Consider the following 57,671-nt stretch of genomic DNA (forward strand, 5'->3'; position numbering starts at 1 on the left):
CATCTTCACGAATGTCTCCTTCAGCCGCTTTTCTCGCCGCCTCCTCTAACTTTCGAAGCGGTTTAATTAAAAATATGGCTGCTCCATATGCTAAAATTCCAGACCATACTACTCCTAATAGCATAACGATAATATTATATGCAGTTTGACTTACATAACTTTGAAAATAATCATATATCACATAAATAAAAAATATACTTGTTGAATATGTAATTAAAGCTAAAACTGTAGTGAATAGCATGAGTTGTGTACGTAAGCCAAAGGAAAATGCCTTCCTTTCTTTTTCCATCTCTTCTTTCCCCCTTTTTATAAGTAATATAAGTACTACCTATATATTATTATCCATATTTTCCTTATAGAAAGATATATCGATTTTTATTTTTTTATTTACATATTTATTACATTACTTTTTCTGTATATAAAATGGAAATAATGTATAATTTTATTTGGATGCCAATTACATATTCAACTAAATAATTTAAGGTTAGGTGATTCTATGTTAAAAATTTTATATCGGTTAAACGTTATAAACAGATTAATATTGTTAGTAGCAGTACCCATTCTTTCCATATTAATTATTAGCGTTGTAAATTATATAAATTTACAACACATGCACAAACAGCTTCAAACAGTATATGTGGATCGTCTACAACCCATTAAATGGCTAGGATCTATTGAGAGCAGCCTATACCAAGAGTTTAGTTATGTAAAGGAACTCATTATTACGGAAGACGAGAATCGGCGTACTACAATTTTAAATAAATTAAATGATACAAATACAGCAAGCGAAAAATTACAAGCTCAATACGAAAATACATATATAACAGGCGAAGAAGAAAAGCTACTTAACCAATATAAAGAAAAGCTAGAAAACTATAAAAAGCATCGTACTCAAATGCTTGATTTCATTAAAGAAAATAAACTTAATCAGGCGTATTCATTTTACCTAACTACAGTTGATCCTAATTTATCGGCTACAGTAGGTGCTTTAAAAAATCTTAGTGATTATAATGAAAAGTTAGCTGAAGGTCTGTATAACGACAGCGAACACTCTTATAAACAAGTGATAAGCATAACCATTATTTTATTCATTGCATGTTTAGTTCTTTGCATTCTTATCTCCTTATTTACTGCTAAATCAATTATCAATCCAATCAATTCATTACGGAGCATAATGAATACAGCTGGAAAAGGGGATTTAACCATTGCCGTACCAAAACAATATCATCATGAATTTGGTCATATGTTTAATAGTTTTGATCAAATGATATCAAACTTACAACAAATTATTAAAAATGTGATTCAAACAAGTGTAAAAGTGAAAAGCTCTACAAATCATATTGTTGAAACAGCAACCGTTTCCTCTTCCACTATGGATAACATCGCAAATGCAATGAAACAGTTGTCTCACCATATTAATGATCAGTCTGCAAATATTAAAGATAGTTCTACAGCAATGGATGAAATAGCAAATGGAGTGCAAAGCATAGCTGAATCTTCTACAACGATTTCAAACTTAGCTATTTCTACTTCTGATAAGGCGAATGTAGGAACTGAAATCATTGAAAAATCCATTTCTCAAATGACAACTATCCATACTGTCATGGATGAAATATATAAAGTAGTAGATCAATTGGTTGTTCGTACACAAGATATCGATAAAGCATTACAAACTATTACTTACATTTCTGAACAAACAAATCTATTATCTTTAAATGCCGCAATTGAATCTGCCCGCGCCGGTGAACATGGAAAGGGATTTGCTGTTGTATCTGAAGAGGTGCGTAAACTTGCTGAACAATCAAAACAAGCAGCTACAGATATTACAAAACTTAACTTGCTTGTACAAAATGATACAAAAGATGTAGTCAACGTTATGGGGAAAGGACAACAAGAAATTCAAGAAGGCATTCATGCTGTTCAAAATGCAAAATTAGCATTCCATAATATTGTGGATCATATTAATGAAGTTACAGATCAAATACAAGATATAACAGGAAGTGCAGAAGAAATGTCAGCAAGCTCAGAAGAGATAAATAGCGCACTTATTAATATCTCTTCAATTTCACAAAATATAGTTTCGGAGACTAATTATACATCCCAATCTTCACAATCTCAGTCAGTATCAATACAGGATATTACACATATGTCTCTTCAAATGCAAAAGCTTGTTGAAGAATTAGAAACGTTTGCCACTCAATTTAAAATCAAAAACTTGTAAATATATGAAAAACCACCTAAATTAGGTGGTTTTTCCATTTGAACTATACATTCAAATTTATTTATATAAGAACTGTCATTCGAAAAAAATAAAGGATTCTGACAATTTGTGACTAATAACAGAAATAAGGGGCAACATTTGTAAAATATATTTTTGACTGGGGGTTTTGTATGATTCAGGTTCGAAATCTAGTAAAATCATTTGGCTCACTTGACGTTTTAAAAGGAATTGATTTAGAAGTACAAGAAAAAGAAGTTGTCGTTTTAATTGGTGCCAGTGGTTCCGGTAAAAGTACATTACTTCGCTGTCTTAACTTTTTAGAAATGTACGATGAAGGTGAAATTCACTTACAAGGTGAACGAATTGATCCAAAGCATTCAAATTTAAACAAAGTCCGCGAAAATGTCGGTATGGTTTTTCAGCACTTTAACCTCTTTCCTCATATGACCTCACTAGAAAACATCATAGAAGCACCTATTCATGTAAAAAAATTAGAAGCAGCAAATGCAAAAGAAATTGGAAATCTGCTTCTGCAAAAAGTCGGCCTACAAGATAAAGCAGATGTAACGCCCCATCTCCTATCAGGTGGTCAAAAACAGCGTATTGCTATTGCACGAGCTCTTGCTATGAATCCTAAAATTATGCTATTTGATGAACCTACCTCAGCTTTAGACCCTGAACTTGTTGGAGAAGTATTGCAAGTTATGAAAGAACTTGCTGAAGAAGGAATGACCATGGTTATTGTTACTCATGAAATGAATTTCGCAAGAGATGTAGCTGATCGCGTCATTTTTATGGATGATGGAAAAATTGTAGAAGATGCTCCGCCAGCACAATTCTTTTCAGCTCCATCACATGAACGAGCGAAACAATTTTTACGTAACGTTTTATAATATAACTTCTGTTTCAAACGAAAAGAAATACATTCATACGGTGCACAACTAATCATCTAAATAAAATATTTCAATAACATACTTAAAACCATCCGTATGATCAATATATAGGAGGGGTTTTATGAAAAGAAAACTATTAACCATTGTTGCGAGTATTACATTATGCACATCCTTTATACTAGGAGCCTGTAGTAAGGAAAGTGCTACTACTTCTTCAAATGGTGAAAAAGAATTTCGTTATGCGATGAGTGGCTTATATAAACCTTTTAACTATAAAGAAAATGACGGAAAACTTGTCGGTTTTGATGTAGAACTAGGTGAAGCACTTGCGAAAAAAATGAATATGAAACCAACCCCTATTACAAATCCATGGGAAACGCTAATCCAAGGTCTCAAAGCGAAAAAGTATGATGTAATACTGGGCAGTATGGCAATTACAGAAGAACGCTTAAAAGCTGTTAATTTCTCAAATCCTTATTATCGTTCTGGTGCCCAAATTTTTGTAGCTAAAAAGAATACATCTATCTCTTCTCCAGAAGATTTAAAGGGTAAGAAAATTGGTGTTGTAAAAGCTAGTACCTTTAAAGACCTCGTTGCAAAATATACAGATCAAATTACAGAATACGATAGCGATATTACTGCACTTATGGACTTAGAGCCTGGACGTATCGACGCAGTAATTACAGATCAAATGGTTGGTTTACGCATGATCAAAGAAGGTAAATCAAATATAAAAGAAGCTGGAAAACCACTAAACCTTGATAAAATGGGAATTGCTATTCGTAAAGATGATAAAGAAATGGTCGAGAAAGTAAATAAAGCTTTAGATGAAATTATTAAAGATGGTACGTATGAAAAGATCAGTAAAAAATGGTTTGGGCGTAATATTCTTGGTGAAGAGGAAAAAACGAAGTAATTTAGCCCTTCAAAGTTTCCATAAATCATGCCCCACCTTGTGTGGGGCATTTCATTCTCTACTAAAATCTATACAATATGAGGTGAAACGCATGTTTGAAATTTTTATCTCTACCTATCCCACACTCTTAAAAGCTACTATTGTCACATTACAATTAACACTAACATCCCTATTACTCGGTTCACTAATTGGATTACTATTCGCTTTCTTTCGAATCTCTAACAATAAAGTTTTAAATAGTATTGCTCACGTATATATCGCCATTATTCGTGGTACACCTTTAATTGTTCAAATCGCCATTCTCTATTTTGGGATTACATCCGTTGTTGTTTTTACTCCTTTTTGGGCAGGAGCCATTGCTTTAGCAATCCATAACGGTGCATATATTACTGAAATTTTCCGCGGCTCTATCCAATCTGTCGATCGTGGACAAATGGAAGCTGCTCGCTCTCTAGGGATGCCGTATTCTTTAGCAATGCGACGTATTGTATTACCGCAAGCATTTCGTCAATCTATTCCTCCTTTAGGAAATCAATTTATTATTGGATTAAAAGATTCTTCACTTGTTGCTTACGTAGGATTGTCCGAATTATGGGGGTCAGGTTTATCAATCGCTGCAGGGAACTTCCAACAATTAGATACATATATAATCGTTGGTTTATATTATCTCGTGCTCGTTCTCCTATTCACTTACCTTGTTAATCTTTTAGAAAAACGATTACAGCGAAAAGAAACAAACTCTATACAGACTGCCAAAAAGAAAACAAAAGAAATTTCTCTTTGAACAAACTAACAGGTTAAGGACTATTTCCTTAACCTGTTTTTGTTTCTTCTCCATACTTTTTACTCCAATAATATTTTTCTATGTATAAGAAATTCATTATATTTCTACAGTCTCCCTCTTTACACATCATAAAATTATCCATAATATAGTAAAGATGGGTATGCACATCTAGACATCTTAAATAGTATAAGGAGGTCACTATGCTGGATTTAATTTATAAAGATTGGCTGAAACAAAAATATCAAATTTATAATCTTCAGCAACTTACAAGCTACATAAACAACTTAATTAGCCTGGCTGAAACATTAGGATTCTATCAATTACAAAAGGATTTACAACAATTATCTACAACGTTAAAAGATTCTAGCTCTGTCTACGATGTAGTCGAGCATATCACAGAAATGATGCTTTCCTTTAAACAGGATGATCAATTACTTAAAATTTATATAATTGGTACTATCCCTGAGGTACTTCAAAATGCCTCCATTCAAATTTTCGACAACATAAATAATGCTGATTGTGTTGTTGTATATAAAGAAACTATCCCTTCTTATTTCATACAACAGCCTATCATTTATTTTTATGAGAACGTAGATGATGAACAAATTATGCATCACGTAGTACAAGAGGTGTTACATACAAAATTACCTTTTGAAACAATCCAGAAGAGATTACAAAAATATATGTCAGTATCTCGCCAAACCCCTCCACTATTAGTAGTAACCGCTGACGACTTATTAACAAAATTTATAAAAACTGAATACACAACTTTACTAAACGTATATCATTTCACTAGCGGAAAGCACTTTTTCACAGAAAAAATCTATGAACAGTTTCCATTCTTCATACTAATTGTGGATTGGATGATGCCACAAATGGATGGTTTAGAACTTATTAATCGATTAAAGAGATTGTTGCCTAGTCGACATTTCCGAATTTTTATGACCTCTACTAAATCAACAGCCCACCACCTGGAGGAAGCATTTAAAGCCGGTGCTGATGATTTTATTGAAAAGCCGTTTTCACCTTTAGAATTTAAGGTTCGTTTGGCGCACTTATTAGAAGGAAGGAATGAAGGCTATTGATTATAGTTACAATTGTACAATCCATAGTTATCTTTTTAATAGTTGCTATTCTTATAGCGTATATATATTTAATTTCACTAAAATTACGTAGTAGAAATTTCAAAAGAAAAAATCATAAATGGAAAGAAGAAAATAGAAAATTTCTATATGAATTTATCATGCATAATAAATGCCATGATTTCAAAATTGAACATACAGCAGATATTCACGCACTAGAATCTCTCTGCATTAAAGCTACACAGCTCGTATCCGGGATTGATGAAAAACAGCGCATTCATCATTTATTACAAGTCTATTTGTTTCCCCATTATAAAGAAAAATTAGTTCACGGCACTCATATAGAAAAACAAAATATATTAGATATTATTTCTTTCTTCAAAATAAAAAAGTTTGAAAATGAGGTAAAAGATATCTGCACTCAAACATCTGGATCTATCCAGCATCAAGCATTTACTACATTAAGTACATTAAACACAAGGCAAGCAATTTTACTTGCTACAAGAGTCCATGACGCTATTCCCAACACTATGATTGCTTTAAGTATTTCTCAAACTGAAAATTTTTCTGTCTGGGTTGAATTTTTTTATACATTGCCTAAACAATTTCAATATGAAATTTTAAATGCAATCGGTACACGTGAAGAGAATAGCTGCTATCTTTTCCTCATTCAAAACTTAATGAATGAAGATGAGGAAATTATTATTCGCTCGTTACATGCTATTTCAAAGTTAATGCCGAAAACAGAAACAAAAGAGCACATTGAACATTTATTTAAAAAGGACAGTTGGCAAATTCACCTCATGCTTATTCGTGTAATAACCCCCTTTAAAGATGAAGGATACTTCCCTTATTTACTAGAACAAGCAGGGCATCAATCTTGGTGGGTACGTCGTGAAGTCCAACATGCAATTCAATATTATTCAAACTGGCAAGAAAAGTATATTGAAATTGCCTTACATCACCCTGATCGTTTCGCACGTGAAAGTGCATTAGAGGCTTTAGCACGAAAGGATGTGACAACATATGCATTATCTTGATATATTTTTAAAAATTTCACAATGGCTCTTCTTACTATACATGGGTGTTGCTATCTTATTCTATACAGCTATATTTCTGATTTCTGCATTCACCTTAAGAAAAAAAAGAGAACGTGATGAAAATAGGGAATTACTTCATTATTTACAGTCTGGTATTACTCGACCTGTCTCTATTATTGTTCCTGCCTATAACGAAGGAGTCACTATCGTATCAAGTGTCCAATCACTTTTAACTTTAGAATACCCTGAGTTTGAGGTAATCGTCGTAAACGATGGATCAAGCGATGATACATTAGAGCAATTAAAAGATCATTTCCAGCTATACGAAATTCAGAACGTGGTTAGATTACAATTGGAAACAGAGACTATTCGAAAAATATATCGCTCATCTGTTAATAAACAAATTATCGTTGTCGATAAAGAAAACGGCGGCAAAGCAGATGCATTAAATGCAGGTATCAATATTTCCAACTATCCGTACGTTTGTTCATTAGATGCTGATTCTCTCTTAGAATGTGATGCACTTATGAAAGCTATGAAACCAATTTATGAATCTCCAGAAAAAGTTATGGTAACTGGCGGAAGTGTTCGTATTGTGAATGGTTCTTACATACAAAATGGTCAAATGATCGAAAATCGTCTTCCAAAACAACCTCTTGCGCTCATGCAAATTATCGAGTATTTGCGTGGATTCTTATTTGGTCGCTTAGCATGGAGCAAGTATAATATTCTTCCTATCATTTCTGGCGCATTTGGTATTTTCGATAAAGGAGAAGTTATTCGTGTTGGAGGGTATCAACGAAAAACTGTCGGAGAAGATATGGAGCTTGTCGTTCACCTTCATAAAAAAGCTTTACAAGATGGAGAAGAAAAGAAAATTATTTATAACCCAAACGCAATTTGCTGGACACAGGCTCCTGATGATTTAACAACCTTCCGCAAACAACGAAGTCGTTGGCACCGTGGTTTAGGTGAAACCTTATGGCGCCATAAAGATATTTTATTCCGTCCAAAATATAAAGCTTTCGGTATGATTGCAATGCCTTTTTATTTATTACTAGAATGGCTTGGTCCTATTATTGAAATACTTGGCTATTTACTACTACTGTATCATTTACTATTCGATGAAATCTTCACAGAATATGTATTTTTACTGTTAGCTGCTACCGTACTATACGGATCATTTCTATCTGTAGGAGTTGTTTTATTAGAAGAATGGAGTATGAAAAAACAAAATAGTATTAAAGATTTTACACTCTTACTTCTCTGGTCGTTAACTGAATCATTTTGGTATCGTCCACTGACTGTTTGGTACCGATTTTTAGGACTGTTTCAAAGTCTTTTCCGAATTAAAGGTTGGGGGAAAATGAAACGTAAATCTCTTGAAAACCAATCTTCAGAACGTTTTTGGTGGCTACGAAGAATTGCCTTCATCCTAATTATTTTAGCAGTTATTTTCGGGATAGATGCAACAAAACACCGATTGCAACCAACGCTCCTAAAAAGCACTGCAGATAATATTTCATATGGTTTTAAAGCAGAGCGAAATAAGCAAACCCTTCAGCATTATACAGGAGGCAAATGGGAAGATTGGACAATTAAAGGTGTGAACCTAGGTATGGCAAAACCAGGGGCATTTCCAGGTGATGCTGCAATTACAAAAGCAGAATATAAAAAATGGTTGAAACAAATTAGCGAAATGGGTGCAAATACGATTCGTGTTTATACCATTCACCCTCCTGCTTTTTACGAAGCTTTATTTGAATTTAACCAACAAGCAAAACAACCTTTATATTTCTTCCATGGTGTATGGGTTGAAGAAGAACAACTGTTAGAAACAAAAGATGCTTACAAATCAAAAAATGAACTCTTTAAAAATATTGAAAGAACAGCCGATGTAATTCATGGTAATACAACAATCGCTGCTGAAAAAGGACATGCTTACGGTGAATATAATTATGATGTGTCACAATATTTAGCTGGTTGGATTCTGGGGATTGAGTGGGATCCTGACATGGTCATCGAAACAAATAAAAAACATGCTGATAAAACTTCATTTAAGGGGAAATATTTCGAAGCGAAGAACGCCAGTCCATTTGAAATTTGGCTAGCTGAAGGAATGAATCATATCGCTCAATATTCTATTAGCAAATATGAGACCGCTCAGCCTATCGCTTTTTCCAACTGGGTTACAACAGATTTACTAGATCACCCTGCTGAACCGTTCATCGGTGAAGATGCTGTATCTATAAATCCAAATCATATCTTTGCTAATAAGAATTACCCAAGCGGGGCGTTTGCCTCTTATCACGTGTATCCTTATTACCCTGACTTCTTAAATTTCGATCCAGATAAAGCAAATTTCAAAGACCATCGAGGGCAATCCAATAGTTACGCTGCTTATTTAAAAGACTTGCATGATTCACATGAAATGCCTGTTGTTATTTCGGAATTTGGTATCCCAGGATCCCGAGGTATTTCTCATAAAAATATACATGGAAAAGACCAAGGGCATATGAATGAAGATGAACAAGGAAAACGTAATGCAGAGCTCTTCGAAGATATTATTCAGGCGAAATTGGCCGGCGGTATTGTATTCATTTGGCAAGATGAATGGTTTAAATTCTCTTGGAATACAACTAAATATGATAATACGGAAGAACGACCACATTGGAACAACGTACAAGTTCCTGAACAACATTTCGGTTTGCTATCATTTGAATCCCATACTATTAATGTCGATGGTGATACGAGTGATTGGAAAACAAAAACAAAAATTGGAGATAAGAATGGTTACACGACTTTCGTAACACACGATGAGTCCTATTTATACTTATCCATTGATCGTCCAAAAGCTAGACCTCTTGAAGAGGAACCTATTACAATTGGAGTAAACATATTACCTGAACAAGGAAATAAAGAATTTAACGGCCTTTCTATGAAAGAAGGCGCTGATTTTAAAATTGATCTGCACGGTGGACAATCTAATCAAGTACTTGTTGATTCTTACTATGATGTATTCTCTTATGAATTTGGTTTCCAACGAAATCTAGTTCCTTATACAAAACCTGAAAAAAATAGCGGACAATTCTCCCCTATTTATACAGCATTAAGTTTGCCAATTACATTACCACTTACTCAGGAGCAATTGCCATTTGAAAAATTTAACGTCGGAGCATTAACTATGGGAAATAGTAATCCGACTAGTGCTGATTACAACTCACTTGCAGATTTTTCTACTCCTGCAAAAGAAAACATTGAACTTCGAATTCCTTGGATGGTATTAAATGCAAAAGCACCAAACATAAAAGAATTTATTGGTGATATTTATGCAAACGAAGAAATAGATGGTTTAACTACGAAACAAATTATTAACGCAATTGGATTTACAGTTCAAATTGGAGCTGAAAACATTACAATTGCACAAGATGGCGAATATGCTATGTATAACTATTCAAAATGGGGTGATGTTGTCGAATACACATCACGACTCAAGAAAAGTTACTACTACATGCAAAAAGTATATCAAGCTACAAAATAACAAAAAGCAAGCTACTTTTCAGTAGCTTGCTTTTTTCAAAATGTATATATATTTACTGATTTACTTTTTTAATACTCTCTTCTTCCTCTATATGTTCCTCACGATATGAAATATTATGAGGATCTAGCCCATTTCCTAAAGAACCATAGAAATGCTCTCTATGCGGATCCACTAATTCACTTCCTTGATAATACACACGTGGTGTATTCCATAGCGCTGCCAAAGCTTTTGTCATCGGCATCTCATGATAGCGTTCCGGCCACATTTCTTTAATTTTCTCTTTTACTAACGGGTAGTATTTAGAGCTCATAGCAGGGAACAAATGATGTTCTGTATGATATGAGAAATTGAAATGTAAAACGTCTACCCAACGCGGCACTGTTACTGATAAACAGTTTGCTAACGGATCATTTACTGGAACAATTGGATTTAAGCGGTGATTTGTTGCGATATATGCCATTACAATAAAGTTAGCAATTAACAATGGAATCACATATGCAAATAACCATTTTCCAGGTCCCATAATAAACAATAAACTAATCCAAACAGTCCAAGGCAAAAGAAGTTGAAGCCATACAGATTTTTGATTGGATGACTTAAACTCTTTTATAAAATGAAAGAACATTCGAGTCGAATGCAATGTAAATTGAATTGTTAGTGACAGAAAACTAAAGAATGAACGTACATGAAGAGGCATGCGATATACCCAGCTCAAAAACTTACTCTTTTTAAGCTTCTCAAGTGTAGGCCATGCATCTGGATCATTCTCTTCATGTTGTGTATGAACGTGATGCGTTGCATTATGCCACTTTCGCCAAAGTTTAGGACCTGTTGATAATGGCATAAATGCAATCGCTCCTAAGAAATCACGAAGCCATGCCTTTCTTACAACAGTTCCATGTAAAATTTCATGCCCTAAAAACCCAAGTGAAGCAAAACATAATCCAAGAACGATCGCAATTCCTAGATTAGCCCACACATTCAATTCAAATACACCAATCGATATTAACCCCGCCAATGCCACAAGTAAATAAGCCAGTCCGCCAAATAAACGAGTAGGAACTGGTTTAAATGCTTTTTTCGGCAAATGTGGTGATACACGTGCTGCATACCACCCAAACGTATGAAGCTCCTTCATCCTTTTGCCCCTTTCTTATGCCGCGCCTTGCGCAACTTACATATATCAATTCTTGCTTCCAGATTGATTTTACTAGGTGATTAAAAAGCATCTATTATAAGGAAAATATACTCACTCTATCGTCACTTATTTTTCGCTTTTATTATCAATGAAAAACATTTATCTTTTTACTCTCTATCAACCTTTCCACATGATGAATCATATCAATAGAATTTCCACATTGTCAACAACTTTTATGACCTAGTAATAAAAGTTGGTTATATTTTTATAATTATACTTTATTCCACTAAAGAAAAAACATAGATTTTATAAGGTTTCATTCATTATACATATACGTACTTTGCCATGCTATAGACTCTATCTTATTCAAGAACTCTCTGTTTAAACAACAAATATACTCATCTAAATCTAGCTTTACACAACTCCTATCTCTTCATACCGATAACGCCCATTAATTATATTAAAATAATTTTATCTTTCTTTTAAATAAAGTGAAACTTTAATCAGTGGGGGGCTTCATCTCCCACTGATTATTAGCCCTCACCAATCGGACTTTTATGGGTAGCCTGCCCCCACCTAACTTCTTCACTTTCGCTGAATTTTGAGGTGGGGGTCTTACTGCCCATTAAAGTGGGATAAAAATAGCCTACCTCTAAAACAACACACATGAATTTCATATCATATGGAAATATCAAAAGGAAAATTGTTCTAAATCAGGAGGTTTCCTTAATGACAAGCGATACATTTCCACAATTCCCATCATCTTATTGGATTGAATCTACCCAAATCCCAACTTTTCCCCCTTTATCTGAAAATATAAAGACAAAAGTTGCTGTTATCGGTGCTGGTATTACAGGTATTACTACTGCCTATTTACTTGCAAAAGAAGGCATCGATGTTGTGTTAATTGATTCTGGGCTTATTTTAAACGGGACGACTGGGCATACAACAGCAAAGATAACAGCGCAACATGATCTAATTTATGATGAATTAATCAATCATTTCGGTATGGAAAAGGCCGGGCTTTACTATGAATCAAATAATCATGCTCTACAATTTATTAATGAAACTGTGCAAACATATAAAATCGACTGTAATTTCTCAAATGAAGATTCATATTTATATACAACTACCGATAAGGGATTAAGAAGTTTATCGAAAGAATATGAAGCCTATCAAAAATTAAATATACCTTGTGACTATGTTCAATCTCTATCGATTCCAATTCCAGTACAATCTGCACTTGTCATGAAAAATCAAGCCCAGTTTCATCCCCTTCTTTATTTGAAAACACTTTTAGAAAAGTTTGTGGAGATGGGTGGAAAAGTTTATGAACAAACGACTGCTATGGATGTAGAAAAAGGAGATTCTCCACAAGTCATTACAAAGGGCGGACATCGCATTACTTGTGAATATGTTGTCTCTTGTTCACACTTTCCTTTTTATGATGCGAATAGCTTTTTCTTTACGCGAATGTACGCAGAACGCTCTTATGCTCTTGCTATTAAAGCAAAAACAGATTATCCAGGTGGTATGTATTTAAGTATTGATGACCCAAAACGCTCCTTACGCTACACAACAAGCAATGGGGAAAAATTAATTTTAATTGGAGGAGAAAGTCATAAAACAGGACAAGGAATAAACACGATGCTTCATTACGAAGCACTTTATTCTTTTGCGGAAGCAACGTTTGGAATAGATGAAGTTCCTTATAGATGGTCAGCACAAGATTTAATTACGCTAGATAAGCTCCCTTATATTGGACATATTAACGAGAGCAATCCAAATATATTTGTTGCAACTGGATATCGTAAATGGGGAATGACAACTGGAACTGCTGCCGCTCATTTACTGAAGGATTCCATTCTAAAAGTAGACAGTCCATATAAAGAACTGTATGCACCATCACGCTTCCATGCAAATCCAGATATAAAAACGTTCCTCTCCCAAAACCTTGATGTTGCGAAACATTTAATTGAAGGAAAGATTGAAACTGTATTACGTAAACCAGAAGACCTCGAAGTTGGTGAAGGATCTGTCGTACATGTTAACGGGAAACGAGCAGGTGCTTATAAGGACAAAGGTGGAAAATTACATATTGTCGATACAACTTGTACACATCTCGGCTGCGAAGTTGAATGGAATAATGGTGATTGTACTTGGGACTGCCCTTGCCACGGTTCCCGTTTTTCAATTGAAGGAGAGGTTATTGAAGGTCCGGCAGATCAACCGTTAAAACGAGTTGATAATGAGTAAATAAATAAAGAAGTTCAACAGGATTTCTGTTGAACTTCTTTATTTGTTATAAAACCTTTTCATATAAATCCCGATACAAGAAGGAAAATATTAACACCAAATAAAATAATATACTCATCTACAAATTAAAAGGGGTGAATACTATGCAACCTTCAGCTCCACCTCATCTAGAACCTACAAAAACTATCTTTTCAAACTCTATTACAAAACTTGTTGTTTTTATTTGTTGGCTAGCCATTCTAGCTGACGGCTATGATTTAGGTATTTACGGGGCCGTTCTGCCTAAGCTACTGGAAGACAACAGCTGGGCACTATCACCAGCTCATGCTGGTACAATTGCAAGCTATGCTTTGTTTGGAATGTTTATTGGCGCTATTCTAGTTGGAACGATTACAGATCTAATTGGACGAAAATGGATACTTATATGCTGTTTAACACTTTTTTCTATTACAATGGGCCTAGCTGCACTTGCTCCTTCTCCTGAATTATTTGGACTATGGCGATTTATCGGAGGAATTGGACTAGGCGGTGTCATTCCAACAGCTTCCGCACTTACTGTTGAATATTCACCAAAAAAGCGACAATCTTTTATTTACGCTCTTATGTTTACTGGCTATCCTTTAGGTATCGTGTTAGGCGCTATTTTGTCCATGTTTATGTTAGAAGACTTCGGATGGAGAATTATGTTTGGCATCGGAATGATTCCACTACTCCTCATTCCTTTCATTATTCGTTATTTACCTGAATCCATTCAATTTTTGTTATCACGTAACCGCCAAGAAGAAGTGGATAAAATTCTTAATCGTTTTCAAATTGAATTCCATGCAAAAGAGAAAACTCATCAACCCCCATCTAATATACGAAAGAAAAATGGATTTCTTACTTTATTCTCAAAAGAATACAAAAAAGCAACGCTGCTTTTTTGGATCACTTATATAATGGGGATGTTTTTAATATACGGTTTAAATACTTGGTTGCCTCAGATGATGCGACAGGCAGGATATCCTCTTGGATCTAGTTTATCATTTCTACTTATGCTAAATATTACCGCCGCTATCGGTGCATTATTTGCTGGAGCAATCGCAGATCGTATAGGAGCCAAAATTGTTATTAGCATCTCCTATCTTCTGGCAGCTGTATGTATTGGACTATTAACAATTAAACCATCTGTTACAATCATTTATCTTTTAATTGGTCTTGCTGGAATTGGATCGGTCGGTATTACTCAAATATTAAATGCATATGTGACACAATACTTCCCATCCCATATCCGAGCTACTTCCTTAGGCTGGGGACTTGGACTTGGCCGAGTTGGCGCAATTACTGGTCCTATTCTTGTCGGTATTATTATGACAATGCAATATGACTTAGTATGGAATTTTTACTTATTCTCATTTGCAGGTCTTCTTGCAGCTATATCTGTTTTCTTTATTCCTACAAAATAAAAAGAGCACAAACTTTGAACTGCACCCCAATTGTTAGACACAGTCTAACAATTGGAGGTGCAGTTTTTCTATGGCTAAATTTACAGCTGATGAAAAAATACAAATCGTTCTACGTTATTTAAACGGAAATGAAAGTTATCGAGAAATGGGTAAATCGATTGGTATAAGTGACACAATTATTTTGAATTGGGTAAACCAATATAAACAGAATGGTATGGAAGCTTTTCTAAAACGATGTACAAATTACACACAACAATTTAAACTAGACGTACTAAACTTTATGATTGAAAACGGTATGTCCTTATTTGAGACGGCAGCTATCTTTAACATTCCTGCCCCTTCAACGATTTCGGTTTGGAAAAAACAGCTCGAAACACAAGGAATTGATGCCCTTCAATCTAAGAAAAAGGGGCGTCCATCCATGAAAAAAGATTCAAATAAACAATTAAAACAACCTCTAGCTGAAGGGTCAGTCGAAGCACTTGAAGCACGCATTAAACAGCTTGAGATGGAAAATGAGTACTTAAAAAAGTTAAATGCCTTAGTTCAAAACAAGGAAAAATCACAAAACAAGATAAAGCGCAAGTAGTCTATGAATTAAGGCATAAATATTCGGTGAAGGCACTCGTGGAGCTAGCTACTATTCCTCGAAGCACGTATTATGATTTAGTAAAGAAAATGAATCGTCCAGATGTAGATGCCGATTTGAAAGCTGAGATTAAAGCGATTTATGAGGGAAATGAAGGTCGTTATGGTTACCGTCGCATTCGTGATGAATTAACGAATCGTGGCCAGAAAGTGAACCACAAGAAGGTTCAGCGCATTATGAAAGAGCTTGGGTTAAAGTGTGTTGTGCGTATGAAGAAATATAAATCCTATAAAGGAAAAGTCGGTAAAATTGCACCTAATATTTTAGAGCGTAATTTTTATACAGATGCACCGAATCAAAAGTGGGTAACAGACATCACAGAGTTTAAATTGTTTGGAGAAAAACTGTATGTATCACCTGTATTAGACTTGTATAATGGTGAAATTATTACCTATACAATTGGTTCTAGACCGACGTATTCACTTGTTTCAGAGATGTTAGAGAAAGCATTAGAACGTTTACCTGAAAACCACCAACTACTGATGCATTCGGATCAAGGGTGGCATTATCAAATGAGACAATACGTCCGTACACTTGAATCAAGGGGGATCGTACAGAGTATGTCTCGAAAAGGAAACTGTTACGACAACGCAGTAATAGAGAATTTCTTTGGGATTATGAAGTCGGAGTTCCTCTACATAAAAGAGTTTGAAAGTGTAGATCATTTTAAAATAGAATTAGAAAAATATATAGATTATTATAATACGAAACGGATTAAGGCAAAATTAAAAATGAGCCCGGTACAATACCGGACTCATTTGGATCAAGCTACCTAATGAAATAACCGTGTCTAACTTTTAGGGGGCACTTCAACTTACTTGTGCTCTTTTTCATATACCGCAAACAACATATCTCGAAACAATGTATTTAAACTCTCAATATCGATCCCTGATCCCTTTTCAATTCCTTTTACATATTGCTGATAGTAATGAATTTGTTCTTCTAAAAATTGATTCAACACATCAATTTTTAATCCAATATCTAATTCAGTACCTGCCTTTTTCTTTATTAACAACTGTTCAATTTCATATAATACGCTACGCTCCAATGATAATTCTGTAATTAATCGATCGAATTCTACAGGAGGCAAAGTTGTTTTCTCCTCTAGCCACTTACAAGCCAAAATAGGACGCAATACATAAAAGTACTTTTTTAGCTTTACATTCTCACCTTGCAAAAATTCACGATAATTTTTTGAAGCCATATGTAAGTAATGATATATCGTTGCTTTCGGATCGAAGTTCTTTTCACTCATTTGCTGAAGCTGTTCTGGAAAATTAGAGTTTTTCAAATAAAAAATGGGTGATCGAATCCATTCGAGTAAAGCTGGGTTTGACTTTGCAAATAGTTGTAACGCTTTTTTAATATCCCATCCGCTTATATCTAAATCATCACTAATCGGATACTCAATTACATCTCGTTTATCATGAATGGATAAATACCATTCTATCGGGTGCATATAAACGAATCTAACATCATAATCACTATCTTTTGATGGAAATCCCCATGCACGACTCCCTGACTCCACAGCGAATAAAATTTTCACATCATTTTCTTTCTCAATTCGTTCTAACTCCAACTTAATTTTCTCTCTCATTTCATACCCTCTCCATTTTTTGATTATTTCCTTGGAAATTCGACAAATATATTACTAAGTTTACTACATACTAAAATAGCTGTCAGAAAATTTCCGACAGCCTGTCAAAATTCGTTATTTTTTACTTGTTCTTTTCAGTTACACTAACCGCAATTCGTTCAAACTCTTTTTGAATCTCCTCTTTGTATGCATCTACTTTTGAAAAGTCCATAGCAGCAATATAAATTCGTTCTAATTTATCACGAACTGATTTCGCTTTCGCTAAAAAAGACATCGCCTCGTTCATTTTTGCTTTATATTGAATAGAGACGTCACGAATTTCTTCCGCATACTTCTCATCCGTCCCTGGTGTTACAATAAGGGCATACATATCTATAATTTCATCACCTTCGCGGCTCGGAAAATATTCATGTGGTGCGGTGCTATCGAAAATCGCAAACCCTAATTCTCTTACGATCACCATATCAAGGCTATTTGGATCAAACCCACAATGATATACTTCAACTTCAAATCCTTTTTCTTCTGCTGCCTTAGCTAATTTTTTGAGCATTGTTGATTTTCCAGAACCTGGGCGTCCTTTTATAAAATAACGATGTGGTAATCCTTCTGTTAAATTAGGAACAAAATCAACTGCTCCTTTCGGTGTAGCTGCTCCTAAAAACCGATGTTTCACAAGCGATTGTTTCCCAACTTTATCTGTAAATAATTTCTGAATGAGCTGCTCGGTTAGTTCGTTCGCTTTATTAAAATCAATATTACTAATATATATTTTCTCCCACTCATCATGTATAACTAATGCCTCGTTAAAACGAGCGTAAGCAGCTTGAAAAGCTTTGCTTGCTTCTGAAACAAATCGTTCAATTTCCACTTTCTGCTTTCTTAACTTATCTGAATCCCAAGCAATTCCTAAATTAATATACTCCTCGACAACTCCTGGCATTTTTGGCTCAATAACATGCGGTGATGTTCCATCAACAATTCCTACTTTTAACTTCGGGATAATGACACCATCAACCGATTTATTATCAGAAGAACAGTGTAAAAATTCAATATCATACCCCTTTTCAACCCATTCACGACCTATTACCTTAATTAAAGAAGATTTTCCCGTTCCAGGTCCACCCTTTAAAATAAATAATCTGTTTAGTCCTTTTAAATTCTCTTCATATAAATTATGAAATCCTCTAGCTGTATTTCCACCAGCATAATAATTCAATACATTCCCTGTCACTGCACTCACTCCTTCGCAGCATTCTATTTACATAAGCTACAATATGCGAGCAACTTTATTTGGGTGAATACCTATTTTGTGTTGCACAGAAAAAGGAAATGAATTACAATTTTATTATCACGAAAATTCCGAACTTTAAATTGAATATACCTTTATCAAGAGAGGCAGAGGGACCGGCCCTTTGAAGCCCAGCAACCTCAGTTTATACAAACTGAATAGGTGCTAATTCCTGCAAAATGCATTGCATTTTGAAAGATAAAACGTAACTATTGTGTGCAAAACTCATCTTTCTTGATTATGAAAGGTGAGTTTTTTATATTTCAAAATATATACTTGGAGGTATTTAAAGTGAAAGTAATTGACCTATCCCAAACATTTGAAAAAAATATGTCTCAATTTCCTGGAACACCAAAAATCAATTTAGAAGCCATTACAAGCGTTGAAGAAACAGGTTATCAAGTTACAGATTTTCATTCTGTCGTTCATGTTGGTACACATTGTGATGCTCCTGCTCATTTCATTTCAGGCGCAACGACTATTGATCAATTGCCCCTAGACCAATTTGTAGGTGAAGCTGTTCTTATCGACGTAACTCATGTACAAGAACGAAAACTACCTAAAGAAGTATTACACAATGCTGACATAAAAGAAGATGATATTGTCATTTTCCATTCCAACCTATCTAATAAATGGAATACAGAAGCGTATGAACAAGAAGCCTTTTATCTTTCCGAAGAATTAGCTGAAGAATTAGTTCAATTAAAAGTAAAATCTGTCGGTTTAGATTTCATTTCTCCTGACGAGGTAACGACAGAAACATCGCCAATTCATCACATACTACTTGGGAATAATATTTATTTAATCGAAAACTTAACAAACTTAGATGCCATTAATGCAAAACGTTTCTTTTTCTCAGCGGCACCTTTAAAAATTAAAAATAGCGACGGTGCTTTCGCAAGAGCATTCGCTGTAATTTTTTAAACAAACTATACAAAAAAGCAAAGATCATCATTGACCTTTGCTTCTATTTCTTTTATTTAAACTAAGAAAGAATTGCTCAACGCGAGGACGTAACCAAGCTAAATAATCTTTCTCTTTCTTCTTTGTACAAGCTATTTCTTCCCCATCGACCATTCCGACAAGCTCTAGCTCTAACAGTTGCCTCGTAAATGCTAACATATTTATTTCTTCTTCCGGATACTCTTCTTTTAATTTCTCCTCAATTTCCCCTAATAAAAAACCGTCACGCATCATTGCCAATGCATCAATCCAAAGTGGCGGCATTTCATATTTTTCTCCTGTAATTGTATCTTTTACAATATAATTCTTTTGCTCTTTTCGAAATTGAATCGCGTGTAAGCATACAGTCGAATTTAATGTTAATTCCATCATACCACCTCTTTCATAATATCTGCATAGAAAAAAGGATGCGCGTGCACCCCTTCTTTTTCTAACACTACCGAACCGTTACATGAATAACAAATCTCATGTCGATATTTTCCTCCATTATAAACGAAGTATTTTATAAAAAAAACCCTTCTCGAAACATTTTATAAAATGTTTATATTTACGCAACAAGAACACTTTTCTGAAAAATATTTTCTTCTAGCGCATTATGCTATCGGTAAAAAAATCTTCACCTTCATTCCTAGCTCTCCGCTACTTTGAATCGCAATACTTCCTTGCTACTCCTCATGATCAATACAAAAACTCTACATATTATCTCATTAAATTATAAGTATGAAATTACTTTCAGAGCAATCTGTAACCTTATAACGAGAAAAGGAAGGAGATTTCCCCTTCCTTTTCATCACAATTTATATCCACCTTACTCGATCATGTAGCAATCCATCCGTAAAGTCATTTCCACCAACTACAAAATCATTCATATATAAATTCAAATATTCTCCGTACTTACTTTCTGTATTTAATAATAATTCCTCTACATAATAGGCACCTTGTTTAAAGTTATCGAACAGTAAACTACACAAGCCAGCATAAATGCCACATCCTACTTGGAAGTATGTCGCATTCGTTTTATATTTATGAAAAACTTGACTGCTATTCATCACGTTATACATATAAGTCTCGCTATTTTCATAAACGAGTAATACACCGACTAGATCCTCGCCCGCAATCTCTTCTTCGGCTGGATTAAATACTTTACGATTCCAATTCCATAGATCTTCTACCTTATCTAAGTTCTGTCTAATTATATTTGTTGTATACTCGTTAATTCGGTAAAGAAACCCTACTTCCATGTTAAAGTTTTTCCCTAAAATTAAAACTTCCTCATGCGGCATCAAACAACCATAAAATTCTTTCTCTCCCAACTTTACTTTATACTCTGAAGCATATACATCTTCATAAAAGTAAAGAGGACGATGATGACTCATATACATCGGATAACTCCATATCGCTTCATCTAGAAATCGCTCTACTGCCCATGAAGCATACAGTGTATGAGGCTTTATAAGTGCTGTATCATTCAAAAATGACGTATCATGTTCTACTATATAGCATGCTCTTGGCTTTTCATTCGGGCGTTCCTTCATAAGTTCAACAACCATCCATTGAACGACACCTGGATTCATACCTGAGCCTATAATTGCTTTTGTATTTTTAAATTTATCTTTTTCCTTCTCAAATCTCGTATATCTTTCCGTAAGCTGAAAGCCGATTAAACTATCGTCCTGATCTACTGCCTCGTTTTCCAAAGCTGAATTAATATAACAAATTCCAAGTTCATTACAACAGCTTAATACTCTGATCGTATCTGCCCCTGAAACATCAATCACAACGCTCGTACTACTTTCTTTTAAATGTTTTTTAAATGTCACTACATCTTGGAGATCTATTTCGGATAAAAACAATTGATCTTCCAAATTTGGAAACAACTCGTCATAATACGTCCTATCTTTTTGTTTTATATCTACCAAATAAAATGTAACATTCTTTATCACTTCATAAATCGGGTCTTTTTCATTTACTATCGCTTGATTTAAAATCGCTAAAACTGCTTTTGCTGCTCCACCAGCACTACCAAGTAATGTAATCGATAACGAATTTGGAAACTGCTCCACCAACAAAACCCCTTTAATATATTAGTTAAGCAGTTCTCCCTCAAAAAAATAAATTGAATACATCAAAAGATAGCTCGTACATATTCTTTATAATTTAGTACACAATTTCCTCTTCAACAGTCATACTAACATATTTATATTCAATTCATTTTTCCCCTCATATTCAGATCAAGCTAAACAAATAGGCTCGACCTTTTCTTCTGCATATAAAAGAAAAAGCCAGCCCTTTCAATTAACTTACGGACAATGGACAGATTTTACATGTTGAATATTTACATACATTTTCGCATCACGCGCTTTTAATATTTCAATATGCCCTTCATCAATCTTCGCCATCTTTCCGATTTTATTATATTCCTCACCTAAATCGAACACCATAATTTTGCCAGACATTTTAATAAGTTGTTCTTCAAACGTTCGAGCTAACGTAATATTTAAGGGATTCACGGGGAGTTCATTTTTATTGAGGGCGTAAGGCACTTGATTTTCTTTATACGGAATTAACCATTTCAAGTGTTTTAAAGATATATATACAGTTTTATAAACTGGACTATAAAAAACAATATAATCGTTCATTACACTTGTAACATACCCATGTATTGGAGCATTTCCTGCTACATAAATTTCCGTAAAAATCCCTTTGGAAGTACTTAATACTTTCCTCAAAGAAATTGAAGGTGACTCTCTCTTAATTACAGAATCCACATCTGGTTTTGAGATTTCTTCATCATGTGGTCGTAAAAATTTATAATATTGTACATGGTATAAAGATATATATACGTAGTCTTGTCCATTGTAAAGAACAACGATATCATTTCCTACGTCTATTAATACACCTTTAAACCTTTTTTCACCAATTAATTTAACATATATATTTTCTCCAATACTTTTGTTTAACTCATTCATCTATATCCTCCTTCCTATGAATTTCTTCTTTCCTGTCTTTCATTTCTAAAAAAATAATCAGGGCAAAGTTCTGTTTTAATAGTAAGTAATTCCTTTTCATACTATTGAAATAAGAAATTGTTCTTCTCTTTCCCTCATAATGCCCCTCTTATTTATTAAACATTATTCATCTTCATTCTTTTTACATTTAACTACTTGACTCACACTCTTAATATGAGACTTAACTACATAAATCACTTCATCGCAGTTTACTAGTGTAATGCAACCATGGTGTACCTCACTTAACAAACCTTCCACACATTCTGGACCACCACGATTAATTTTTACCCACTTATACTTCAAGTCTTTTAATATATCTAGAAAAGTATCCTCATCAGAGCAGAAACATGAACTATAGCAATCGCCACATTTACTTTCTTTTACTTTCTTAACTAGACTCTTCACATGTTTCAAGTGATAATATACTAATTCACCATGAGGTAATTGTAACGTTAGATAATCTTTGCCTAACGATACGAGCTCACCAACTCGACTTTCTGGTCCGCGAAGGTTTACTTTTACAGTCTCACCAACTAAACATTTAATTTGGTCACAGCATAATACCAATTTTGTATCCCCCTTTCTTATTATCTTCCTCTACTTGATTGTCTTTGTGCACGAGCACGACCTGAATTATTGCTACTTTCCTTACTATCGTCGCTCTCATCGCTCTCTCCGCATGCTAAAGCATTATAGTTAACACTTTTAATATGCTTTATTGCAATTAATATAATTTCTTCTTTTACGATTAATGTTACGAAGTCACAAGAAACCTCTTGTAAAATGCCTTCCACTTTCTCTGGACCACCGCGATTAATTTTCACCCAGCAGTATTTGAAACTTTCAAGCAATGCTTCAAAGTCTTCTGCACAAGCGCAATCTTCCCACTCGCAATCACTTGATCCACATTCTTTCGCATTTTTTGTAATGCTTTTCAGATGACTAAGTTGATAGTAATAAAGCTCACCTTTTTCATTCTGTAATACGAAGTAGTCCGGACATACTGATATTATTGTTCCTTTTTGAGATTCTGGACCACCCCTGTTTACTCTCACAAAAGATCCAATTAAGTCTTTCAAAAAATCACAATGAAATAAACTCACGAGAAAACCCCTTCCATTAATTTATAAGCTTTTGCACTGATAGTATATGTATCTGTACAGGTTACGTTCTCTATGTTTGTCCTAGCTAGAAAAAAATATGCTTTTAACATGGTAGACTACTACCTATCAAAATTTGAAGAAAGGCTAAGAACTCCTTATGCTTTTAATATCTTTAAACAAAAAATCCCTTATGAAGATACATTTCTGCATATCTTCATAAGGGATTTCCCATAGTTTAATCTTCGTCTTTAACATCCATATCTTCTGGAATTGGTTCGTTCAATATTTCTTCCACTAATTGCTTATATTTCTCCATTTGTTCTAAATGTGTATTGAATTGTTCTTTATTTAATAAATACTGCTCTCCATCAAATAGTGCACGAATTTTCTTTTGCTGAATTAACTCTTCAATATACGACTTTGGTAAATTCAAATACTCCGCAGCTTCTTCTACTGTTATATACAACTCGTTCATTCCTTTATTATTTTTTCCTATATACTGTATCTTACTTTATTTTTGTAAACAAATAAAAAAGATTTTGTAAATGCAACCTAAAAAGCAGGTAGATGCATTCCATATATTGTATAATAATATATAGTAAGAATTTTTTAAATATAGAATGGTATTACCCATTTACACAAAGGAGAGTTAACATATGGCTACTCGTCACATCATTACAATGTTAGAAAAAACATTACAAATTGAAACAGAAAACACAATTTCTCATTTAACTGCATCTTTATCTGATCGTATTCTTTCTCAAAGCGTAGCAATACAGGAAAACAATTGTTACCATACAATTGGAGAATGGTACAAAAATCATTTCTTATTCCAACAAGATGATTTCCTTTGGGCTAAATACGTTTTCTATGACGCATATTGTGAGGAAATAAAAAAACAAGGTCATCTTACAAAACGTGTTCGCCAAATATTAGAATCATTAGCTCGAATGCATGGAAAACAGTACATTGCTTCTATATTAAACATGCCATTTCCTAACGAACGAGCTAAAGGAACAGCATAATGTAATACAGTTCTGCGCCAGCAAAACATAGATTCATTATTTTCTAGGGAGATTTATAAATAAAACGTTCATGTCACATGAACTGATGAAACCGGTGTCATTATAATGATTGAAAATATAGTAAACAGGAAAACCCCCATTTATCTCTCTCGTCATTTGAATAGAGAAGTAAATGGGGGTATACTTGTTCCTTTACTATTTCATCATCTGCTTAATCAATTCACGATTTCTCTTCTTAAATACTTCATTATGCGAAGAAACCATTCCATACTCACTTGCATCTGGCTGAATAAATTGTTTCGCTTTATTTACAGCATTTCCAGCATCTTGGAATGCTCCCGCAATTAAGTGTAATTTTCCTTCATGCTTTAAAATATCCCCAGCGGCATATAATCCGTCTACTGAAGACTCACTATTTGCATTCCCTGCAATATAAAAATTATCTATAATCGCAACGTCTAACTCACTATTTTCTAATAATGTAATGTCACGTTCATATCCATGATTAATAATAACTTCATCAACAAGTAAATGAGAAACTTCACCTGTCTCATGATTCGTTAATTCTACATATTCAATCGCTTCATGACTATCACCAGCAATTAATTTTGTAATCGATGTATTAAAGAAACACTCAGCTGAGCTGTTCAGCAGTTGCTTCACTTGTGCTTCATGACCAGATAATTCTTCTTTTCTATATGTTACATATACTTTTTTCGCGATTGGTTCTAATTCATTTGCCCAATCAACGGCAGAATTTCCTCCGCCGGAAATAATGATCGTTTTATCTTTGAAACGCTTTAAAGACTTCACTGTATAATTTAAATTCGATACTTCAAATCGCTCAGCACCTTCAATTGATAACTTTTGTGGTTTCAATATACCACTTCCAGTTGCCACAATAACTGTTTTTGAAAAGTGTTCTTTTCCATCGTTTGCTTTTAACGTAAAAGTGCCATCTTTATTACGAATAATCGATTCTACTTTTGTATTTAATACAACTTCCGGCTGAAATGTTAACCCTTGTTGTACAAGTTGCTCAATTAATTTATCACCTGTAACTGGTAATAGTCCTCCTACATCCCAAATCATCTTCTCTGGATAAACATGTATTTTTCCACCTAGCTGTGGTTGAAATTCTATTATTTTCGTTTTCATTTCTCTGAGTCCACTATAAAAAGCTGAATAAAGCCCTGCAGGTCCTCCGCCTATCACAGTTACATCAAACAATTCTTCTCGATTCATTCGTGCTCACTCCTCAGCTACTAATCATTGATTATCATTCTCAATAAAATATAACCTGTTTCCGCAAAATTTACAATTAAAATTACTATTGACAATACAACTAGATAAAATTATATTATTTAATGAATCAATAGTGATAATCATTATCAATTTGTTAATAATTAGAAAATTTGAGATTACATCTTCTTTTATTAGTATGGTTAATACTATATTGTGACATCTCACATTCGAAATTTTTAATAAACATTTTGTATTACCACTACTCTTTCAAAAAGATTGCAGTTAAACAAATTATTGTATACACATATCATCTATTTAAAGGAGACAGACGATGAAAAAGTTATTTATTTCACTAACAGTTCTTTTCGTCCTTGTTATGAGCGCTTGTAGCAATGGCTCTACAGACAAAAAGAACGATGCAAAAGGTAGTAAATCAGAAACCATTACATACCAATCTGAAAATGGTAAAGTAGAAGTTCCTGCAAATCCAAAACGCGTTGTTGTTTTATCATCATTCGCTGGTAACGTAATGTCATTAGGTGTAAATCTTGTAGGGGTAGATTCATGGTCTAAACAAAACCCACGTTTTGATAGCAAACTTAAAGACGTTGCTGAAGTATCAGATGAAAATGTTGAAAAAATCGCTGAACTAAATCCAGATTTAATCATCGGTTTATCAAATATTAAAAATGTTGATAAGTTAAAGAAAATCGCACCTACTGTAACATACACTTACGGAAAAGTTGATTACTTAACACAGCATTTAGAAATTGGTAAGTTATTAAACAAAGAAAAAGAAGCAAAAACTTGGGTTGATGACTTCAAGAAACGTGCACAAGAAGCTGGTAAAGAAATTAAAGCAAAAATCGGTGAAGATGCTACAGTGTCTGTTGTAGAAAACTTCAACAAACAGCTTTATGTATACGGCGAGAACTGGGGTCGTGGAACAGAAATTCTGTACCAAGAAATGAAATTAAAAATGCCTGAAAAAGTAAAAGAAAAAGCATTAAAAGAAGGTTACTACGCATTATCTACTGAGGTATTGCCTGAGTTTGCTGGTGATTACTTAATCGTAAGTAAAAACAAAGATACTGATAACTCATTCCAAGAGACAGAATCATATAAAAACATCCCAGCAGTAAAAAATAATCGCGTATACGAAGCAAACATGATGGAATTCTATTTCAACGATCCACTTACATTAGACTTCCAACTAGACTTCTTCAAGAAGAGCTTTCTTGGTAAATAATACAAACATGAGGAATTCTTAAATTAAGAATTCCTCTTCCTTTATTCTATGAAAAGAAAAGATGTGAAACGAATGACAAAAGAACATGACCATACACGTTCTATAGCTTTTACATACAAATTAATTTTAAGCATAATTGCATTCTTTCTTATTTTTATGGTAGCAATGGTATTAGGTGCTGCAGATACTTCAATAAAAGACGTATGGTCAGCACTCACTTCCTCCGCAAAAGGGGATAAAATATCTATTATTCGCGAAATACGTTTGCCCCGTGAAGTTGCCGCTATTTTTGTAGGAGCTGGACTTGCTGTTTCTGGAGCAATTATGCAAGGATTAACAAGAAATCCACTTGCAGATCCTGGATTACTCGGGCTATCTGGTGGAGCAAATGCTGCGCTTGCACTAACACTTGCTTTCAATCCTTCCATCAGCTATCTTTACTTAACATTAGCTTGCTTTATCGGTGCTGCAGTTGGCGCAATTATGGTATTTGGAATTGGTATGGCGAAAAAAGGCGGGCTCTCCCCTCTTCGAATTGTATTAGCTGGTGCTGCCGTTTCAGCATTTCTACTCGCAATTTCAGAAGGAGTCGGCATTTACTTCAAAATTTCACAAGATGTATCACTTTGGACTGCTGGAGGCGTAATCGGAACTACTTGGAGCCAATTGAAAGTTATTATTCCAGTCATTTCAATTAGTATCTTTATCGCTATCTTACTAGCAAAAAAATTGACAGTTCTTAGTTTCAGTGAAGAAGTGGCTATTGGACTAGGTCAAAAAATTATTGTTATTAAAACCATTCTATTTATCATTATTATCTTACTTGCAGGTGCGTCTGTAGCACTTGTCGGAAATATGGCATTTATCGGTTTAATGGTACCTCACATGGTACGCCCAATTGTCGGTCCAGATTACCGATTTGTTATACCGATGTCAGCAATTGCTGGTGCTTCCTTTATGCTACTTGCAGATACAATTGGACGTACCATTAACGCTCCGTACGAAACACCAGTTGCTGCTATTGTCGCAATTGTAGGATTACCATTCTTCCTATTCATTGTACGTAAAGGAGGAAAAATGTTCTCATGATCCCATCTATTCTAAGAAAACAACGTCTTATTATACTCGCTTTACTTATACTAACCATTACAACTATTGTAATTGGAATGGGGCTCGGTTCAGCATCTTTATCTTATGAGCGACTACTCCCAACACTACTGGGACAAGGAACTTTTAAAGAAGAATTTGTTTTATACTCTTTAAGGCTACCTAGAATTATCATTACATTATTAGCTGGTATGGCTCTCGCTTTATCAGGAGCTATCCTGCAAGGAATTACCCGAAATGATTTAGCTGAACCTGGTATTCTCGGAATCAACTCTGGGGCCGGTGTTGCTGTTGCTATTTTCTTTTTATACTTTCCAATAGATGTAGGCTCATTTCTTTACTTACTACCTGTCGTTGGATTTATCGGAGCATTTCTAACAGCTGTTCTAATCTACTTGTTTTCATATAGTAAATCAACTGGACTTCAGCCGGTGCGATTAACATTAACCGGTATCGGTTTTGCATTTGCACTATCTGGAATGATGATCGTCCTTATTTCATCCGCAGATCGTATGAAAGTGGACTTTATCGCCAAATGGATTGCCGGTAACATTTGGGGAGATGACTGGATCTTCGTTTTAGCAATGCTTCCATGGTTAATCGTATTCATTCCGTTCGTTTTCTATAAAGCAAACCGATTAAACATTCTAGCATTAAACGAACCGGTCGCAATTGGCGTTGGAATTGAAATTGAAAAAGAACGCAGATACTTATTAGTGGCAGCCGTTGCGCTTGCAGCTGCAGCTGTTTCTGTAACAGGAGGAATTAGCTTTATCGGACTGATGGCTCCTCATATCGCGAAATCTTTAGTAGGTCCAAGGCATCAAATCTTCATGCCTATCGCCCTTTTAATCGGCGGATGGCTATTACTATTAGCAGACACAATTGGACGAAATATCGTTGAACCTAACGGTATCCCAGCAGGTATTGTTGTCGCTTTAATTGGTGCTCCTTACTTTATGTATTTGTTGCTTAAAAAAGCGTAGAAAGACCCTCAAGAGTCAAATCTTGAGGGTCTTTCTTGTTTCATTCTACTGTTGCCCATACCCTTCAAACTTCTTCGCCAAATTCTCCATCTCGTCTTCTGGCAATAGCTTCGGTTCCCCAATGCTTTTCGTTTGATAATAAATTTGCGCACAAAACTCAATTTCTTCTGCAACGGTAAATGCCATTTTTATATGGTTTGCACCCGCAATTAAACCGTGATTCGCAAGTAAAACGGCACGGCGATCAATCATCCCTTCAAAAGCCGCCTCTGCTAATTGCTTCGTACCAAATGTTTCATACGGTGCACAACGAACATTAGGACCTGCGAAAGCAATTAAATACGATACTGCGGGCAGTTCCCATCCTAATGATGCAATCGTCTTCGCATAAGGAGAATGTGTATGCACAAGCGCATTTATATCTTCACGCTTTCTATAATAAATAAGGTGCATATCGAGTTCGCTTGATGGTTTTCTCTCTCCCTCTACTACATCGCCATCTAAGTTTAATATAACTACATCTTCAGGCTTCGTTTCATAATAATCTAAACCACTTGGGCTAATGGCAACAAGACCTTGCTCCCGATTGAAAATACTAATATTACCGCCTGTCCCCTTTGTTAAACCGCTAGAAATCATTTTCTTTCCATACGCTACAATTTCTTCTCTCTCTTTTTGTAATAACATATACATCCCCCTAAGTATGAAGCTTATGATGACTGACTTTGTATCTATCTACTTATTAAAATAGCTTTTTTAAGTTCTCCGTAAACGGTGCTTTTACAATCCCTTTTTCCGTAATAATCGCAGTTACATTTTCATGTGGCGTGACATCAAATGCTGGATTATATACTTTACTTTCTTTCGGAGCAGAATACTGTCCGAAACGATTAATTACTTCAGAAGCATCTCTTTCCTCAATCGGAATTTCTTTTCCTGTCGGTGTTTTTAAGTCAATTGTCGGTGTTGGTGCCGCTACATAAAACGGAATGTTGTAGTATTTTGCTAAAATAGATACGCCTAATGTTCCAATTTTATTTGCTACATCACCATTTGCTGCCACACGGTCGCATCCAACGATTACCGCACCAATCTTCCCTTGTGACATGACCATAGCTGCCATATTATCTGTAATGACAGTGACGTCAATTCCCGCTCGCTGCAATTCTAATGCTGTTAACGTTGAACCTTGTAATCTAGGACGTGTCTCATCTGAATAGATTTTCAAGTCCCATCCTTTTTCTTTCGCTAAGTACATTGGAGCTGTCGCAGTACCATACTTAGTCGTCGCTAACGCACCTGCATTACAATGTGTTAATACTCCCATTCCATCATGGAATAATGTTAGTGCATGTTCTCCAATGTGACGGTTAATTTCTTCATCTTCTCTATGAATCTCTTTTGCCTCTTCTAATAATCTATCTTTCAACTGGGCGATTGATAAGTGTGCGTTCTCTGTCGCGACTGCCTCCATTCTTTCAAGTGCCCAAAATAAGTTTACTGCTGTCGGTCTTGATGTTGCTAAGTATGCACATACCTTTTTTACTTCCTCTATCAATTCTTCCACCGTATTTTGAGTAACTTCCTTGGCTCCTAAATACACACCATAAGCTGCTGAAACACCAATCGCCGGCGCTCCTCTTACTTTCATTACTTGAATGGCATCCCACACACTTTCAGCTGTTTTAAAAGATTCATAGACAACTTCATTCGGTAATAATGTTTGATCTAATAAAACTAAAGCATCATCTTTCCACTGGATTGGTATTAATTGCTCTTCCATCATCTTCTCCCCTTACTTCGCGTAGTGCATTGACTGTTCTTTTAACGTTTCTACAAAGCTTGTACCTGTTTTATATTGATTCGCTCGTAAAATAAATTTCTTTGCAACTTGAAGACAAATACGTTCCGCTCTAGCACGTGCTTCCTCATTCTCAATACAAGTAATGTCTTTTACTTTCGCTAGCCCAACAATACGACGAATTAACTCAAGACCCGTCACCGCAGCTGTATCCTCTAATACAGATTGTAAATAGATTTCGTTAAAGCCTTCTTCCTTCGCCATAATCTCTGTGACATGAATATCCCAAGCGTCTAAAAACTTCTTCTTAAATAAATCAATTACCTCTATTATTGTCGATTGTAACCAATCCATATACGTATCTTTCTCAGCTCCATCTGACATCGTTGCATCTGCATTTACCCAAGCAAACATTAAATTCGCCATTACATTCCCAACGTCATATCCCATTGGTCCATAAAAGGCAAACTCAGGATCGATTACCTTTGTGGAATCATTTTTTACAAAAACAGAACCAGTATGCAAATCACCGTGAATAAGCGCCTGTGCATTCGTCATAAAAGAAAACTTAAGTTTAGCTACTTCTATACGAAGCTCTTTATCACTATAAATATGTTCTCTAATCCATCCATCATTTAACGGAAATAACTCATTACGCTTATTATGATTTGTAAATGGCTCAGCGTATACGAGTTCTTCTGTAATCTCACATAACTCAGGATTTATATAATTCTTCACAAGCTCCTTCTTCTCTTTATGATTCATTGCAACATCCGATGTTAATAAGAGTGTATTTACCATAAAGGTAGTTAAATCATCCGCAAGCCTCGGAAATATTTCATGATTTATAAGTGCTGTACGTAATATTGTGTGATCCGATAAATCCTCCATTACGCAACAATTCATCACACTATCAAACAAATACACCTTCGGAACAAGTCCAGGTGCTAACTCTTCCTCTAACTGCAAAACATCTGATTCTATACGAATACGATTCGTCGACAACTTAAACTCATCTGAAATACGTGCTGTATCCCCAGCTTGCTTTACAATGACAGAAATGTTCTTCTGTTCATCCCAAACGCGGAATACATAATTTAAATTACCATCGCCTATTTCTTTACACTGTAACCCCTTTGCATGTTCAAACTTACATAATTTCTCTTTCACATATACAATCACATCGCTAGCTTCCATTAAAAAATACTTCGTGAACTTAGACATGGTTTCCCCTCCACACTAATTGTAAGCGTTTTCTAAAAGCTATAAAAAATAATAGGATTAAATCTTTCATCCTATAATATATGTTCTTCTTTTTGAAATGTATATCTAGGTTTTATTATATCTTGTTAATATCTTGAGTCAATGTTTCTATATCATTGCAATATACTTCCTAATTATATATTTGAGAGGACAAAAATTGTTCAAAAAGATTCTAGTTCATTTTATTTTATTTATCACACAATTCTTTGTAAAATAGAAATACGCAGTTCCTTTTCAAAAAGACAACTTCTAAGAAATATTTCCTTCCTAAGAATTTATACTTACATCATATCTCTAACATACACACTACTCTTTCAAGCACTCATTGAAAATTTATAAACTTAAAATTACCTTTCCATTCCCTGTTATCCTTAATTGAGAATAAATATTAATTAAATTGATATAAAGTTCGTTTATTCGCTTGACAAAATAACCACTTCTATATGATAATTAATATCGAATTAGAATTATTATAGTTAATTAAAAAATATATTTTATGAGCACACTATTTTTTGATGCTCAAAACCAACATTTAGGAGGAATTTTAATATGTTATTAATCGGCACAGAAGTAAAACCGTTTAAAGCTAATGCTTACCATAATGGAGAATTTATCCAAGTTACTGACGAAAGTTTAAAAGGAAAATGGAGTGTAGTTTGTTTCTACCCAGCTGACTTCACATTCGTTTGCCCAACTGAACTTGAAGACTTACAAAACCAATATGCAACTCTTAAAGAGTTAGGCGTTGAAGTATACTCTGTATCTACAGACACTCACTTCACTCACAAAGCATGGCATGATAGCTCAGAAACTATCGGTAAAATCGAGTACATCATGATTGGTGACCCAACTCGCACAATCACTACAAACTTCAACGTTTTAATGGAAGAAGAAGGTCTTGCTGCTCGTGGTACATTCATCATCGATCCAGACGGCGTTATCCAATCTATGGAAATCAATGCTGACGGTATCGGCCGTGACGCAAGCATTCTTGTTAACAAAATTAAAGCAGCTCAATACGTACGTAACAACCCAGGTGAAGTTTGCCCAGCTAAATGGCAAGAGGGTTCTGCTACACTTAAACCAAGCCTTGACCTTGTAGGCAAAATCTAAGGAGTTCGATCAAAATGATACTAGATGCAGATATAAAAACACAACTATCCCAATATCTTCAATTAATGGAGAACGATATTTTACTTAAAGTAAGCGCAGGAGACGATGACGTATCTAAAGATATGTTAGCTCTAGTAGACGAATTAGCTACTATGTCATCTAAGATTACAGTAGAAAAAGTTGAATTAGAGAGAACACCAAGCTTTAGCGTAAACCGCCCTGGTGAAGACACTGGTGTCGTATTCGCTGGTATTCCATTAGGACACGAATTTACTTCATTAGTGTTAGCTTTACTACAAGTAAGTGGACGCGCTCCAAAAGTTGAACAAAAATTAATCGATCAAATTAAAAACATTCAAGGCGAATATCATTTTGAATCTTATATCAGCCTAAGTTGTCATAACTGTCCTGATGTTGTACAAGCTCTTAACGTAATGAGCGTTCTTAACTCTGGTATTACACATACTATGATTGATGGCGCTGCATTCAAAGAGGAAGTAGAAAGCAAAGACATCATGGCAGTACCAACAGTTTTCCTAAACGGCGAATCTTTCGGCAGCGGTCGTATGACACTTGAAGAAATTTTAGCTAAAATGGGTAACGGTCCAGATGCATCAGAGCTTTCTGATAAAGATCCATACGATGTTCTTGTTGTTGGTGGCGGCCCTGCTGGTGCAAGTGCAGCAATTTATGCAGCACGTAAAGGCATCCGCACTGGTATCGTTGCTGAGCGCTTCGGCGGTCAAGTAATGGATACTATGGGCATTGAGAACTTCATCAGCGTAAAACGCACTGAAGGTCCTAAGCTAGTGGCAAGTCTTGAAGAGCACGTTAAAGAATACGACATCGATGTAATGAATCTACAACGTGCGAAACGTTTAGAGAAAAAAGAACTTATTGAAGTGGAACTTGAAAACGGCGCTATTCTGAAAAGTAAGAGCGTAATCGTTTCAACAGGTGCTCGCTGGCGTAATGTTGGCGTACCAGGTGAAGCTGAGTTCAAAAATAAAGGTGTAGCATACTGCCCACACTGTGACGGTCCATTATTCACTGGAAAAGACGTAGCAGTTATCGGCGGAGGTAACTCTGGTATTGAAGCGGCTATCGACTTAGCAGGTATTGTTAAGCACGTAACTGTTCTTGAATTCATGCCAGAATTAAAAGCTGATGCTGTATTACAAGAACGTCTTAACAGCTTACCAAACGTAACTGTTCTGAAAAACGTTCAAACAAAAGAAATTACTGGTACTGATAAAGTAAACGGTATTTCTTACATCGATCGTGAAACTGAAGAAGTTCATCACGTTGAATTACAAGGTGTATTCGTACAAATCGGTCTTGTGCCAAACACAGACTGGTTAGGCGAAACAGTTGAACGCGTTCGCGGTGAAATCGTAACAGACAAGCACGGCGCTACAAACGTACCAGGAGTGTTTGCTGCAGGTGACTGTACAAATAATCCGTACAAACAAATCATCATCTCTATGGGTTCAGGTGCAAACGCAGCTTTAGGTGCATTTGATTACTTAATCCGTAACTAATTATATAGACGTGAGTAAAAAAAGCGGGTGCCTTGGCACCTGCTTTTTTATAATCTTAATGTATAAATTAAAAATCTCTCATTCCCATTCTTCTCATAAGCACCTGGCAATCTCACTTCTTTCTTCAGCTCAAACGCAGTCTGATTTTCTAAGAAGAAAATATAGTCCTCAGAAGGATAATACAAAATAATATCCACTTCTCTCTCTATTTCCTCTACCGAAAGCAAAATGTTATTGACTACATTCATAAACACTTGTACAGAAAATGGATTAAAGAAATAAAAACGGTTATCACGTGAATCAATCTCATATTCTTGTGCTAAACAGCATTCAAATCGAATTTTGTCTTTACTGTTTCTTACCTTTCGGGCATAACGATCAAGATTATCCATCGCTTCTTTATAAAACTCTTCATTCATTTCAATTCCAACCGCTGAAGCACCACACTTATGGTGCATGTAAAAGTTTAATCGTCCTTTTCCACATCCAAAGTCTACAATCTGGTCGCTACTTCTTATTTCATATTGATTCAATAACTCATCTAATCCGCTATATGGCGTCGGTTCATAACGATGATAATGCATAGACTTGTTAAATCCTTTTTGCTCACCGACTGTTTTTATATGTAAAACTGCATCGTAATATTGTTCGTTCATTCGTTTTCTCCTATTAAGAAATGGTACTTATTATTATACACCATGTACTGGATGCTCATTTTTCATCAAATTAATAGGTACGTGAAATTATATCGACGATTTTCTCATTATATCTATCGTAATTTCAAATATATCAACGATTTTTTCAATATATCGACGTTTCGACAAAGGATATCGACTTAATGACAAATTTCTACAAAAAGACAGGAGCTCCCTAGCCCCTGTCTTCTAACACTTTCAATACAGTTTGTTTTAATATTTCTACCCCATCCATAATACAACTATGATCGAACTTCATATACGGATGGTGTAATCCAGGTTGTAGGTCTGCTCCTAATCCAAGCATGACAGCTTTTAAATGTGGTCTCTTCACTGTGTAGTAATGGAAATCATCGCTTCCTGTCGTATAAAGTGGTCCCGTACATTTATCTTCCCCATACACTTCAAGAATACCTTTACGCATAAATCGCTCAGCTTCTTCTGAAACTTCAGCTCCTGGCGCGAGATCAATCCACTCATATGAAGTTTTCGATCCCATCGATGCAGCTGATTCTATGACATGCTCTATTTTTTTCTTCAATTCTTCTAATAATGTATTACTCTCCGCTCTGACATCTAAGCTAAAATGCCCGTTACCCGGAATAATATTTAAATTATCACCACCAGCTTGGCACCTCGTCATCTTTACTGAATAGGAACTTTGCGGTGGTAGCCATATGTTTTTCAAACCGATATTAATCATGGAAATAACATCAATCGCATTTATCCCTTGATGTGGGCGTGCTCCATGTGCATCTTCTCCGTGAATCATACCCTCTAAAAATCCTGCTGCTCCGTGACGAATTGATGGGGCAGCCTGTTTCAAAGATAGTTCTTCAATCGGGCGCAAATGAACACCGAATAGGAAATCCGCATCATCCACAGCACCTTTCTCTACCATTTTTAAAGCGCCATTCCCTTTCTCTTCTGCTGGCTGAAAAATAAATCTAACTGTACCACTTTTCCATCTCATATTCTTTAATTGTAAAATAAGTCCCATTACAATCGTCATATGAGCATCGTGACCACACGAATGATTCGCTTTAAATTCTCCATTCACTTCTTGCCAAAGTGCATCCATATCAGCGCGAATCGCAATAATAGGATTTCCGCTTCCAATTTCAGCAATCACGCCTGGGCAATCATCAAATATTTTATATGAAATTCCTTCTTCTTTTAAAAAGTTAGTAATATACGCTGTCGTTTCATACTCTTTCCAACTCACTTCAGGGTTTTCATGTAAATGCTGAAAAATTTCAGTTAAACGCTCTTGTAGTTCTAATGTTTTCAAAGCTACATTCTCCTTCCCAAATTCCAAACCATTCAGGTTAATTATACTTATGAAAAACAGATGTTTTTATGAACATATTGAATTTTAAGAAAAAAGTCAATTGTTTATTTTTAAACACTAAAAAAGCTTACTCTACATCTATATTACAAACTAAACAAACAACTAGAATATTACTTATTTTCTGTCTTTTATGTTGACGCTTACATATATTTTTAGTTATCATAACCTAATAAACGTCTATTTTACGACAATTCTAAAAATACAAACAAACATACATAACAAGGAGGACATTTATGAAAAAAGAAATACCTTTTGGTGTAGCCATGATCCCTATTATCATTACAGTTGCAGTTATGATGGTTACAATTGTTGTATTAAAACAAAGCCCTCACGTCCCACTTATTATCGGTACAACCGTTGCTTCCATCGTCGCTTGGCGTTACGGTTACAAATGGAACGACATTGAAGAAGCAATGTATAAAGGAATTCGCCTCGCATTACCCGCTATCGTTATCATTATCCTAGTAGGTTTAACGATTGGTGCTTGGATTGGTGGTGGAATCGTCGCAACAATGATTTATTACGGTTTAAATCTATTAACTCCATCACTATTTTTAGTTTCAATTACAATTATTTGTTCTATTGTTGCATTAGCTATTGGTAGCTCTTGGTCTACAATGGGAACAATTGGTGTTGCAGGAATGGGCATTGGCCTTAGTATGGGAATCCCAGCTCCGATGGTTGCCGGTGCTATCATTTCCGGTTCTTATTTCGGCGATAAAATGTCACCGCTTTCAGACACAACAAACTTAGCCGCAGGATTAACAAATACAGATTTATTCACACATATTCGTCATATGTTATTTACTACAATTCCAGGTTTAATTATTACTCTTATCGTTTATGCGTTCTTAGGAAGAAGCTTCGGTGCTAACAATATTGATGCCAAAAGTATCGAGCAAACATTACAAGTATTGCAGCAAAACTTTGTTATCTCACCTTTCCTATTAATCATACCTGTAGTTGTTATGGTATTGGTTGCTAAAAAAGTTCCTGCCATACCAGCCATTCTCGTCGGTATTATTTTAGGATTTTTATCACAAGTCTTTATTCAAGGTGGTTCTGTCTCCGCATCTGTCGGTGCACTCCAAGCTGGATTTGTTATAGACACTGGAAACAAGCTAGTAGACGAACTATTTAACCGCGGTGGCTTAGATTCGATGATGAATACAGTCTCTATGACAATTGTCGCTATGACTTTCGGAGGAGTATTAGAACATACAGGTATTCTTCGCTCCATTGTAAATCAAATTTTAAAATTAGCGACATCAGCAAAAGGGCTTATCGCTTCTACTATCGCATCTTGCTTTGCAACAAACCTTACTTGCTCTGAACAATATATTTCAATTGTCGTCCCTTCAAGAATGTACGCAAATGCATACACGGAAAAAGGACTACATTCAAAAAACTTATCCAGAGCATTAGAAGATGGTGGAACATTAACTTCTGTCTTTGTTCCTTGGAATACGTGCGGTGTATTTATTCTCGCAACACTTGGCGTAGGTGCATTTGAATATGCCCCTTATGCTATTTTGAATTTCATTGTACCTATTATCTCAATCATTTACGGTATAACTGGTCTCACAATTACAAAACTATCAGACATTGAAAAAGCAGAACTACTAAAGAAACAAAAAGCTCAACTAGAAGCTTAAAAATAGCGGTAAATTCAGTTCATATAGTGCGCGAGGTCGCCCTTGTTGATAGGGCATTTCCTCGCCGCAAATATGAGCATACCCGTAATCAACTAATTTCTTTAACAACCTTTCTGTCGATCTTCGAGTCACTTGTAAGTACTCAGAAAGGTCAGCTGCTGTAAACTTCAATGACGGATGCGATTGACTAAATTGAATAATTTTTGACAAGTTGGCCGGACTAAGCTTCGTTTCCTTCGCTATTTTCATTAGTTCCGGATTATCATTTTTCAAACTTTGTACTCTCTGTTCTTTCGGGAACGGACCAAATAAATCTTTATCACTTGTTAGTATATAAAAACAACGATCTATTGGATTATTCTTTGCAAAACTTTGAGCAATTTTTGCATTTTGCTCCGCTTCTTTCACAGTTTTTCCGTAACCAAATCCAATAGCTATCGTTCCTTCTATACTCGCAAATAAATTATTTATTATATTTGTTTTTATAATGGATTCGATATCACCACGAGTTGTATACAAAATGCATGTCATTTCATCCACTTGTTTAAATGAACCATGTAGTTCTTTTGAAATGACATCTAGTTTTTCAAGCAAATTCGTTCGTAATTCTAAGGAAGAAATAATACAAGCACCAACAGTAGCTGAATAGCTTTTTGCTAACTCAGCTTTTATTTTTGCACCTTTTAACCCATGTATAATGGACTGTGTTGGATCAATCATTCGCTCTGAAGGAACACCTAGTTTTTGAAGCTCGTCGTAAACAGCGTGAATACTAGTTAAAGCTAAATGAGCCTCTCCAGATTGATATTTAGCTACATGAAAATCGATAACTCTATTTATTTCATCTTTACTCCACAGCATATTTTCATAATCAAACACTTGTGGACTTTCTTTTATACCGATATCATGGAACACATTTGTAATAAACGAGCGGTCTACTAAATCGATAGAAATGTTATGTGGTTGAATACTTTGATGATACATGATAGAAAGAATGGAAGATGCGACAGTCGTCTCGTCTTGCTGTAAGTACGTACTTGGAATTCGTAATTGTTCTCTTATTTCTTTTGCCATATAATAAGGTAAAGCACCTGAGAAAAAGATGACATCACAAGGCTTTAAACGCTTTAATAGTTCAGAAGATTCTGCCGGATGAAGGTAAATATATGGATCAATTTCTATTTCTTCTATTTTATGAGCAATAGGTAAAAGTGTCTCCATAAACTCTTTTGAACCGACAACTGCAATTTTTATCATCATTTCTCTAACTCCTTATCATTAATTAACGACTATTTAATGTCAACTATATCAAATGTACAAAACCATTGTAAACAGGAAGGGGTCTCTACCTAATGAAAATTACAGCTATTCATCTTTATGCAATTCGTTTACCGCTTCGCGATCCGTTTGTTATTAGTTACGGTTCTTATTCTGATATGCCTTCTATTATTGTCAAAATGGAAACAGACGAAGGCATTATCGGTTATGGTGAAGGCGTCGCTGATGATCACGTTACAGGTGAATCGTGGGAAAGTACTTTCCATACTTTAAAGCATACACTAGCTCCTGCTCTTATCGGGCAAAATCCAATGAATATCGAGAAAATACACGATATGATGGATAATACAATTTACGGTGTTCCTACTGCAAAAGCTGCAATAGATATTGCTTGTTTCGATATAATGGGTAAAAAATTAAATCAACCTGTATATCAATTAATTGGTGGACGATACCATGAAGAATTTCCTATCACTCACGTATTAAGTATCGCAGATCCAGAAAAAATGGCCGAAGAAGCTGCCTCTATGATTCAAAAAGGTTACCAATCTTTCAAAATGAAAGTCGGTACAAATGTAAAAGAAGATGTAAAACGAATTGAAGCAGTACGTGAGCGTGTAGGAAATGACATCGCAATTCGTGTTGATGTAAACCAAGGGTGGAAAAATAGTGCAAACACATTAACAGCATTTCGTTCATTAGGTCATTTAAACATCGACTGGATTGAACAGCCTGTCATTGCAGACGATATTAACGCAATGGCTCACATTCGTTCTAAAACAGATCTTCCACTTATGATTGATGAAGGATTAAAGAGCTCTCGTGAAATGCGCCAAATTATTAAATTAGACGCGGCTGATAAAGTAAACATAAAACTAATGAAATGCGGCGGCATATATCCAGCTGTAAAACTTGCTCATCAAGCTGAAATGGCAGGCATTGAATGCCAAGTTGGATCCATGGTCGAATCATCCGTTGCCTCTTCCGCGGGATTCCATGTCGCTTTTTCGAAAAAAATTATTACGAGCGTTGAACTTACAGGTCCATTAAAATTCACGAAGGACATCGGAAACTTACATTACGACGTACCATTTATTCGCTTAAACGAACAGCCAGGACTCGGCATTGAAATAAATGAGGATACATTACAAGAACTCACCGTCTTTCAAGACGTTGTACGCTAAAGGAGGACTAACGCATGACAGTTCTATACGAGGACAGATTAAAACAAAATAACGAGCTATTTCACGTTACATTACTATCACTAGAGCACATCGAACAAATTTTATTATTACAAAACGTTGTAGTTGAAGCACTAGAAGATAAAAGTCGTCTACAACCACTCTCCCAAGAAGAATTTCAATACATTCTAGAAGGAAACGGCATGATGATTGGTGCTTTTATCGAAAACGAACTCACCGCATTTCGCGCCCTACTCGTCCCTCCTATCGACGATGAACATTTAGGACTTGATATCGGCTTACCAGAAAGTGAACTACACCGCGTCATCTATCAAGAAATCTCAAATGTTCATCCGAACTGCCGAGGAAATGGGATGCAAAAAATATTAGCCACAGTCATCATGGACGAATTACAAAAAGAAAACAGCAAATATGATTATGTGTGCTGCACCGTTGCACCTTTTAACATTCCAAGCTTAAAAGATAAGTTTGCACAAGGGATGGAGATTGCTGCATTGAAGGAGAAGTATGGTGGGAGTCTGCGGTATGTTTTTGTGAAGGAATTGCGCGGAGTTAAAAAACAAGATTGGACGGATATTAAGATCGTTCCGATGAGTGATGCTGGTGGACAGCAGGCGTTGCTTTCGGAGGGTTATCGTGGGTATGAGATGGAAAAACTAAATAATACTTTTTTCGTTAAATTCTCCAAATAATCACCTATTATAAAAAAACAAATGACCAATGCATCTTACTTCCCATTGGTCATTTGTTTTAATGTACCCATAATCTATAAATAATTTTACTTATTCATTGAGTGGGTATTTTCCCTCTGAACATTATCTACATTATCTACTATAGATTTATAATACGGTTTCTGAGAAAATCGTTTATAATCACCTACCACATAAAATTCCTTTTTGGCTCTTGTAACTGCAACATTTAACAAATTAGGCTTCGAACATGACCAATTAGCCGCACTATCGCTATTCATATCTGTGCCAGTTATAAAATAAACAACATCTGCTTCCTTTCCTTGAAATGTATGAACAGTACCTATAGAATTTTTCAAGAAATTTTTAATTAACGTACGAGAGATGTTCATATCCTTCAATTTACTTTCCAACTCTTGTTTCATACTATCCTTTACTGCAGTAAAAGGAGAAATTATATATACATTTGGCGGTTTTGAAATATTTGTCCATAGGCGCACAATATGCTCTATTACTAATTTTCCTTGTTGCTCTACAAATTGGCGATCTGTGGTCAAACCTTTACAGTCAAACCACACACTCTTTCCTCGCTCTTTTTGAGCTAATACCATTTTATTTTCGTAAGCTATTTCATTAGCTATTGTAAACATTGGATCTAAACACCTTCTATGAACCCATAATGGTGTTCCAATCCATTGTCCAGAATTATTAAATGTACCATATGGATTTGCTAAATCTGCCAATGTTTGAACAGAACTTCCCATATCAATATATTTATTATCTATACTAAAATATTTTCTAATATCCCCTAAAATTGTTTGGTCGATTGTGACAACTGGCTCAATTTGAATAGGATCTCCAACTACTATTACATTCTTCGCTCTCCATATAGCACCAGCTGCCTGTTGCGGACTTGCCTGTCCTGCTTCATCTATAAATAAATAATTAATGATATCCTTTCCTATACCTTTATACATAGAACTAAAACTTGCAAAAGTCGTACTAATTAAAGGTGTAATTAAATGAATTGTTTCCCAAATTTTTTTTAAATACCTTCTATTATCCGCATCATTCAAATCTAACTTTGTACGATTATTAAGTAATCGTATAGTAGATTTAATCGCTTTAAAATTGAACGCAAGTAGTAACTTATGAATTTTCATAGCCTTTAAAAACAGCAAGCCTCTTTCAAAGTTCAATTCATCAGTAAGCCAAATTGTATTTAGTTGACGATATTCATATGCCTCTTTTGAATTTGACCAATACTCTTCACTTGGTAGTACTACACCCTGTTCTTTATAATAATTTTGTTGCTCTATAAAAATAGAATTCTCTACCTTTATTTTCTCTATTATCTTCTTACTATCTTTTATTTGTTCCCCTTTTAAATAAGCTTCTTCCTGTTTCCCCTTTAATTCACAAATAATATCATTTAATTCCTTTTCTAACTCCAGTTTTTTAACATTTTCCTTTCCCAAAAGCCTTTTAAAAAAAGATAGCTTAGGCACCATTTGAATTTGTTGCTCTGTCAGCTTTCTTTGCACTTCTAAATACTCGCATCTGTCATCTATCTTTGTTTTCTCTTCTTCAAATATAAGGATTTGTTCTTTCTTTTTTTCTAATGAGTCATTCAAAGATAAATTCACCTTATAATTATTAGAGAATTTTTGAAGTTCTTCTTTTTTCTTAAGGATCGATTCAAAAATATTTTGAAAATCTTCAACCGCATTTTCCCAGTTTTCTAATGTTATTATTTTGCTCTCTTCTTCTAGTTGCTGTATAAATCCTTTACCATTCTCCTTTGATTTATACAAGGCTTGACCAAAGCTATAAATATTTTCTGACTTCCCAAGAACCCCTGAAAATAGGCCCCATGTTTTTATCTCATCTCCTAAAAGATCTTGTGCTACCGATGAATACATTTCTAGTTCGCTTGCCTCTTCAGCATACAAAGCATCATAATGATTCGGTTCCTTTTCATTAGACGTACGTATTACTTCTTTTTCTTTTGGTAAATCCTTTGAAATATTTTCAACAGCCCCATTATTACTTGATGCAACTACCATTGAATATTTTGTTAGATTAGGATTCAATATGTATATTGGATAATGATAGTCGTCTACTTTAATTGTTTTCTCTTTTTGAAATGCTTGGGTAGGATCTTTCAACTTTATTATTTCCTTTGCCCTTTCAACTACAATATTTGCAAAAATATCTTTTAACAATGTAGTTTTACCTGTTCCAGGTGGCCCATTAACAGAACTAATTTGTTGATTACTATTTAAAATCTGGTTAACAGCTACTTGCTGCATCAATGATAATCTATGTTCTACAGGTGATGGCCAACGTCCATCGGGTATATGGCTAGGTTGTAAAATCGTTTCGATATATTCCCGATTCTCATTTATATCTATACGTTTTTCAGTATTCACTCCCTCAATAAACTGACGAAGCGCTTCATTTTCCCCTTTTTCCAGTATATTAACCAAATCTCTTAAATAAAAACTATTAAAGTTTTGAATAGGAACTTTCTTATCCGCTTTAACTACTTTCAATTCCAAATAATTCATATTACTATCTTCTACTTGATAAAAATAACGTTGATAAATTTGCTGAACTTTGATTAAGGCCTCGCTTGTTAATCCATTAATAAAAGTATTTTTTATCTCTTCCTCAAACAACTTTAATTGACCTTCAAATTGAACAAGAAGATTACTATAATAATTTTCCGTATTCTGTGTCATCCTTTTCATTACATACATAAGTAAAGGAACAAATATTGAACCTGTAATATAGTTCCCTTCATCATCTACAGAAAAAGAAAAGCCAAATAATATTTTATAATCTTTATTAATAACCTCGTCGCTATTCTTTAAAATTCCCCTTATAAAATCAACTAGTTTGTAATGTTCAAAACAAGACATATAGTACTGATATTGCACTTTATAGTTCTCATCATCTTTCAATTGATTTTCTTCCCACGGATATTCCTCAAGTTGTATTAACTGTGTTCTATTTCTATCTTTATTATCTTTAAAATAACTCTTTTTTATTTTTTCTTCCTTACCAGGAACTTCACTTGGATTTAATGACTCTATCAAACGCCACGCTTCAAGGACTGATTTCACATTGTTTGTTTGCATTTTCTCACTCCCACCACAATAATATTCCATTTTAATCCATTTACATTTTTGATAATATCACAATGCACTTAAAATTAATAACTCTATATGATTCAAATAATAATATTCATTTGGACAATACCTCGGGTTGGGAACTCCTACTAAACCGTCATCTTCCAACTAGATAACGCTAACCAGTTCTCCATTTCCTTATAATCGGGCATTATCTTCCCGACAAGACGCCAAAAAGAGCGATCATGATTTAAATGAACCATATGACACATTTCATGAACAACTACATAATCAATTACTCGCTGTGGTGCCATCGCTAGCTTCCAATTGAAGGTTAGTTGTAAATTCGAATCACAAGTACCCCACGTGCGACTACTATCTGTAATACGAATAGAACGTGGTTTTGTTTTAAAGTTACTTTGATGCGCTTTAATACTCTTCTCTACTAATGACTTACACTGCTTATAGTAAAATCGTTTTAAAGCTTGCTGTATTTTCTCATCTTTAAGATCTTTCACACAAATATGTAGCTTATCCCCTTCAAACACTGCATTGTCTTGCGTAATATTTGTATCTTGAGAAATTTGTATCGGATACGTACTTCCTAAATACAAAAAGCCTTCTCCTTGATCATAATCCTTTTCCTGTGGTCCACGCGCTCGCTCCGCCATTTCCTTACGTGTTGTCTGAATCCAATCCCACTTCTCTTCTAGCAACTGGACTAAATATTCAACAGGTGTCCCTTTTGGAGCTTGCACCTCAACATTCCCGTAAGAATCCACCAAAAAACGCACCGATTTTTTCTTTTTATAAGTTATATGAAAATTAATTGTTTCGCCTAAATATGTATGTACCATTTCATCACCTAGCATATTATTTTTACAAATAAAAAAGAGTAGGATACGAACACCCTACTCTACCTATTATATCATTTACCGCTTTAACGGAATCATTATCCTCTATACTTTACAGCTAATCCTTTAATGAAATTCCTTGCGTATCTATCGCCGCACTCTTTGTAATTTTTATGGCCTTTTTTTCTTAATAGAGCGCCTAGTTCTCCCTTAGTCACCGTAACGCCTACGCTATCTAATATATCAAGTACATCCTCACTCGTTAAAGATAGTGCTATTTTCATTTTCTTTAGAAGAAGGTTATTCGCACTTTCTTTGCTTTGTACAGGTGCCGGTTGCCCTGGTTTCGGATCTTGCTTACCTCTTTTTAAAGTAATAAATCCATTTAAAAACGCCTCTAACATCATCATATCGCATGTTTTTACGTACTCATCTTCTTCCACATCAGGGTTTTCAGGTTCGTGCTGAGGCGCTCTCTTTATTTTTGTAAGCATATCAACTACGTCTTCTTTCGTTACTTCCATTCCGCCAAGTTTAAAAATTTCTACCATATCTATATCTTTTATATCTAAAGCATATCTTACTCTTTTTAATATATCGTTGTTGCTCATTGCCATTGTGTTTCCTCCTGAAATGTTGATTATAGTAATGCTTTTAGCATGTATAAATGAATGTCGTTAAGTTACTACTTTAACATTTTAGAGGAAGGTTTTGTAGTCTTAGGTGGATTCATGCTAGTTAGGATTAAATCTAGGAAGAGATCGGAATGCTTTTTAATTCCTTTTTTCTATAAAATATATCTTAATTTTTTTATAACAACACACAGGTATTAATTAGTATAATAGAATAACAGCATTTTAAGGACTTTCAGTTAAATGGAGAATATCCAGTCTATATTTTTAGCGAAAGGGCAAGAATTTTTTAAACTCTTTCTATGTTATTGATAAAAAAACATACTTTACTTTTATGATTGGAGTTTGTTGTACATGTTAGAAAAAGGTGCAGACCGAGTGAACAAAGTAGAATTAATGGACAAACATCTTGATTCTCACCAAGGAAAAATAACCAGTACCGAGATTTGTAACATTGTAATGTCCATTTTCAAATTTGATTTAACAACTAAACCTGTCCTATCAAAAGAATGGATAATGGCAAGATCAGGTTCCTCAACTGAGAACATTGCTATAAAGGCCATAGATTCTACCCTCAGCCATTATGGAAGAAAGGCCACAGGAATAGAAATCCGCCAACTTATCAATCAAATTTTTGGTATTAACTTAGATGCAATATCCTCTTTAGAAGGGGCAAGAATTTCTTTATTTTCTAAAAATCAGTGGGTTGTTCGTGATGAACAAGACTTATTTGTTGTTCATACTGGATTAGGGGATGTCGATGTAAAGATTTTTCCTACTGACTATTTCACTGAGCAAACTGGATTAGAAGAATTGCCGAAGGACCTAAAGCAATCATTAACAAACTTTGGATTCTCTTGCGATGAAAGGGCAGGATGTTACTATTACTCAAATCCATCTGGAGAAGCAATTCCAGACGAATTTAAAGGGCAAGTCATCGGAACAATTCTTAAGGTAATTCACAATTCATATCAATCTTTATAAAAAAATCATATAGGAAATCCCTATATGATTTTTTTATTAGTGAATAAAACAACCTTATTTTCCAAAAGACGATAAAAATTTAACTCTATCTCCCATAGGAGGAGTATTATTATCGACTAAGGCAACCTCTAGAATTGCTGGCCCATTTACATTCATTAAGTTGTTTATAACATCTTGATTGATATCTTCTAATTCATTGACTCTATAACTTGGTATATCCATAGCTGCAGCCATCGCACTAATATTGATTGATTCCTGTTCAAAGGATGGATGAGTTCTACGGAATTGTAATGAATGACCGTGATATACCATTCCTAAACGAGCATTATTCATCACAACAAATAAAATAGGTAAATTATATTCCTTCGCCGTCAGTATTTCCAACCCGTGCATGAAAAAGCAGCCATCACCAGTAATACATACAACCGGACGCTCCGGTTCAGCCAGTTTTGAACCAATCGCAGAACCAATTCCGCTTCCCATTGCACCAAAATGTACATTAATATTATAGGAGTCAAAATCTATGACCTTCATGTGATGAATAACATACGACATAAATTCACCAATATCAATGGTATATCTAGTAGTTGACGGTAAACATTTTTGAAGGTTTAGGAGAACATTTTTCGTATTATATTCCTCTATATTCTCTTCCTCTTTCTTCTTTTCAACGGTAAGTTCAGCGCGATCCTTTTGCAACCCTAAAGCCTTTAATTCTTCTATTAACATTAATAAACTTAAATTGATATCGCCTAGTATTGGAATATCCACTTTGTACTTCCGATTGAAGACAGATTGGTCAAAATCCATTTGAACAGAGAAGCGATCTTTTATTAAGTTTCCATTATAATTATTTGTCGCAGTTTCCCCTAAACTGGAGCCCACAATTAATAATGCTTTTCCATCCCCTTCATTAATCAATGCAGAGGCAGCCTCATGACCTGCAAATCCAAACACTCCGACTAAAAGCGGATGTTCCTCAGGGATATATCCCTTAGCTTGTGGAGTTGTTATAATTGGCCAATTCAGCAATTCTGCCACCTCTATTAATAACTCAACAGAGTTTCTTATTCCCTGTCCTGCAAAAATATAACCCTTCTCCCTTTTTACCAATTCTCTAGCTGTTTCTTTTATTTTGTCTAGGTCAGGAACAATAGGAAGCCTTTTTGGAAGTGGTGGCATTTCAACATTTTCTATATTTTCATGTTGAATATCAATCGGTATCGCAATATGTACAGGTCCTGGTACTCCCGATATAGCAATTTCAATTGCTAGTGCGACTTCTTTAAGTACATCCTTTACATCATTAACCGTAACGCTATATTTTGTAACAGGCCTGAAGACTGGTTCTACATCTAATTCTTGTGATGCATTCAAACCTACCGTACTAAGAGGTATGGCACCTGTAATGAATAAAACAGGTAAATGCTCTCGCATAGCATTAGCAGCACCTGTTACAAGATTTGTGGCACCTGGTCCGCTACAACCAATACACACACTTAGCTGATTTGTGTATTTAGCATAAGCGGCAGCCATGTAGGATGCCGCCCCTTCATGCTTCGCTACGACTGGTGTTAATTCAGGCATATCATAAAGTTCGTCAAAAAACGCATTTACAGAACCAGCTGGGATACCAAATATATGTTTAACTTCATTAGCTATTAAATATTCTAATACATTTCGGGCTGCTTTCATGTGTATGCTCCATTCATTTTTAATTTATTTCTCTATTTAAAAAAGTTTTTCGATGTCTTCAGCTGCCATAGGACGGCTGAAAAAATACCCTTGCATCAAATAACAATTTCGTGCAGATAAAAATTCGACCTGTTCCTTTGTCTCAACACCTTCAGCAATAACATCAAGTTTCAAATTCTTAGCCAGCGTAATAATAGTATTCGTAATAGCTGCATCATCTTTTGTCATATCCTGTACAAAGGATTTATCAATTTTTAACGTTGAAATAGGCAATTTTTTTAAATAACCTAAAGATGAATAACCAGTCCCGAAATCATCAATAGCGAGGTTGATTCCTAAACCTTTTAATTTCTTCATTGTTTTTAAAGTTGATTCCGTATTTCTAACAATTAAATTTTCAGTGAGTTCTAGTTGTATATACTTCGGAGATAGCTCTACTTCCTCTAAAACATTTTTGACCATAGCAAATAAATCACTTTGTTCAAATTGACGTGCAGATAAATTCACAGACATACTAATTAATGGGGAACCTTGATCATGCCATTTCTTTAATTGTCTACAGGCCTCTTTTAGAACCCATTCACCTATCGGGACTATTAATCCAGTTTCTTCAGCTATTGGGATAAATTTATCAGGCGGTATCATCCCATGTTCTCGATGGTTCCATCTAATTAAAGCCTCTACACCCTCAATCTTATTCGTTTTACCATTTATTTGCGGTTGATAATAAATCACAAGTTCTTCTTGTTCCAATGCCTTATACAAATCATTTTCTAGCTTGATACTTTCAAAAGTTCTCGTATCCATTCCTTCACTGAAGAAATGATAGCTACTTCCTGATATTTCTTTCGATTTGTACATAGCTGTGTCTGCATTTTTAACTAAGATTTCAGTCGTATCACCATTATCAGGAAATATACTAATACCAATACTCGTTTTCATATAGATTTCATTGTCTACTAAATTAAATGGCCTTGAAAAAGAATCAATGACACGATTTACTACCTTTAACACTTCTTTTTCACTTTTGATATTCGGTAAATAGATAGTAAATTCATCCCCGCCCTGTCTTGAGACCGTAGCACTTTTAGGAACACAAGCACTTAATCGATTTGCAACTTCTCGCAAAAGCAAATCACCGAAGCTATGCCCGAGCGTATCATTCACAAACTTAAACCTGTCTAAATCTAAATACAGAACTGCTAATTTTTCAGCATGTAATTGAGCATATGTCAGCCCTTGAGTTAGCCTGTCCTTTAGTAGAACTCTATTAGGTAAATCTGTTAAACTATCAAAATAAGCATGATATTTTATTTCTTCCTCCATTTGTTTCCTTTGGGTTACATCTTTAAAAGTAATAACTTCTCCGACAATCTCGGTCCCTTCTTTTATAGAGGAAATTACATACTCCACTGGAAAACTGGATTGATCTTTTCTAAAAAATTGCTCGGTTTTATCGTACAGATTCCAGTCCTCATCGCAACCTGATGCCACCTGCTTTTTCTTTCCTTTTTCAATTCCGTTGAAAACCATACTGGATGGTTTTCCTATTAATTCATTTTTTATATCATAGCCTAACATGGAGGCACCAGCTGGGTTACAAAAGGTAATATTTCCATCAAGGTCTAAACCGAAAATTCCTTCTCCAGCAGAATTTAGAATCAATTCTTTCTCACGACTAAGCTGCTGCAATTCCGTTATTACTCGTTCCAGTTCCTTATTTTTAAACGTAATTTCTGAGGTCCTCTCTTCGATAATAACTTCCTGTTTTTCCATATATAAAAGGTTTGATAGCGTGGAAGCAGTTGCATCGACAATAGATTGCGACAGCTGTATTTGTCCTTCAGAATAACTAAAATCACTATCTCCTAGATTGACCACAGATATTTGTCCTAATACCTCTCCCATTGAAACCAACGGCAACATAAAGAGTCCCTTCATACCAAAATTACGGCAAACATCATGGTTTGGGCGCGGATCTGCATAAACATCTGGAATCCAGATTGGCTTTTTTGTTTCAATGACCTCTTGCGTGACCCTATCATTACTTTTATCAAATTTTATCTTATCATGTGTCTTGATCCAATCTTCTTCTGTCCATTCTGAACCCTTACTTAACTTCACCGGTCTAATTTTCTTCTTAGCTAAAGGCTCTAGTAAATGAACCCCGATATTATAATTGTCTAAAACTTTTCCTAAATAGGAAAAACAAGTATCAAGACTTTCCTGCATGGAGGAACACATAGATAAGTCCCGTGTCACATCCAGCAAGAGCTGTTTTTCAGCAATAAGGTTTACCTTATGAGTTAAATTGTTCGCATTTTGAATCGCAACAGCCGCCATATTCACATATGCCTCAACCGTTTGAATTTCTGACTCTGTTAAGTTCATAGGAATTCCGTAATCAAATAAAAAAACTAGACCAAATAATTCTTCTTCAAAAGAGATAGGAAGAACGAATAAAGATTTAATTCGAAACCCTTCCACTGCTCTCGGATCTGGCCGACTATCCTTTGATGTATCAGGTATATAGATGGCTTTTTTTGTTTCAATTACTTCTTTCGCCAGCAGGTCAATGTCTGTATCAATGACATGCATATCCAACGTCCATCCATTAATAACTTCCGGTTTTCCTACATACCCTCTAAAAGTCCCATCTTCCTGCGGCAAATAAATACCAACAGAATCGCATTGAACGATTTCTTCAGAAATTGCTATTGTGACTTGCTCTAAAACTTCACGCAAATCCAGCTTTGTATTAATCATTTTAGTTATATTCGCAAGTCGAGAATACCTCGTTTGTTCCTTCAACATAAAAACGAACTCCATTTCATTGAAATTATCCATTTATATTCAAATTTTAATCCTTATTTAAAACCAATAAATACTATCATTTTACTATGTATTTATTACTAATTCGACAAAATATTTCATATTTCTCACTATTATAATGGTTTTTATAGATTTAATATAGGAATTATTTGCATAATCATTTAATATTTTCATTACTAAATTGCAAGATACATACGTTGTTATTACTAAAAGCTACACAAAATTTTCCACTCTCAAAAAATTCATTTACTTATAATACAACTCAGCTTATGTAAAATAAAAAACAGATGGAAATCTCTCCCCATCAGGGGCTAGATTTCCATCTGCCTATTCAAACTATCTCTACACGCCAGCCACAAACTCCATATATACAGAGTATACGCGGGAACACAAAGATGTTGGTTAGTTCAATACATTTATAAAACTGTTTTTTCCGTTGCAATCTACAAAAGAACTTAAAACTAAATAAATATAATCCACCCCCTCGACTTCAGGGAGTTATACCGTTTCACTACCTTCTACTACATTAGCACTCGCCTCAAACTTATCAAGCAACGCACGCACTTCATCCGTTGACTTCGTGCTCATCAATTGATTTCTTAATTCAGCAGCTCCAGGGAATCCTTTTACATAAATTTTGAAAAAGCGATGTAGTCCTGTGATGGAGCGTGGTAGTACTTCAGCATATTGATCTTGAAGATCAAGCTGTAGTCTTAAAAGATCTAGATGTTCTTTACTGCTATGCTCTCTTGGCTCTTTTTCAAAGGCAAATGGATTTTTAAAGATGCCTCGTCCGATCATAACACCATCAATACCGTATTTTTCAGCAAGTTCCAGCCCAGTTTTACGGTCAGGAATGTCTCCGTTTATCGTTAGGAGCGTATTTGGTGCAATACGATCACGTAATTTTTTAATCTCCGGAATTAGCTCCCAGTGTGCATCTACTTGGCTCATCTCTTCTCTTGTACGTAAGTGAATAGAAAGGTTTGCGATATCTTGTTTGAAAATATGCGTTAACCAATCTTCCCATTCGCTTAACTCTTTAAAGCCAAGTCGTGTTTTTACGCTGACAGGTAGTCCGCCTGCTTTTGCAGCTTGAATAAGTTCTGCCGCAACATCTGGACGTAGAATAAGGCCACTACCTTTCCCTCTTGATGCTACGTTCGGTACAGGACAACCCATGTTAATATCGATGCCTTTAAATCCTAGTTCTGCCATACCAATACTCATTTGACGGAAATATTCAGGATTATCTCCCCAAATATGTGCTACCATCGGTTGTTCATCTTCTGTAAAAATTAAACGGCCACGTACACTTTTCATACCTTCTGGATGACAATAGCTATCTGAGTTTGTGAACTCTGTGAAGAATACGTCTGGGCGACCAGCTTCACTTACTACGTGACGGAAAACAACGTCTGTCACATCTTCCATTGGTGCAAGTACGAAAAACGGCCGTGGTAAATCACGCCAAAAATTATCTATCATTTCAAATTCAAATCCTCTCACTATGAATGCAATTTAAAACTCTCAATAAACCAAAAAGCAGATGGTATAGATTTTCCTATATCAACTGCCTTTCTATTATACCAACTTAAGCCAAGCCACACACTCCACATGAGTCGTATGCGGGAACATATCGACAGGTTGTACTTCCTGCGTTTTATATCCGCCTTCTTCTAGTACTTTTAAGTCACGTGCTAATGTTGCTGGGTTACATGATACGTATACGACGCGTTTTGGTTTCATGTCGATGATTGTGTTAAGTAGTGCCTCATCACAACCTTTACGCGGTGGATCTACGACCATTGTGTCAGCGATTACGCCTTCTTTATACCATTTTGGAATAACTACTTCTGCTTCTCCTACACCAAATTCAGCGTTTATCATGTTGTTTAGTGCTGCGTTACGCTTTGCGTCTTCGATCGCTTCTGGGACGATTTCAACGCCGTACACTTTTTTCGCTTTTTGTGCTAGGAATAAGGAGATTGATCCAATTCCACAATAGGCATCAATTACTGTTTCATTGCCATCTAATTTTGCGTATTCTAACGTTTTATCGTATAACACTTTCGTTTGTTCTGGGTTTACTTGATAGAATGAACGTGCTGAAATCGCAAATTTAATATCGCCGATAAAGTCATAAATATATTCTGATCCGTACAGTACTGTCGTTTTGTCTCCGAAGATTACATTTGTACGTTTCGGGTTTACGTTTTGAACAATTGATTTTACTTCTGGGAATTTCGTAGCAATTTCTTCAATGATTGCTTTTTTGTTTGGCAGTTCTGCTGTACGAGTAATGAAGACAAGCATAATCTCCCCTGTTACTTGTCCGTAACGAGCCATTACGTGACGAAGTGTTCCTTTGTTACGCTCTTCGTTGTACGCCGAAATACCGTGTTTTTCACAAATTCGTTTTACTTCTTGAATCAATGTATCGTTTTCTTCTGCTTGAATTAAACATGATTCCATATTAATAATGTCATGCGTTCCTTGACGATAGAAACCAGCTACAAGTCCGCCTTCACGTTCTCCAATTGGTACTTGTGCTTTATTACGGTATACCCACGGATTCTTCATGCCAAGTACAGGATGAACAGGAACATCGCTTAGTCCTCCAATGCGCTGCATAACGTCGCGTACTTGTTTTTCTTTCGCTTGTAATTGTCCTTCATATGTTAAATGCTGAAGCTGACAACCGCCGCATTGATTGTACACTGGGCATTCGGCATCTTTACGATATGGGCTCTCTGTATGAAGCTTCATTAAACGACCGAATGCGAAGTTTTTCTTCACTTTAATAATTTTAATTTGCGCTTCTTCACCTGGTAATCCGTTTTTAACGAAAATAGGATAGCCTTTTACTTTCGCAACACCGGCACCATCATGTGTTAAATCTTCAAATACTACATCTATAAACTCGTTTTTTTCAACTGGTGGCGTCATTTTTGTACTCATTTTCCGACCTCTCTTTTTCATAACACTGCGTTACATTTTATCATACTTATATGGTCTTTTTCTATTGGAAGAAAAAAAGCTATTGACGATAGTTCTCTGTTAATGTTACGCTACTACTAATTTAATACGGACGATGTTACCTCATATATACTCGATAATATGGATCGAGAGTTTCTACCCGGCAACCTTAAATTGCTGGACTATGGGGAAAACTAATGAATATTAGCCTATGTGCAAAAAAGGACTCATATTGATTAGCTTTCTCTCATAGATGAAAGTGAATCCATATGGGTCTTTTTTTATTTTCATTTTTCTAAAAGGTCAGACATCTTACGTATGACATAAAACCTCTTTGTTTTATTTTTAGTAATACAACGAGCGTTTTATGTACAAACTTTATACGAACTTCTGAAAGGGGCAACTACATGCAATATGTAATGAGCATTATCGGTATTCTTGTCGTTTTAGGTTTATGTTTTGCTTTGTCAAACAACAAAAGTAAAATCAACTTCCGTGCAATTGCTATTATGATTGGTTTTCAAATTTTAATCGGTTGGTTTATGTTTGGCACAAAGATTGGTCAACAAATCATTATTTTCATTGGTAAAGTTTTCAACAAACTAATTAAACTTGGTACGACAGGTGTTGATTTTCTCTTTAATGGAATTCAAAGAGACTTTGTCTTTTTCTTAAACGTACTATTAATTATCGTATTTTTCTCAGCACTACTTTCTATCTTTAGTTATTTAGGTGTTTTACCATTCATCGTTCGCGTTGTCGGCGGTGCGATTTCAAAAATTACTGGTTTACCACGCGTTGAATCGTTCCATGCGGTAAACTCTGTATTCTTCGGTTCAAGTGAAGCGTTAATAGTTATTAAAAATGATTTACAACATTTCAATAAAAACCGTATGTTTATCATTTGTTGTTCTGCAATGAGCTCAGTTTCTGCTTCTGTTACAGCATCATACGTAATGATGTTAGATGCAAAATACGTACTAGCGGCTCTTCCGCTAAACTTATTCTCAAGCTTAATCGTTTGTTCGTTATTAACACCTGTTGATACGAAAAAAGAAGACGAAGTAGTTCAGAAATTTGATCGTACTTTATTTGGAGACAGCTTTATTGGCGCAATGATTAACGGTGCGCTTGATGGTTTAAAAGTAGCTGGTATCGTTGCAGCATTAATGATCGCCTTCATCGGTGTGATGGAAGTTGTAAACTACGTAATTAGTGCAGCTTCAGGGGCAATGGGACATGCTGTTACGTTACAACAAATCTTCGGTTATATACTTGCTCCATTCGCATTCTTAATGGGGATTCCAACTCAAGATATTATCCCAGCTGGCGGAATTATGGGTACGAAGATTGTATTAAACGAGTTTGTAGCAATCCTTGATTTAAAAGGTGTTGCAGCAACATTATCTCCACGTACAGTTGGAATCGTTACAGTATTCTTAATTAGCTTCGCAAGTATTAGCCAAATTGGCGCGATCGTTGGTACAATTCGTGCTCTTTCTGAGAAACAAGGAAGCGTCGTATCGAAATTTGGTTGGAAAATGCTATTTGCATCAACACTTGCTTCTATTTTATCTGCAACAATCGCTGGATTGTTTATTTGATACAAAATCACCTTACTCGTTGAAGTAAGGTGATTTTTTTATCTATTGTTACTTTTCTCATTCCATCCATTTTCCTCAAATGTTATGATGAACAAGGGTATGTCCCCACCGCTCTTACAGCGGTGGGGATTTTAATGTAAATACACAATAGAAGGTGATTTCATGAGAAAATACGCAGCAATCGCTTTATGTACATCTGCCATTCTAGCAGGATGTAATACTAACAATGTAAACCAAGATCCTAAAAAAGAGAAAAAGGTTCAAGAGACTAAGAAACAAGAAGTGACCGTACAAGAACAAGGGAAAATTTCTTATCAGCCTATTACACACGAAGCTACAAATACTACCATCCATATGACAGATATAAAAGATGCTTTAACTGAAGTACAATATAAAATTTGGCGTACTGCTGATGGAAAGGAACACACTAAATCTTTTTCTTCTAAAGAAAAGGAGAAACAGTTTACACTTCCTTTTGATATAAAAGAATTTGAAGGAAAACGTGGTGAGTTTCAAATTGAAGCAATAGGCATAAAAGAAGATGGGAAAACCATTCCACTCACAAAATCTGCTATTACTTTCGAGCAAAAGGTTCCCGTTCTTATGTACCATGCAATCGATGATTATCACGGTCAAGGTATTAAAGACTTATTCGTATCACCTGCTAACTTTGAAGCCCAAATGAAATATTTAAAGGACAATGGTTATACACTGTTAACGTTTGAACGCTGGGGCGATATAAATAAAGTAAATAAACCTATCTTTGTTACATTTGATGATGGTATGAACAATAATATGAATGCATTTCATGTTTTACAAAAGCTAAAAGACGA

47 protein-coding genes and 2 riboswitches (2 of these 49 running past the window's edge) are annotated in these 57,671 nt (G+C 35.1%); of the genes, 23 read left to right on the forward strand and 24 right to left on the reverse strand.

Annotated features, from left to right (window positions below; all coding sequences use genetic code 11):
* On the reverse strand, positions 1 to 289 hold the 5' portion of the coding sequence (locus QCI73_RS25460) for a methyl-accepting chemotaxis protein (RefSeq protein ID WP_327923699.1). 1,004 nt of this gene lie to the left of the window's left edge; the window shows 289 of its 1,293 coding nt (coding positions 1-289); the start codon lies at positions 287 to 289; the stop codon falls past the left edge of the window.
* Positions 290 to 496: 207 nt separating this feature from the next.
* Between QCI73_RS25460 and QCI73_RS25465 the strand changes: the two genes are divergently transcribed.
* The 7 genes from QCI73_RS25465 to QCI73_RS25495 all read left to right on the forward strand — a co-directional run bounded on the left by QCI73_RS25465 (position 497) and on the right by QCI73_RS25495 (position 10,477).
* Positions 497 to 2,221 (forward strand): methyl-accepting chemotaxis protein, encoded by a 1,725-nt coding sequence (locus QCI73_RS25465; RefSeq protein ID WP_353823986.1) that lies wholly within the window; start codon positions 497 to 499, stop codon positions 2,219 to 2,221.
* Positions 2,222 to 2,391: 170 nt separating this feature from the next.
* On the forward strand, positions 2,392 to 3,114 hold the full coding sequence (locus QCI73_RS25470) for an amino acid ABC transporter ATP-binding protein (protein WP_000616942.1): 723 nt from the start codon (positions 2,392 to 2,394) through the stop codon (positions 3,112 to 3,114).
* A 121-nt stretch (positions 3,115 to 3,235) separates the two neighbouring features.
* A complete protein-coding gene (locus QCI73_RS25475; protein WP_353823987.1) occupies positions 3,236 to 4,030 on the forward strand; it encodes an ABC transporter substrate-binding protein in 795 nt (264 codons plus the stop codon).
* Positions 4,031 to 4,121: 91 nt separating this feature from the next.
* Complete coding sequence (locus QCI73_RS25480) at positions 4,122 to 4,814, forward strand: amino acid ABC transporter permease (protein WP_327923697.1); 693 nt, start codon at positions 4,122 to 4,124, stop codon at positions 4,812 to 4,814.
* A gap of 200 nt (positions 4,815 to 5,014) precedes the next feature.
* Positions 5,015 to 5,899, forward strand: coding sequence for a response regulator (locus QCI73_RS25485; protein ID WP_014481563.1), 885 nt, complete (start codon positions 5,015 to 5,017; stop codon positions 5,897 to 5,899).
* Positions 5,896 to 6,936, forward strand: a complete 1,041-nt coding sequence (locus QCI73_RS25490) for a HEAT repeat domain-containing protein (protein WP_353823988.1) — start codon at positions 5,896 to 5,898, stop codon at positions 6,934 to 6,936. Before QCI73_RS25485 ends, QCI73_RS25490 begins: the two co-directional genes overlap by 4 nt.
* Entirely contained in the window at positions 6,923 to 10,477 is a 3,555-nt protein-coding gene (locus tag QCI73_RS25495; protein ID WP_353823989.1) for a glycosyltransferase family 2 protein, read from the forward strand. The genes QCI73_RS25490 and QCI73_RS25495 overlap by 14 nt, the downstream gene beginning before the upstream one ends.
* A gap of 52 nt (positions 10,478 to 10,529) precedes the next feature.
* Here QCI73_RS25495 and desB read toward each other — a convergent pair whose 3' ends face one another.
* The gene (desB, locus tag QCI73_RS25500) at positions 10,530 to 11,615 is read right to left on the reverse strand and encodes a Delta(10) desaturase DesB (protein ID WP_000661225.1); all 1,086 of its coding nucleotides are present in this window, start codon (positions 11,613 to 11,615) and stop codon (positions 10,530 to 10,532) included.
* A gap of 729 nt (positions 11,616 to 12,344) precedes the next feature.
* Here desB and QCI73_RS25505 point away from each other — a divergent pair.
* The 3 genes from QCI73_RS25505 (at position 12,345) to QCI73_RS25515 (ending at position 16,741) form a co-directional block, all read left to right on the forward strand.
* Complete coding sequence (locus tag QCI73_RS25505) at positions 12,345 to 13,871, forward strand: FAD-dependent oxidoreductase (protein ID WP_327923694.1); 1,527 nt, start codon at positions 12,345 to 12,347, stop codon at positions 13,869 to 13,871.
* Positions 13,872 to 14,014: 143 nt separating this feature from the next.
* Entirely contained in the window at positions 14,015 to 15,316 is a 1,302-nt protein-coding gene (locus QCI73_RS25510) for an MFS transporter (RefSeq protein WP_353823990.1), read from the forward strand.
* Positions 15,317 to 15,386: 70 nt separating this feature from the next.
* Positions 15,387 to 16,741 (forward strand): IS3 family transposase gene (locus QCI73_RS25515; RefSeq protein ID WP_483299564.1). Its coding sequence is split into 2 segments (ribosomal slippage): positions 15,387 to 15,855 and positions 15,855 to 16,741, totalling 1,356 coding nucleotides; the frame shifts between segments, so codons are not numbered across the junction.
* Between the two features lie 38 nt (positions 16,742 to 16,779).
* Here QCI73_RS25515 and QCI73_RS25520 read toward each other — a convergent pair.
* The gene (locus QCI73_RS25520; RefSeq protein ID WP_327924391.1) at positions 16,780 to 17,562 is read right to left on the reverse strand and encodes a nucleotidyltransferase domain-containing protein; all 783 of its coding nucleotides are present in this window, start codon (positions 17,560 to 17,562) and stop codon (positions 16,780 to 16,782) included.
* 121 nt (positions 17,563 to 17,683) lie between these two features.
* Positions 17,684 to 18,793, reverse strand: coding sequence for a PRK06851 family protein (locus tag QCI73_RS25525; RefSeq protein WP_000147495.1), 1,110 nt, complete (start codon positions 18,791 to 18,793; stop codon positions 17,684 to 17,686).
* 149 nt (positions 18,794 to 18,942) lie between these two features.
* Positions 18,943 to 19,055, forward strand: a riboswitch (SAM riboswitch).
* An 86-nt stretch (positions 19,056 to 19,141) separates the two neighbouring features.
* Here QCI73_RS25525 and QCI73_RS25530 point away from each other — a divergent pair.
* A complete protein-coding gene (locus QCI73_RS25530) occupies positions 19,142 to 19,774 on the forward strand; it encodes a cyclase family protein (protein WP_262724564.1) in 633 nt (210 codons plus the stop codon).
* A gap of 27 nt (positions 19,775 to 19,801) precedes the next feature.
* Here the strand turns inward: QCI73_RS25530 and QCI73_RS25535 are convergent, their stop codons facing one another.
* The 6 genes from QCI73_RS25535 to QCI73_RS25560 all read right to left on the reverse strand — a co-directional run bounded on the left by QCI73_RS25535 (position 19,802) and on the right by QCI73_RS25560 (position 24,399).
* The gene (locus QCI73_RS25535; protein ID WP_000424100.1) at positions 19,802 to 20,182 is read right to left on the reverse strand and encodes a hypothetical protein; all 381 of its coding nucleotides are present in this window, start codon (positions 20,180 to 20,182) and stop codon (positions 19,802 to 19,804) included.
* Positions 20,183 to 20,610: 428 nt separating this feature from the next.
* Positions 20,611 to 21,876: a hypothetical protein gene (locus QCI73_RS25540; protein ID WP_000434741.1), complete on the reverse strand. Its 1,266-nt coding sequence runs from the start codon at positions 21,874 to 21,876 to the stop codon at positions 20,611 to 20,613.
* Positions 21,877 to 22,113: 237 nt separating this feature from the next.
* Positions 22,114 to 22,782 (reverse strand): LSm family protein, encoded by a 669-nt coding sequence (locus QCI73_RS25545; RefSeq protein ID WP_001004273.1) that lies wholly within the window; start codon positions 22,780 to 22,782, stop codon positions 22,114 to 22,116.
* A gap of 162 nt (positions 22,783 to 22,944) precedes the next feature.
* Positions 22,945 to 23,388, reverse strand: a complete 444-nt coding sequence (locus QCI73_RS25550; protein WP_113711388.1) for a spore coat protein — start codon at positions 23,386 to 23,388, stop codon at positions 22,945 to 22,947.
* A gap of 20 nt (positions 23,389 to 23,408) precedes the next feature.
* Positions 23,409 to 23,924, reverse strand: coding sequence for a spore coat protein (locus tag QCI73_RS25555; protein ID WP_327924396.1), 516 nt, complete (start codon positions 23,922 to 23,924; stop codon positions 23,409 to 23,411).
* A gap of 235 nt (positions 23,925 to 24,159) precedes the next feature.
* Positions 24,160 to 24,399 carry a helix-turn-helix domain-containing protein gene (locus QCI73_RS25560; protein ID WP_001004507.1) on the reverse strand — a complete coding sequence of 80 codons (240 nt, stop codon included), beginning with the start codon at positions 24,397 to 24,399 and terminating at the stop codon, positions 24,160 to 24,162.
* Between the two features lie 181 nt (positions 24,400 to 24,580).
* On the opposite strand from QCI73_RS25560, the gene QCI73_RS25565 reads away from it, so the two are divergent.
* Positions 24,581 to 24,949 carry a hypothetical protein gene (locus tag QCI73_RS25565; protein WP_000235473.1) on the forward strand — a complete coding sequence of 123 codons (369 nt, stop codon included), beginning with the start codon at positions 24,581 to 24,583 and terminating at the stop codon, positions 24,947 to 24,949.
* A 195-nt stretch (positions 24,950 to 25,144) separates the two neighbouring features.
* On the opposite strand, the gene QCI73_RS25570 is transcribed toward QCI73_RS25565, so the two are convergent.
* The gene (locus QCI73_RS25570) at positions 25,145 to 26,194 is read right to left on the reverse strand and encodes an NAD(P)/FAD-dependent oxidoreductase (RefSeq protein WP_327924397.1); all 1,050 of its coding nucleotides are present in this window, start codon (positions 26,192 to 26,194) and stop codon (positions 25,145 to 25,147) included.
* Between the two features lie 331 nt (positions 26,195 to 26,525).
* Between QCI73_RS25570 and QCI73_RS25575 the strand changes: the two genes are divergently transcribed.
* From QCI73_RS25575 to QCI73_RS25585, 3 genes are read left to right on the forward strand one after another with little or no spacing between them, the layout of a single operon-like run.
* Positions 26,526 to 27,443: an iron-hydroxamate ABC transporter substrate-binding protein gene (locus QCI73_RS25575; RefSeq protein ID WP_000732578.1), complete on the forward strand. Its 918-nt coding sequence runs from the start codon at positions 26,526 to 26,528 to the stop codon at positions 27,441 to 27,443.
* Between the two features lie 48 nt (positions 27,444 to 27,491).
* Positions 27,492 to 28,532 (forward strand): FecCD family ABC transporter permease, encoded by a 1,041-nt coding sequence (locus tag QCI73_RS25580; RefSeq protein ID WP_353823992.1) that lies wholly within the window; start codon positions 27,492 to 27,494, stop codon positions 28,530 to 28,532.
* Positions 28,529 to 29,536 (forward strand): FecCD family ABC transporter permease, encoded by a 1,008-nt coding sequence (locus QCI73_RS25585; RefSeq protein WP_353823994.1) that lies wholly within the window; start codon positions 28,529 to 28,531, stop codon positions 29,534 to 29,536. Before QCI73_RS25580 ends, QCI73_RS25585 begins: the two co-directional genes overlap by 4 nt.
* A 45-nt stretch (positions 29,537 to 29,581) precedes the next feature.
* Here QCI73_RS25585 and QCI73_RS25590 read toward each other — a convergent pair whose 3' ends face one another.
* The 3 genes from QCI73_RS25590 to mtnK are packed head-to-tail and all read right to left on the reverse strand — an operon-like array spanning position 29,582 to position 32,561.
* A complete protein-coding gene (locus tag QCI73_RS25590; RefSeq protein ID WP_000926545.1) occupies positions 29,582 to 30,223 on the reverse strand; it encodes an L-fuculose-phosphate aldolase in 642 nt (213 codons plus the stop codon).
* Between the two features lie 55 nt (positions 30,224 to 30,278).
* Complete coding sequence (gene mtnA / locus QCI73_RS25595) at positions 30,279 to 31,319, reverse strand: S-methyl-5-thioribose-1-phosphate isomerase (protein ID WP_353823995.1); 1,041 nt, start codon at positions 31,317 to 31,319, stop codon at positions 30,279 to 30,281.
* A gap of 12 nt (positions 31,320 to 31,331) precedes the next feature.
* On the reverse strand, positions 31,332 to 32,561 hold the full coding sequence (gene mtnK / locus QCI73_RS25600) for an S-methyl-5-thioribose kinase (RefSeq protein WP_327924400.1): 1,230 nt from the start codon (positions 32,559 to 32,561) through the stop codon (positions 31,332 to 31,334).
* A 588-nt stretch (positions 32,562 to 33,149) separates the two neighbouring features.
* Here mtnK and ahpC point away from each other — a divergent pair.
* Complete coding sequence (gene ahpC, locus QCI73_RS25605) at positions 33,150 to 33,713, forward strand: alkyl hydroperoxide reductase subunit C (protein WP_000924422.1); 564 nt, start codon at positions 33,150 to 33,152, stop codon at positions 33,711 to 33,713.
* A gap of 14 nt (positions 33,714 to 33,727) precedes the next feature.
* Positions 33,728 to 35,254 carry an alkyl hydroperoxide reductase subunit F gene (gene ahpF / locus QCI73_RS25610; protein WP_000599492.1) on the forward strand — a complete coding sequence of 509 codons (1,527 nt, stop codon included), beginning with the start codon at positions 33,728 to 33,730 and terminating at the stop codon, positions 35,252 to 35,254.
* 47 nt (positions 35,255 to 35,301) lie between these two features.
* Here ahpF and QCI73_RS25615 read toward each other — a convergent pair whose 3' ends face one another.
* Entirely contained in the window at positions 35,302 to 35,910 is a 609-nt protein-coding gene (locus tag QCI73_RS25615; RefSeq protein ID WP_327924401.1) for an SAM-dependent methyltransferase, read from the reverse strand.
* A gap of 214 nt (positions 35,911 to 36,124) precedes the next feature.
* On the reverse strand, positions 36,125 to 37,240 hold the full coding sequence (locus QCI73_RS25620; protein ID WP_327924402.1) for a M20 peptidase aminoacylase family protein: 1,116 nt from the start codon (positions 37,238 to 37,240) through the stop codon (positions 36,125 to 36,127).
* Between the two features lie 293 nt (positions 37,241 to 37,533).
* Between QCI73_RS25620 and nhaC the strand changes: the two genes are divergently transcribed.
* Positions 37,534 to 38,955, forward strand: coding sequence for a Na+/H+ antiporter NhaC (gene nhaC, locus QCI73_RS25625; protein ID WP_000711543.1), 1,422 nt, complete (start codon positions 37,534 to 37,536; stop codon positions 38,953 to 38,955).
* Here the strand turns inward: nhaC and QCI73_RS25630 are convergent.
* Positions 38,944 to 40,215 carry a transcriptional regulator gene (locus tag QCI73_RS25630; protein ID WP_262724555.1) on the reverse strand — a complete coding sequence of 424 codons (1,272 nt, stop codon included), beginning with the start codon at positions 40,213 to 40,215 and terminating at the stop codon, positions 38,944 to 38,946. The two genes, nhaC and QCI73_RS25630, sit on opposite strands and share 12 nt — an antisense overlap.
* Before the next feature lie 92 nt (positions 40,216 to 40,307).
* On the opposite strand from QCI73_RS25630, the gene QCI73_RS25635 reads away from it, so the two are divergent.
* Together QCI73_RS25635 and QCI73_RS25640 are read left to right on the forward strand one after the other, a co-directional pair.
* Positions 40,308 to 41,417, forward strand: a complete 1,110-nt coding sequence (locus QCI73_RS25635; RefSeq protein WP_353823996.1) for a mandelate racemase/muconate lactonizing enzyme family protein — start codon at positions 40,308 to 40,310, stop codon at positions 41,415 to 41,417.
* Positions 41,418 to 41,431: 14 nt separating this feature from the next.
* Positions 41,432 to 42,127, forward strand: coding sequence for a GNAT family N-acetyltransferase (locus QCI73_RS25640; RefSeq protein WP_353823997.1), 696 nt, complete (start codon positions 41,432 to 41,434; stop codon positions 42,125 to 42,127).
* Between the two features lie 86 nt (positions 42,128 to 42,213).
* On the opposite strand, the gene QCI73_RS25645 is transcribed toward QCI73_RS25640, so the two are convergent.
* The 3 genes from QCI73_RS25645 to QCI73_RS25655 all read right to left on the reverse strand — a co-directional run bounded on the left by QCI73_RS25645 (position 42,214) and on the right by QCI73_RS25655 (position 46,729).
* Complete coding sequence (locus QCI73_RS25645) at positions 42,214 to 45,267, reverse strand: DEAD/DEAH box helicase (protein ID WP_353823998.1); 3,054 nt, start codon at positions 45,265 to 45,267, stop codon at positions 42,214 to 42,216.
* A 140-nt stretch (positions 45,268 to 45,407) separates the two neighbouring features.
* Complete coding sequence (locus QCI73_RS25650) at positions 45,408 to 46,115, reverse strand: M48 family metallopeptidase (RefSeq protein ID WP_353823999.1); 708 nt, start codon at positions 46,113 to 46,115, stop codon at positions 45,408 to 45,410.
* Between the two features lie 95 nt (positions 46,116 to 46,210).
* Entirely contained in the window at positions 46,211 to 46,729 is a 519-nt protein-coding gene (locus tag QCI73_RS25655; protein ID WP_001251709.1) for a YehS family protein, read from the reverse strand.
* A gap of 369 nt (positions 46,730 to 47,098) precedes the next feature.
* Between QCI73_RS25655 and QCI73_RS25660 the strand changes: the two genes are divergently transcribed.
* Complete coding sequence (locus QCI73_RS25660) at positions 47,099 to 47,728, forward strand: hypothetical protein (protein WP_262724550.1); 630 nt, start codon at positions 47,099 to 47,101, stop codon at positions 47,726 to 47,728.
* Between the two features lie 54 nt (positions 47,729 to 47,782).
* Here QCI73_RS25660 and QCI73_RS25665 read toward each other — a convergent pair whose 3' ends face one another.
* The 4 genes from QCI73_RS25665 to rlmD form a co-directional block, all read right to left on the reverse strand.
* Entirely contained in the window at positions 47,783 to 49,423 is a 1,641-nt protein-coding gene (locus QCI73_RS25665) for a thiamine pyrophosphate-binding protein (protein WP_353824000.1), read from the reverse strand.
* Between the two features lie 36 nt (positions 49,424 to 49,459).
* Complete coding sequence (locus QCI73_RS25670; protein ID WP_262724548.1) at positions 49,460 to 52,237, reverse strand: bifunctional diguanylate cyclase/phosphodiesterase; 2,778 nt, start codon at positions 52,235 to 52,237, stop codon at positions 49,460 to 49,462.
* Positions 52,238 to 52,753: 516 nt separating this feature from the next.
* Entirely contained in the window at positions 52,754 to 53,743 is a 990-nt protein-coding gene (locus QCI73_RS25675) for a tRNA dihydrouridine synthase (protein WP_076869052.1), read from the reverse strand.
* Between the two features lie 96 nt (positions 53,744 to 53,839).
* Positions 53,840 to 55,216 carry a 23S rRNA (uracil(1939)-C(5))-methyltransferase RlmD gene (gene rlmD / locus QCI73_RS25680; protein WP_074606171.1) on the reverse strand — a complete coding sequence of 459 codons (1,377 nt, stop codon included), beginning with the start codon at positions 55,214 to 55,216 and terminating at the stop codon, positions 53,840 to 53,842.
* Positions 55,217 to 55,337: 121 nt separating this feature from the next.
* Positions 55,338 to 55,439, forward strand: a riboswitch (purine riboswitch).
* Between the two features lie 202 nt (positions 55,440 to 55,641).
* Here rlmD and QCI73_RS25685 point away from each other — a divergent pair.
* On the forward strand, positions 55,642 to 56,838 hold the full coding sequence (locus tag QCI73_RS25685; RefSeq protein WP_353824001.1) for a NupC/NupG family nucleoside CNT transporter: 1,197 nt from the start codon (positions 55,642 to 55,644) through the stop codon (positions 56,836 to 56,838).
* 162 nt (positions 56,839 to 57,000) lie between these two features.
* Positions 57,001 to 57,671: the 5' portion of a polysaccharide deacetylase family protein gene (locus QCI73_RS25690; RefSeq protein WP_353824002.1), read on the forward strand. The gene runs 412 nt beyond the window's last position; 671 of the gene's 1,083 nt are visible here — the first part of the coding sequence; it begins with the start codon at positions 57,001 to 57,003; the stop codon falls past the right edge of the window.

Source organism: Bacillus cereus group sp. MG16, assembly GCF_040459875.1.
Classification (GTDB): domain Bacteria; phylum Bacillota; class Bacilli; order Bacillales; family Bacillaceae_G; genus Bacillus_A; species Bacillus_A paranthracis.

What these genes read in the sequence shown, in the direction of transcription:
- QCI73_RS25495 (WP_353823989.1), top strand. Translation starts at nt 6,923, where the DNA reads ATGCATTATCTTGATATATTTTTAAAAATTTCACAATGGCTCTTCTTA.
- nhaC (WP_000711543.1), top strand. Translation starts at nt 37,534, where the DNA reads ATGAAAAAAGAAATACCTTTTGGTGTAGCCATGATCCCTATTATCATT.
- ahpC (WP_000924422.1), top strand. Translation starts at nt 33,150, where the DNA reads ATGTTATTAATCGGCACAGAAGTAAAACCGTTTAAAGCTAATGCTTAC.
- ahpF (WP_000599492.1), top strand. Translation starts at nt 33,728, where the DNA reads ATGATACTAGATGCAGATATAAAAACACAACTATCCCAATATCTTCAA.
- QCI73_RS25590 (WP_000926545.1), bottom strand. Translation starts at nt 30,223, where the DNA reads ATGTTATTACAAAAAGAGAGAGAAGAAATTGTAGCGTATGGAAAGAAA.
- QCI73_RS25670 (WP_262724548.1), bottom strand. Translation starts at nt 52,237, where the DNA reads ATGTTGAAGGAACAAACGAGGTATTCTCGACTTGCGAATATAACTAAA.
- QCI73_RS25510 (WP_353823990.1), top strand. Translation starts at nt 14,015, where the DNA reads ATGCAACCTTCAGCTCCACCTCATCTAGAACCTACAAAAACTATCTTT.
- QCI73_RS25505 (WP_327923694.1), top strand. Translation starts at nt 12,345, where the DNA reads ATGACAAGCGATACATTTCCACAATTCCCATCATCTTATTGGATTGAA.
- QCI73_RS25520 (WP_327924391.1), bottom strand. Translation starts at nt 17,562, where the DNA reads ATGAGAGAGAAAATTAAGTTGGAGTTAGAACGAATTGAGAAAGAAAAT.
- QCI73_RS25575 (WP_000732578.1), top strand. Translation starts at nt 26,526, where the DNA reads ATGAAAAAGTTATTTATTTCACTAACAGTTCTTTTCGTCCTTGTTATG.
- QCI73_RS25655 (WP_001251709.1), bottom strand. Translation starts at nt 46,729, where the DNA reads ATGGCAATGAGCAACAACGATATATTAAAAAGAGTAAGATATGCTTTA.
- QCI73_RS25585 (WP_353823994.1), top strand. Translation starts at nt 28,529, where the DNA reads ATGATCCCATCTATTCTAAGAAAACAACGTCTTATTATACTCGCTTTA.
- QCI73_RS25475 (WP_353823987.1), top strand. Translation starts at nt 3,236, where the DNA reads ATGAAAAGAAAACTATTAACCATTGTTGCGAGTATTACATTATGCACA.
- QCI73_RS25630 (WP_262724555.1), bottom strand. Translation starts at nt 40,215, where the DNA reads ATGATGATAAAAATTGCAGTTGTCGGTTCAAAAGAGTTTATGGAGACA.
- QCI73_RS25485 (WP_014481563.1), top strand. Translation starts at nt 5,015, where the DNA reads ATGCTGGATTTAATTTATAAAGATTGGCTGAAACAAAAATATCAAATT.
- QCI73_RS25535 (WP_000424100.1), bottom strand. Translation starts at nt 20,182, where the DNA reads ATGGAATTAACATTAAATTCGACTGTATGCTTACACGCGATTCAATTT.
- QCI73_RS25675 (WP_076869052.1), bottom strand. Translation starts at nt 53,743, where the DNA reads ATGATAGATAATTTTTGGCGTGATTTACCACGGCCGTTTTTCGTACTT.
- QCI73_RS25580 (WP_353823992.1), top strand. Translation starts at nt 27,492, where the DNA reads ATGAAAAGAAAAGATGTGAAACGAATGACAAAAGAACATGACCATACA.
- desB (WP_000661225.1), bottom strand. Translation starts at nt 11,615, where the DNA reads ATGAAGGAGCTTCATACGTTTGGGTGGTATGCAGCACGTGTATCACCA.
- QCI73_RS25480 (WP_327923697.1), top strand. Translation starts at nt 4,122, where the DNA reads ATGTTTGAAATTTTTATCTCTACCTATCCCACACTCTTAAAAGCTACT.
- rlmD (WP_074606171.1), bottom strand. Translation starts at nt 55,216, where the DNA reads ATGAGTACAAAAATGACGCCACCAGTTGAAAAAAACGAGTTTATAGAT.
- QCI73_RS25570 (WP_327924397.1), bottom strand. Translation starts at nt 26,194, where the DNA reads ATGAATCGAGAAGAATTGTTTGATGTAACTGTGATAGGCGGAGGACCT.
- mtnK (WP_327924400.1), bottom strand. Translation starts at nt 32,561, where the DNA reads ATGTCTAAGTTCACGAAGTATTTTTTAATGGAAGCTAGCGATGTGATT.
- QCI73_RS25615 (WP_327924401.1), bottom strand. Translation starts at nt 35,910, where the DNA reads ATGAACGAACAATATTACGATGCAGTTTTACATATAAAAACAGTCGGT.
- QCI73_RS25560 (WP_001004507.1), bottom strand. Translation starts at nt 24,399, where the DNA reads ATGAACGAGTTGTATATAACAGTAGAAGAAGCTGCGGAGTATTTGAAT.
- mtnA (WP_353823995.1), bottom strand. Translation starts at nt 31,319, where the DNA reads ATGGAAGAGCAATTAATACCAATCCAGTGGAAAGATGATGCTTTAGTT.
- QCI73_RS25545 (WP_001004273.1), bottom strand. Translation starts at nt 22,782, where the DNA reads ATGAATGAGTTAAACAAAAGTATTGGAGAAAATATATATGTTAAATTA.
- QCI73_RS25650 (WP_353823999.1), bottom strand. Translation starts at nt 46,115, where the DNA reads ATGGTACATACATATTTAGGCGAAACAATTAATTTTCATATAACTTAT.
- QCI73_RS25665 (WP_353824000.1), bottom strand. Translation starts at nt 49,423, where the DNA reads ATGAAAGCAGCCCGAAATGTATTAGAATATTTAATAGCTAATGAAGTT.
- QCI73_RS25635 (WP_353823996.1), top strand. Translation starts at nt 40,308, where the DNA reads ATGAAAATTACAGCTATTCATCTTTATGCAATTCGTTTACCGCTTCGC.
- QCI73_RS25465 (WP_353823986.1), top strand. Translation starts at nt 497, where the DNA reads ATGTTAAAAATTTTATATCGGTTAAACGTTATAAACAGATTAATATTG.
- QCI73_RS25645 (WP_353823998.1), bottom strand. Translation starts at nt 45,267, where the DNA reads ATGCAAACAAACAATGTGAAATCAGTCCTTGAAGCGTGGCGTTTGATA.
- QCI73_RS25470 (WP_000616942.1), top strand. Translation starts at nt 2,392, where the DNA reads ATGATTCAGGTTCGAAATCTAGTAAAATCATTTGGCTCACTTGACGTT.
- QCI73_RS25685 (WP_353824001.1), top strand. Translation starts at nt 55,642, where the DNA reads ATGCAATATGTAATGAGCATTATCGGTATTCTTGTCGTTTTAGGTTTA.
- QCI73_RS25660 (WP_262724550.1), top strand. Translation starts at nt 47,099, where the DNA reads ATGTTAGAAAAAGGTGCAGACCGAGTGAACAAAGTAGAATTAATGGAC.
- QCI73_RS25565 (WP_000235473.1), top strand. Translation starts at nt 24,581, where the DNA reads ATGGCTACTCGTCACATCATTACAATGTTAGAAAAAACATTACAAATT.
- QCI73_RS25640 (WP_353823997.1), top strand. Translation starts at nt 41,432, where the DNA reads ATGACAGTTCTATACGAGGACAGATTAAAACAAAATAACGAGCTATTT.